The sequence below is a fragment of the Parasphingomonas puruogangriensis genome (genome assembly GCF_036663635.1).
In the GTDB taxonomy this organism is placed as follows: Bacteria; Pseudomonadota; Alphaproteobacteria; order Sphingomonadales; family Sphingomonadaceae; genus Sphingomonas.
Genome location: NZ_JAXOJI010000012.1, coordinates 1 through 57,671, shown reverse-complemented (window position 1 = coordinate 57,671; position 57,671 = coordinate 1). Strand labels below are relative to the sequence as shown.

General features: G+C 64.8%; 51 protein-coding genes (1 of these 51 running past the window's edge). 23 read left to right on the top strand and 28 right to left on the bottom strand.

Translation table 11 applies throughout. The features are described from left to right. The 4 genes from U1739_RS20260 to U1739_RS20245 form a co-directional block, all read left to right on the top strand. Positions 1–7, top strand: partial view of a COX15/CtaA family protein gene (locus U1739_RS20260; protein ID WP_332710424.1) — the 3' portion only. The gene continues 1,034 nt to the left of window position 1, outside the view; the window shows 7 of its 1,041 coding nt (coding positions 1,035–1,041); the start codon falls outside the window, past its left edge; it ends in the stop codon at positions 5–7. A gap of 241 nt (positions 8–248) precedes the next feature. Beyond that, positions 249–728, top strand: coding sequence for a 50S ribosomal protein L13 (gene rplM, locus U1739_RS20255; protein WP_261292930.1), 480 nt, complete (start codon positions 249–251; stop codon positions 726–728). Next, positions 728–1,285, top strand: coding sequence for a 30S ribosomal protein S9 (rpsI, locus tag U1739_RS20250; protein ID WP_332710423.1), 558 nt, complete (start codon positions 728–730; stop codon positions 1,283–1,285). Before rplM ends, rpsI begins: the two co-directional genes overlap by 1 nt. Before the next feature lie 172 nt (positions 1,286–1,457). Beyond that, complete coding sequence (locus tag U1739_RS20245) at positions 1,458–1,934, top strand: hypothetical protein (protein WP_332710422.1); 477 nt, start codon at positions 1,458–1,460, stop codon at positions 1,932–1,934. Between the two features lie 16 nt (positions 1,935–1,950). On the opposite strand, the gene U1739_RS20240 is transcribed toward U1739_RS20245, so the two are convergent. The 5 genes from U1739_RS20240 to U1739_RS20220 form a co-directional block, all read right to left on the bottom strand. Next, entirely contained in the window at positions 1,951–2,721 is a 771-nt protein-coding gene (locus U1739_RS20240; protein ID WP_332710421.1) for a metallophosphoesterase family protein, read from the bottom strand. Then, positions 2,718–3,551 carry a diacylglycerol/lipid kinase family protein gene (locus tag U1739_RS20235; RefSeq protein WP_332710420.1) on the bottom strand — a complete coding sequence of 278 codons (834 nt, stop codon included), beginning with the start codon at positions 3,549–3,551 and terminating at the stop codon, positions 2,718–2,720. The genes U1739_RS20240 and U1739_RS20235 overlap by 4 nt, the downstream gene beginning before the upstream one ends. Further along, a complete protein-coding gene (locus U1739_RS20230; protein ID WP_332710419.1) occupies positions 3,548–4,279 on the bottom strand; it encodes a DUF922 domain-containing protein in 732 nt (243 codons plus the stop codon). The genes U1739_RS20235 and U1739_RS20230 overlap by 4 nt, the downstream gene beginning before the upstream one ends. Further along, positions 4,264–4,947: a Fe2+-dependent dioxygenase gene (locus U1739_RS20225; protein WP_332710418.1), complete on the bottom strand. Its 684-nt coding sequence runs from the start codon at positions 4,945–4,947 to the stop codon at positions 4,264–4,266. The genes U1739_RS20230 and U1739_RS20225 overlap by 16 nt, the downstream gene beginning before the upstream one ends. A 75-nt stretch (positions 4,948–5,022) precedes the next feature. Beyond that, complete coding sequence (locus U1739_RS20220; protein WP_332710445.1) at positions 5,023–7,428, bottom strand: TonB-dependent receptor; 2,406 nt, start codon at positions 7,426–7,428, stop codon at positions 5,023–5,025. A 214-nt stretch (positions 7,429–7,642) separates the two neighbouring features. Here U1739_RS20220 and U1739_RS20215 point away from each other — a divergent pair, with 214 nt between their 5' ends. From U1739_RS20215 to U1739_RS20195, 5 genes are all read left to right on the top strand, one after another. Further along, a complete protein-coding gene (locus U1739_RS20215) occupies positions 7,643–8,095 on the top strand; it encodes a MarR family winged helix-turn-helix transcriptional regulator (protein ID WP_332710417.1) in 453 nt (150 codons plus the stop codon). Further along, entirely contained in the window at positions 8,088–9,155 is a 1,068-nt protein-coding gene (locus tag U1739_RS20210; RefSeq protein ID WP_332710416.1) for an HlyD family secretion protein, read from the top strand. The genes U1739_RS20215 and U1739_RS20210 overlap by 8 nt, the downstream gene beginning before the upstream one ends. Continuing rightward, positions 9,142–10,761 carry a DHA2 family efflux MFS transporter permease subunit gene (locus U1739_RS20205; RefSeq protein WP_332710415.1) on the top strand — a complete coding sequence of 540 codons (1,620 nt, stop codon included), beginning with the start codon at positions 9,142–9,144 and terminating at the stop codon, positions 10,759–10,761. The genes U1739_RS20210 and U1739_RS20205 overlap by 14 nt, the downstream gene beginning before the upstream one ends. A 233-nt stretch (positions 10,762–10,994) precedes the next feature. Continuing rightward, entirely contained in the window at positions 10,995–12,005 is a 1,011-nt protein-coding gene (locus U1739_RS20200; RefSeq protein WP_332710414.1) for an aldo/keto reductase, read from the top strand. A gap of 1 nt (position 12,006) precedes the next feature. After that, a complete protein-coding gene (locus U1739_RS20195) occupies positions 12,007–12,279 on the top strand; it encodes a hypothetical protein (RefSeq protein WP_332710413.1) in 273 nt (90 codons plus the stop codon). 116 nt (positions 12,280–12,395) lie between these two features. Here the strand turns inward: U1739_RS20195 and U1739_RS20190 are convergent, their stop codons facing one another. Then, positions 12,396–12,545: a hypothetical protein gene (locus tag U1739_RS20190; RefSeq protein WP_332710412.1), complete on the bottom strand. Its 150-nt coding sequence runs from the start codon at positions 12,543–12,545 to the stop codon at positions 12,396–12,398. Between the two features lie 56 nt (positions 12,546–12,601). Between U1739_RS20190 and U1739_RS20185 the strand changes: the two genes are divergently transcribed. Next, positions 12,602–13,456 carry a winged helix-turn-helix domain-containing protein gene (locus tag U1739_RS20185; protein WP_332710411.1) on the top strand — a complete coding sequence of 285 codons (855 nt, stop codon included), beginning with the start codon at positions 12,602–12,604 and terminating at the stop codon, positions 13,454–13,456. A 361-nt stretch (positions 13,457–13,817) separates the two neighbouring features. On the opposite strand, the gene U1739_RS20180 is transcribed toward U1739_RS20185, so the two are convergent. Beyond that, positions 13,818–14,837 carry a D-cysteine desulfhydrase family protein gene (locus tag U1739_RS20180; protein WP_332710410.1) on the bottom strand — a complete coding sequence of 340 codons (1,020 nt, stop codon included), beginning with the start codon at positions 14,835–14,837 and terminating at the stop codon, positions 13,818–13,820. A gap of 406 nt (positions 14,838–15,243) precedes the next feature. After that, positions 15,244–15,978 carry an SDR family NAD(P)-dependent oxidoreductase gene (locus U1739_RS20175; protein ID WP_332710409.1) on the bottom strand — a complete coding sequence of 245 codons (735 nt, stop codon included), beginning with the start codon at positions 15,976–15,978 and terminating at the stop codon, positions 15,244–15,246. Positions 15,979–16,060: 82 nt separating this feature from the next. Between U1739_RS20175 and U1739_RS20170 the strand changes: the two genes are divergently transcribed. Next, entirely contained in the window at positions 16,061–16,465 is a 405-nt protein-coding gene (locus U1739_RS20170; RefSeq protein ID WP_332710408.1) for a winged helix-turn-helix transcriptional regulator, read from the top strand. A 389-nt stretch (positions 16,466–16,854) separates the two neighbouring features. On the opposite strand, the gene U1739_RS20165 is transcribed toward U1739_RS20170, so the two are convergent. Beyond that, positions 16,855–17,736 (bottom strand): LysR family transcriptional regulator, encoded by an 882-nt coding sequence (locus U1739_RS20165; protein ID WP_332710407.1) that lies wholly within the window; start codon positions 17,734–17,736, stop codon positions 16,855–16,857. A 91-nt stretch (positions 17,737–17,827) separates the two neighbouring features. Here U1739_RS20165 and U1739_RS20160 point away from each other — a divergent pair, with 91 nt between their 5' ends. Then, positions 17,828–18,760: an NAD-dependent epimerase/dehydratase family protein gene (locus tag U1739_RS20160; RefSeq protein ID WP_332710406.1), complete on the top strand. Its 933-nt coding sequence runs from the start codon at positions 17,828–17,830 to the stop codon at positions 18,758–18,760. Between the two features lies 1 nt (position 18,761). Beyond that, entirely contained in the window at positions 18,762–18,917 is a 156-nt protein-coding gene (locus tag U1739_RS20155) for a hypothetical protein (RefSeq protein ID WP_332710405.1), read from the top strand. Positions 18,918–19,265: 348 nt separating this feature from the next. Here the strand turns inward: U1739_RS20155 and U1739_RS20150 are convergent, their stop codons facing one another. Further along, positions 19,266–19,547, bottom strand: a complete 282-nt coding sequence (locus U1739_RS20150) for an SDR family oxidoreductase (RefSeq protein WP_332710404.1) — start codon at positions 19,545–19,547, stop codon at positions 19,266–19,268. Positions 19,548–19,599: 52 nt separating this feature from the next. Here U1739_RS20150 and U1739_RS20145 point away from each other — a divergent pair, with 52 nt between their 5' ends. Beyond that, positions 19,600–21,630, top strand: a complete 2,031-nt coding sequence (locus U1739_RS20145; RefSeq protein WP_332710403.1) for a putative bifunctional diguanylate cyclase/phosphodiesterase — start codon at positions 19,600–19,602, stop codon at positions 21,628–21,630. Between the two features lie 246 nt (positions 21,631–21,876). Here the strand turns inward: U1739_RS20145 and U1739_RS20140 are convergent, their stop codons facing one another. The 13 genes from U1739_RS20140 to U1739_RS20080 all read right to left on the bottom strand — a co-directional run bounded on the left by U1739_RS20140 (position 21,877) and on the right by U1739_RS20080 (position 45,056). After that, entirely contained in the window at positions 21,877–22,176 is a 300-nt protein-coding gene (locus U1739_RS20140; RefSeq protein ID WP_332710402.1) for a helix-turn-helix domain-containing protein, read from the bottom strand. Positions 22,177–22,190: 14 nt separating this feature from the next. Then, positions 22,191–22,331 carry a hypothetical protein gene (locus tag U1739_RS20135; RefSeq protein ID WP_332710401.1) on the bottom strand — a complete coding sequence of 47 codons (141 nt, stop codon included), beginning with the start codon at positions 22,329–22,331 and terminating at the stop codon, positions 22,191–22,193. 335 nt (positions 22,332–22,666) lie between these two features. Then, positions 22,667–23,098, bottom strand: coding sequence for a hypothetical protein (locus U1739_RS20130; protein WP_332710400.1), 432 nt, complete (start codon positions 23,096–23,098; stop codon positions 22,667–22,669). 290 nt (positions 23,099–23,388) lie between these two features. Then, entirely contained in the window at positions 23,389–23,835 is a 447-nt protein-coding gene (locus tag U1739_RS20125) for a hypothetical protein (RefSeq protein ID WP_332710399.1), read from the bottom strand. After that, positions 23,832–24,569, bottom strand: coding sequence for a SapC family protein (locus U1739_RS20120; protein WP_332710398.1), 738 nt, complete (start codon positions 24,567–24,569; stop codon positions 23,832–23,834). Before U1739_RS20120 ends, U1739_RS20125 begins: the two co-directional genes overlap by 4 nt. 48 nt (positions 24,570–24,617) lie before the next feature. Then, on the bottom strand, positions 24,618–37,013 hold the full coding sequence (locus tag U1739_RS20115) for a filamentous hemagglutinin family protein (protein WP_332710397.1): 12,396 nt from the start codon (positions 37,011–37,013) through the stop codon (positions 24,618–24,620). Positions 37,014–37,107: 94 nt separating this feature from the next. Then, positions 37,108–37,479, bottom strand: a complete 372-nt coding sequence (locus tag U1739_RS20110) for a hypothetical protein (protein WP_332710396.1) — start codon at positions 37,477–37,479, stop codon at positions 37,108–37,110. Positions 37,480–37,483: 4 nt separating this feature from the next. After that, positions 37,484–39,280 carry a putative porin gene (locus U1739_RS20105; RefSeq protein WP_332710395.1) on the bottom strand — a complete coding sequence of 599 codons (1,797 nt, stop codon included), beginning with the start codon at positions 39,278–39,280 and terminating at the stop codon, positions 37,484–37,486. Positions 39,281–39,321: 41 nt separating this feature from the next. Next, complete coding sequence (locus tag U1739_RS20100) at positions 39,322–40,035, bottom strand: energy transducer TonB family protein (protein ID WP_332710394.1); 714 nt, start codon at positions 40,033–40,035, stop codon at positions 39,322–39,324. Further along, the gene (locus U1739_RS20095) at positions 40,035–40,442 is read right to left on the bottom strand and encodes an ExbD/TolR family protein (protein ID WP_332710393.1); all 408 of its coding nucleotides are present in this window, start codon (positions 40,440–40,442) and stop codon (positions 40,035–40,037) included. The genes U1739_RS20100 and U1739_RS20095 overlap by 1 nt, the downstream gene beginning before the upstream one ends. Before the next feature lie 15 nt (positions 40,443–40,457). Then, a complete protein-coding gene (locus U1739_RS20090; RefSeq protein WP_332710392.1) occupies positions 40,458–42,206 on the bottom strand; it encodes a DUF2341 domain-containing protein in 1,749 nt (582 codons plus the stop codon). A gap of 2 nt (positions 42,207–42,208) precedes the next feature. Continuing rightward, complete coding sequence (locus U1739_RS20085) at positions 42,209–43,876, bottom strand: ShlB/FhaC/HecB family hemolysin secretion/activation protein (RefSeq protein ID WP_332710391.1); 1,668 nt, start codon at positions 43,874–43,876, stop codon at positions 42,209–42,211. A 313-nt stretch (positions 43,877–44,189) separates the two neighbouring features. Further along, positions 44,190–45,056, bottom strand: a complete 867-nt coding sequence (locus U1739_RS20080) for a helix-turn-helix transcriptional regulator (RefSeq protein WP_332710390.1) — start codon at positions 45,054–45,056, stop codon at positions 44,190–44,192. Between the two features lie 225 nt (positions 45,057–45,281). Between U1739_RS20080 and U1739_RS20075 the strand changes: the two genes are divergently transcribed. The 4 genes from U1739_RS20075 to U1739_RS20060 all read left to right on the top strand — a co-directional run bounded on the left by U1739_RS20075 (position 45,282) and on the right by U1739_RS20060 (position 48,223). Next, a complete protein-coding gene (locus tag U1739_RS20075; protein WP_332710389.1) occupies positions 45,282–45,920 on the top strand; it encodes a TonB family protein in 639 nt (212 codons plus the stop codon). A gap of 1 nt (position 45,921) precedes the next feature. Next, positions 45,922–46,680 carry an STN domain-containing protein gene (locus U1739_RS20070; protein WP_332710388.1) on the top strand — a complete coding sequence of 253 codons (759 nt, stop codon included), beginning with the start codon at positions 45,922–45,924 and terminating at the stop codon, positions 46,678–46,680. After that, positions 46,677–47,225, top strand: coding sequence for an RNA polymerase sigma factor (locus tag U1739_RS20065; RefSeq protein WP_332710387.1), 549 nt, complete (start codon positions 46,677–46,679; stop codon positions 47,223–47,225). Before U1739_RS20070 ends, U1739_RS20065 begins: the two co-directional genes overlap by 4 nt. A gap of 68 nt (positions 47,226–47,293) precedes the next feature. Continuing rightward, positions 47,294–48,223, top strand: coding sequence for a FecR family protein (locus U1739_RS20060; protein ID WP_332710386.1), 930 nt, complete (start codon positions 47,294–47,296; stop codon positions 48,221–48,223). A 279-nt stretch (positions 48,224–48,502) separates the two neighbouring features. On the opposite strand, the gene traA is transcribed toward U1739_RS20060, so the two are convergent. Further along, entirely contained in the window at positions 48,503–51,397 is a 2,895-nt protein-coding gene (gene traA / locus U1739_RS20055) for a Ti-type conjugative transfer relaxase TraA (RefSeq protein ID WP_332710385.1), read from the bottom strand. A gap of 171 nt (positions 51,398–51,568) precedes the next feature. Here traA and U1739_RS20050 point away from each other — a divergent pair, with 171 nt between their 5' ends. Genes U1739_RS20050 through U1739_RS20040 form a run of 3 tightly spaced genes read left to right on the top strand, consistent with a single transcriptional unit; the run spans position 51,569 to position 52,302 of the window. Next, on the top strand, positions 51,569–51,889 hold the full coding sequence (locus tag U1739_RS20050) for a conjugal transfer protein TraD (RefSeq protein WP_332710384.1): 321 nt from the start codon (positions 51,569–51,571) through the stop codon (positions 51,887–51,889). Then, positions 51,810–52,133: a conjugal transfer protein TraD gene (locus U1739_RS20045; RefSeq protein WP_332710383.1), complete on the top strand. Its 324-nt coding sequence runs from the start codon at positions 51,810–51,812 to the stop codon at positions 52,131–52,133. Before U1739_RS20050 ends, U1739_RS20045 begins: the two co-directional genes overlap by 80 nt. 7 nt (positions 52,134–52,140) lie before the next feature. Continuing rightward, positions 52,141–52,302: a DUF6771 family protein gene (locus tag U1739_RS20040; RefSeq protein ID WP_332710382.1), complete on the top strand. Its 162-nt coding sequence runs from the start codon at positions 52,141–52,143 to the stop codon at positions 52,300–52,302. Positions 52,303–52,305: 3 nt separating this feature from the next. Here U1739_RS20040 and U1739_RS20035 read toward each other — a convergent pair whose 3' ends face one another. From U1739_RS20035 to U1739_RS20025, 3 genes are all read right to left on the bottom strand, one after another. After that, a complete protein-coding gene (locus tag U1739_RS20035; protein WP_332710381.1) occupies positions 52,306–53,229 on the bottom strand; it encodes a HEPN domain-containing protein in 924 nt (307 codons plus the stop codon). 69 nt (positions 53,230–53,298) lie between these two features. Next, on the bottom strand, positions 53,299–53,631 hold the full coding sequence (locus U1739_RS20030; RefSeq protein ID WP_332710380.1) for a sigma-70 region 4 domain-containing protein: 333 nt from the start codon (positions 53,629–53,631) through the stop codon (positions 53,299–53,301). After that, positions 53,628–54,551, bottom strand: a complete 924-nt coding sequence (locus tag U1739_RS20025) for an ArdC family protein (protein WP_332710379.1) — start codon at positions 54,549–54,551, stop codon at positions 53,628–53,630. The genes U1739_RS20030 and U1739_RS20025 overlap by 4 nt, the downstream gene beginning before the upstream one ends. 572 nt (positions 54,552–55,123) lie before the next feature. On the opposite strand from U1739_RS20025, the gene U1739_RS20020 reads away from it, so the two are divergent. After that, a complete protein-coding gene (locus U1739_RS20020) occupies positions 55,124–55,333 on the top strand; it encodes a helix-turn-helix transcriptional regulator (protein ID WP_332710378.1) in 210 nt (69 codons plus the stop codon). 159 nt (positions 55,334–55,492) lie between these two features. Here U1739_RS20020 and U1739_RS20015 read toward each other — a convergent pair whose 3' ends face one another. Then, on the bottom strand, positions 55,493–56,110 hold the full coding sequence (locus tag U1739_RS20015; RefSeq protein WP_332710444.1) for a tyrosine-type recombinase/integrase: 618 nt from the start codon (positions 56,108–56,110) through the stop codon (positions 55,493–55,495). 854 nt (positions 56,111–56,964) lie between these two features. Between U1739_RS20015 and U1739_RS20010 the strand changes: the two genes are divergently transcribed. Continuing rightward, positions 56,965–57,513, top strand: coding sequence for a GNAT family N-acetyltransferase (locus U1739_RS20010; RefSeq protein WP_332710377.1), 549 nt, complete (start codon positions 56,965–56,967; stop codon positions 57,511–57,513). Positions 57,514–57,671: the final 158 nt, after the last annotated feature.

The window sequence follows — 57,671 nt, the reverse complement described above, 5'->3', positions numbered from 1 at the left end:
CCGCTAACTCCGTCATCCCCGCGAAAGCGGGGATCCCGCTTCTCCTACTTCTGCAGTACGCCGGCGCAAAGGCAGCGTCATCCCCGCTTTCGCGGGGATGACGGGAGGTGAGAACGCCATGGTATCATAATACCCGTCAGCAAACCCGCGCAAAGCTTGACTTCGCAGCCCCCCGCGATCATTAGCACGGTCATTCGCGCCGCCCGGCAACTGGCGGCGCGTTATCGTTTAACACTGGAAGGTCTGCCATGAAGGCGCTGATGAAGACCACCAAGTCGGCCAAGCCGTACGAGGTGGAGAAGAAATGGCATATTATCGATGCCGATGGGCTGGTCGTCGGCCGCATGGCCTCGATCGTCGCGAACATCCTGCGCGGCAAGCACAAGCCGAGCTACACCCCGCACGTCGATTGCGGTGACAATGTCATCATCATCAACGCCGACAAGGTTCGGTTCACGGGCAACAAGCTCAAGGACAAGATCTATTATCGCCACACCGGCTATCCGGGCGGCATCAAGGGCGTGGCCGCGGGCAAGATCCTCGAGGGACGCTTCCCCGAGCGGATCATCGAAAAGGCGATCGAGCGGATGATCCCGCGCGGTCCTTTGGGTCGTGACCAGATGCGCAACCTGCGCGTCTTCGCCGGCACCGAGCATCCGCACGAAGCCCAGGACCCGCAGGTCCTCGACATCGGCAGCATGAACCGCAAGAACAAGGTGGGCGCATAATGTCCGACAACCGCCAGTCGCTTTCCGACCTCGCCGGCCTGACCAACCAGGAGCCGGCCACGCAGAATAACGGCGTCAGCACGCCGGTCCTCGCCGGTGACGAATACGCACCGTCGGCACCGGTGATCGAGCGCGAGCCAATGCCGCTGCGCGAGCAGATCATCGACAAGCAGGGCCGCGCCTATGCCACCGGTCGTCGTAAGGACGCGGTCGCTCGCGTGTGGATCAAGCCGGGTTCGGGCAAGATCACGGTCAATGGCCGCGATCAGGAAGTGTATTTCGCCCGCCCGACGCTGCGTCTGGTGATCAACCAGCCGTTCGGCATTGCCGAGCGTGACGGCGCGTACGACGTGATCTGCACCGTCAAGGGTGGTGGCCTTTCGGGCCAGGCCGGCGCGGTCAAGCATGGCATCAGCCAGGCGCTGACCAAGTATGAGCCGGTGCTGCGTGCTGCGGTCAAGGCCGCCGGGTTCCTGACCCGCGACAGCCGCACGGTCGAGCGTAAGAAGTACGGCAAGGCCAAGGCGCGCAAGAGCTTCCAGTTCTCGAAGCGCTAAAGTGCGGGCCGCCTTGGATTGCGCAAGCAATCCAAGGACTGGCCACGGCGGGCAGCGGAAACGACAAAGTCGTTTTCGTCTGACGGCGTGGCCTCCGCCAGGAGTTACGAAAGGGCGGTCCGGCAACGGGCCGCCTTTTTCGTTTTTAAGTCGCTTGCTATGATCGCTATCCATGGATCGGGTCACACGCGAAATTTCAGCCTTCCTCGATCGCATCGGGATCCCGGTGGTGCTGGAAGCGATCCCCGGCGATACCTTCCTCCCCGCCATGGCAATCCGGAATGGCGCGCTGATCGTCGATCTTGCGCGCCTAACCCATCCCGGCGACCTGTTGCATGAGGCGGGGCACATTGCCGTCACCGATCCGGCATTGCGACCGACCCTCAGCGAGGTGTCATCAGATGGCGGCGAGGAAATGGCGGCGATCGCCTGGTCCTATGCCGCGGCGCTGGCAATCGGGATCGATCCGCGGATCGTGTTTCACGATCATGGCTATGCGGGCGGCGGGGCGCATCTAGCCGAGCAGTTTGCGGCGGGCCATTATCTTGCTGTTCCGCTGCTGCAATGGTTCGGCATGGCGCGCGATGCCACGACCGCCGCAGCCGACGGCGTAGCAGCCTTCCCGCAGATGATAAGGTGGCTGCGCTAGCGACGCCAAGGCGGCCTCACGCCGGGGCGGTTTCCTTTGGCAGCACCACGTCCGCCTTGGGCCCGTAATTGCGCAGCACCACGTCGAACTGGCCGCTCTCGATACGGATCTCGTTGAACGACGGCGGCTGCGCGCGCGTGCGTTCCGAAAGCGTGCCGGCGCCGATCATGCGCATCTTGTGCCCACCGACTTCGTGCATGATGTCGAAGGCGTCGTGGACATGGCCGGTCATCACCGCCTTGGCCCCGGCCGCGGCCAGCGCGGCAAAAGCCTGCTCGCCGTGGCGCGTCTCGGACGTCGCCTGGGTGTCCGCCTCGATCAGCGGATGATGGCAGGCGACGAACACCAGCGCATCCTTGGGCGCGGCCTCGACCAAGGCCAGCGTCTGTTCCAGATTGCGGGTGGCGACATAGCCTTTCGACCAATCGAGCCGCCACTGGAAGCGTGCCGTGGTGACCAGCGGCACGATCACCACGCCGGGCAGATCGAGCGGCTTTTCCACCAGCCGTTCGACCTTGTGATAGCGATGATAAGGCCGCAGGAAGCGCCGCAGCGGATTGAACAGCGGCAGATCGTGATTGCCCACCTCCACCGTCACGGGCACGCCGAGCCGCTGCAACCAGGCCAGGCCAGCATCGAACTCAGCGCTCTTGGCGCGCATCGTCAGATCGCCGGTCATGATCACGGCGTCGGGCTGTTCGGCGTGAACCACTTCCTCGAACCAGGCCACGGCGTCGCGATTCTCCCGCCCGAAATGCACGTCGCTGACGTGGAACAGCCGGATCATGCAGCATCCTCTTTGGTGCGTATAAACATTTTGGCGGTGGTGCCGCCGGTGATCGTCACGGCGGGATCGAGCATTACCGGCTCGCCATCGAACAGGGCCAAAGTCGGCTTGCGTCCCGCCACGCGAAACGACGCGACATGCACCTGCGTCACCGCCGGCGAGGCGACCCAGTCGCCAGTCAGCCAGTCCCACCCCAACGACACGATCGAGCGCCATGCGCGCGCATCCACGCCGCGCAGATCGAGCTTGCCGTCGTCCGGCATGACGAAGATCGCCTGCTGGCGATGGCGCAGCCCCCGCACCCCCTCAAGCCGGATACCGCGGGTGAACGTCTTGGCCCAGGCATGGCGCATCGCCCGCAGCAGCCCACGCACCCGCCCCGCGCGCACCAATTCGCGCGCCCGCACCCAGCTTGCCGCCGGCCCCAGGATCACGCCGACCAGCCCGCGATGCGACCCCGCCTCGACGAACGGCAGCGTCACCGTCGCACCGCCGAGATGCGCGGCATGGATGATCGCGGCGGCGTCGGCATTGCCGTGCAGCGTCTTGGCAAGCAGGTTCATCGTCCCGCCGGGCAGGATCAGGATCGCCCCGCCCCACTCGGCCAGCGCACAGACCGCGGCATTGACCGTGCCGTCGCCGGCGAACAGCACGGCCGTATCCACGCCTGCGGCATCGAGCGCCGCGGGATCGGGCAAGGCATCCGCCGGAAAGGCCGTGCGCCCGACGAGCGACAGCCCGCGCTCGGCCAACACCGCCTCGATCGCGTCGCACTTGGTCGCGCTGGTCGATCCCGACGACGGATTGGTGATGAACCACACATTCTTCATTGCCCGCCGAACGCACGACTTGGGGGAAAGGTGCGCGGGGGCGAAACAATTGGTACACCAAAGAAGAGCGCTTTCCCCGGCGGAGGCCGGGGCCCAGTAGCGATGGTAGGAGTAACGACGCGCACCGCCATGTAATCGCGGTCTCCCGACTGGGCCCCGACCTTCGCCGGGGAAAGAGGTTCTGCATCGCGATCACCATGGTCCGTCGCACGATCGAAGGCGATGTCGCGCTGCTGGATCGCCGCCAGCGCCGCCTTGGCGGCAGCATCGGCCGTCGCACACGTTGCCGCCCTGATCGCCGCCAACACCTCCAGGCGCCCATCATAACCGAAGCGCAGGTGCGTCAGTTCATGCGCCTCGAGCCGCGCGATATAGGCGGCCCAGACCGTCCGAAGGCTTTCCGGTACTCCCGTCCAATCGGTCAGTCGCGGCAGAATCACGATCGCGCTGAACGAGATGCTGGCCTGGCGCAGCCGGCAACCCTTCTTGGTCAGCGGCCACGACCAGCGCAATTGCGTCCGCGTCAGCGCATCAACGCGCACACCATCGTTGGGGTCGGTCGGTCGCTGCTTGAGCAGCGCGGCGCGGATGGTCGATTGGTCGGTGCCGGCGACATCGTAATAGGCCACCGTCACGCTGGGTATCGCGTCGAACGCCGTCGTCTCCGCGGGCGCCGCGTCGGCAACTAACGCCAGCGCCGCGGCCGCGCGCTTCAGACCTCGGCCCATCGCCGCAGCAGATTGTGATACACGCCGGTCAGTTGCACCACCGCGGCATCGCCCTGCCCTTGCGCCAGCGCGACGCGCTGCACCGCCGAATCGAGATCGAACAGGATGCGACGGGCGCCATCGTCGCGCACCATCGATTGGATCCAGAAGAACGAGGCGGTCCGCGTGCCGCGCGTCACCGGCTCGACGCGGTGCAGGCTGGAGGCTGGATAAAGCAGCAAATGCCCCGCGGGCAGCTTGATCGATTGCACGCCGAACGTATCCTCGATCACCAGCTCGCCGCCATCGTAACTCTCCGGCGGCTCGAGGAACAACGTCGCCGAGAGATCGCTGCGGATGCGGAAATCGCTGCCGCGCTGCAGGCGGATGGAATTGTCGATATGCGTGCCGAACGCCTGCCCCCCGGCATAGCGGTTGAACAACGGCGGGAACACTTTTGCCGGCAAGGCGGCGGCGACGAACAAAGGCGAGCGGCCGATCGCCTCGAGCACCATATTGCCCGCCGCGCGCGCCTCCGGGCTTTCCTCGGGCAATTGTTCGTTGCGCTTGGCCAGTGCGCTCTGCGCGCCCGAGGTGACATTGCCATCGACCCAATCGGCGCCATCGATGATCGCGCGCAACCGCGTCACCGCGGCCGCATCCAGCACGTCGGGAATGGCGGTCAGCATTTATGAAGCTTCCGAGTCATGGTATCAGTGTGGCGCGATCGGACGACGCATGCCAGCCCGATCGCGCTGGTTTGGTCAGAAGCTGTAGTACAAGCTGAACACCGCCGAGCGATCTTCACCCGGCACTGCCCAGCCATTGTTGCGGATGCCGGTGAAGTAGCGGGTGTTGGTGAGGTTCTGCACGTTGACCTGCGCGGTCAGGCCCGGCGTCACCGGATAGGACAGGAAGGCGCGGTGCGTCAGATAGTCGTCGGTGCGGAATATCGGAGTCAGCGCCGTGGTTGGCGCCAGCGGCGTCGCCAGCGCACTGTTATTGAGCGTGAAGCTGCCCTGATAGGTCAGGCCATAGCCGATCTGCAGGCCGAAGGGCAAAGTGTAGGTGGTGAACAAGCTGCCTGAATGCCGCGGCGTGTTGTTCAGTCGTTGCCCGGCCTGCGGATCGGGAATGGCGGCCGAGTTGCCGCACGGATTGGTCACGGGCGATGTCGCGCGTGGTCCGGGATTGGCCAGGCAATAGTTCGACACGCTCTGCAATATCTCGCCGTCGAGATAGGTGTAGTTGGCGAAAATGCTCCATGCCTTGGTGATGTTGCCGCTCGCGCCAAGCGCGACGCCATCGACGCGCGAGCGACCGTCGGTCACCGGCAGCGTCGCCACGATCGGGTCGTTGGTGGCGACGCGATAATTGGTGCGATCGTTGCGGAACACCGCGGCGGTCAGCTGCAGCTTGCGGCCGAACAGATCGGCCTTGGCGCCGATCTCGTAATTGACCGCCTTTTCCGGCTGCACGTCGCACGGATCGAGCGACCCAGAGGGCGCGGTGACCAGCGTACCGCAGCCCAAGCGCACCGTGGCCGAGGTCGGCGTGGTCGAATTGCCATAGGCGGCGTACAGGCTCACCGTCTCCACTGGCTTGAAGTTCAGCCCAAAGCGATACGAGAACAGCTTTTCGTCGCTGAACTGATCGGACCCACGGGTATAGGTGCCGAGCGTCGCACCGACCGTGGTCGCATACGTATCGGCGCGGAACCGGCCCTTGGCATGTTCGTAACGCAAGCCGACGCTGGCTTCGAGCTGCGGCACGATCTTGATCGTATCGAACAGATAGGCCGCAATATTGCTGCTGTCGCCCTGCGACTGGCCCGACCGGATGAAGTTGACCGGCCCGCTATAGGTGGTGTCGGCATCGCCGATGTTGATCGGCGCCGCAACCACCGAAACGCCGGTCGCGGTGCGCAGCAGGTTGCCGGTTTCGATACGATAGTCTTCCTGCGCCAGCGACACGCCGACCACCAGCGTGTGCTCCATCCCGGCCGTGTCGAACACGGCGCGCAGATCTGTCTGGTTGTAAAGCAGTTGATTTTCCTGATTGCGAACGAAGCCGCGCGGGCCATTGCCCAGGAAAAAGCCCGGCTGCACCGTCACGACGAACGGCGCCGCGGTCGTCGCGGCCCGCAGCACGCCATCATATAGCACCGGCGAGGTAAACGACGCCGTGCACGCCGCGCCGGCCGGCGTGCGATTGTTGGCCAAGCAGAACACCCCCTGCGGCGCACTGGTGGTCGAATCCTGGCCGACACGCTGCCACCGGGTCAGATTACGGATCGACACCTTGTCGCTGAATGCGTGCGTGAAGCGGACGGTCGCCTGATCGACCACACTGTCCTGCTTATCGAGATTGGCGATGCCGTAATAATTGCTGTCATCGACGCCGGGCAGCGGCCCGCCATAAGTGGCGTTTACGTAAAACGGCACGCCGTAAACCGGGATATTGTCGTCCTTCTGGTGCAGATACTGCAGCACCAGGTTGGTCGGGCTGTCCACGCCAATGGTCAGCGACGGCGCCACAGCCCAGCGCTTATTCTGTTCGACGTCGCGGCCGGGCACGTCGTTGCGATGATACACGCCGTTGAGGCGCACCGCGACGAGGTCGCTGACGCGCACATTGCTGTCGACCGTCGCGCGATAATAATCGTCCGTGCCGACACCGGCTTGGACGATCGTCAGATTCTCCCGCTGCGGCACCTTGGTGACGAGATTGATCGTCCCGCCGACCGAGCCGGCCCCGCCAAACACGCTGTTCGCGCCGTTATACACTTCGATCTGCTGCAGGTTGAACGTTTCACTGCGGCTATATTGCGCGCTGTCGCGTACGCCATCGATGGTGATGTCGTTATTGGCCGAATAGCCGCGCAGGTTGATGCTGTCGCCATAACCGCCGCCGCCTTCGCCCGCGCCGAAGGTGATGCCCGGAATGGTCTGCAGTGCATCGCGCAGCGTCAGCAGGTTCTGCTTGCGGATCGTCTGGTCGCCGATGACCGTGATGGTCTGCGGCGTATCGAGCAGCGGGCGGGTCGCCTTGGGGCTTTCGACTGATTTCTCGCGCGCACCGTTGACGATGATCTCGTCGCGCTCATGCGCCGGGTCCTCGGCCGCCACCGTCGGGCCGTCCGATGGCGCCGCCATGGCCGGTGCGGTCATGAAGGCGCCGACACAGGACAGTGCCAGGAAGGCCGGTGCCGTCGCTGTACGACGGCTGATAGTGTCGGTGCGCAATGGAATTCCCCCTCTAGTCTCGCGCTGCCGGCTATTGCGAGTCAGTCTCATTGTCAACGCTATTGAGACTAACTCGCAGATTGGTCGCAGAATATACCCAAATGTTGCTGATGCGTTGCCAAACCTGAGCATGCTTACTATGTGCCCGGCAATGGAAAATATCGGCTTCCTGATCAGCGATGTATCGCGCCTGATGCGGCGCCGGTTCGACGAGCGCGCCCGGCTGATCGGCGTTACGCGCGCGCAGTGGCGCGTGCTGACCACGCTCAGCCGGGTCGAGGGCATCAACCAGGGCGGCCTGGCCGAGCGGCTGGAGGTCGAACCGATCACCTTGTGCCGCATGATCGATCGGCTCGAGGAAGCCGGCCATGTCGAGCGGCGGCGCGATCCCGCCGATCGCCGCGCGTGGCGCATCTTCCTGACCGATAAGTCGCGGCCCTTGCTCGACCAGCTTCACGCCATCGCCGACGATCTGTTCGTCGATGCGCTGGACGGGATCGACGCACCGACGCGCACCTTGTTCTCGGATACGCTGCAGCACATCCGCCAAAACCTCACCGCAATCGATACTAGCGAGGCCGACCATGGCTGATGCCGACCCCCAGAAGACGCTGATCGCCGAGCCGATGGTGGCGCCCGACCCCGCTCCCAATCGCCGTTGGGGCCGCACCGCGCTGATGCTCAGCGTGCCGCTACTGGTCATCGCCGTCGCCGCCTATCTGTGGTTCACCGCGGGTCGCTTCGTCTCCACCGACAATGCCTATGTGTCGCAGGACAAGGTGTCGGTATCATCCGACGTTGCCGGCCGTATCGTCCAGGTAGCGGTGCGCGAGAACGAGACGGTCAAGGCGGGCGACCTGCTGTTCCGCATCGATCCCGATCCCTATCGCATCGCCGTGCAACAGGCGGATGCGGCGATTGCCAATGCCCGGGTCGATATCGGCGCGCTGCAGTCGAGCTATCAGGGCAAGGGCGCGGATATCCAGGCCGCGCAGGATCAGATCCTCGCCGCCAAGCAGGATTATGACCGCCAGACCGCGCTGATGAAGCAGGGCTTTACCACCCGCGCGCGGCTGGAACAGGCCGAGCATAGCCTGCAACAGGCGCGCGCGGCGCTGGGCAATGCGCAGGCGGGCGAGGCCGAAGCGCGCGCGAAGCTCGCCACTGGCGGCAGCACCGTGTCGCCGGCGATCGCCGCGGCGCAGGTGCAGCGCGCCAAGGCCGCGCTCGATCTCACCCGCACCGCCGTCTATGCGCCTTATGGCGGCACGATCAGCCAGTCGGATCGGCTGCAGGTCGGGCAGATGATGGTCACGGGGCTGCCGGCGGTGTCGATCGTCAAGAGCAACCGCTCCTGGGTCGAGGCCAATTTCAAGGAAACCGATCTCAACCAGATGCGCGTCGGACAGCCGGCCGAAGTGACGTTCGACGCCTATAAGGGCCTCAAGCTCAAGGGCCATGTCCAGTCGATCGGCGCGGGCACGGGCTCGGAATTCTCCGTGCTACCGGCACAGAACGCGACCGGCAATTGGGTCAAGGTAACGCAGCGTGTGCCGGTGCGCATCGCCATCGACGAGGCATCGCCCCGCCCGCTGATCGCCGGCCTCTCCGCCGACGTGACGATCGACGTGCGCGATCATGGCAAGCGCTAATACCGCGGACGGCGTCGATCCGCTCGCCGAGATCGAATCGACCGAAGCGGCGGCGCCGGCCGAGGAGCGCGCCGCGCTCCACACCAGCAATCGCCCATTGCTTACCATCGGCGTGATGGCCGCGACGATCATGCAGATCCTCGATTCCACGATCGCCAACGTCGCATTGCCGCACATGCAGGCTTCGCTCAGCGCCACCGCCGACACCATCACCTGGGTGCTGACCAGCTATATCGTCGCCTCCGCCGTGGCCATTCCGATGACCGGCTGGCTGTCCGATCGGATCGGCAGCCGCAACCTGTTCCTCTATGCCGTGGTCGGCTTCGTGCTCGCCTCGATGCTCTGTGGTCTCGCCACCAACCTGCCCGAGATGGTGCTGTTCCGCGTGCTGCAGGGCATCGCCGCCGCGTTCATGAACCCGCTCAGCCAGACGGTGATGATGGATATCAACCCGCCCTCCAAACAGGCCGGGGCGATGTCGATCTGGGGCATGGGGGTGATGGTCGGGCCGATCCTGGGGCCGGTGATCGGCGGCTGGCTGACCGACAATTACGATTGGCGCTGGTGCTTCTACGTCAACGTGCCGGTGGGAATCGTGACCTTCGCGATCCTGTGGACCTTGCTGCCGTCGCGCGAGATCCGCTTGCGCCAGTTCGATCTGTTCGGTTTCGCGATGCTGGCCATCGCCATCAGCGTGTTCCAGCTGATGCTGGATCGCGGCCAGACCAACGACTGGTTCGATTCATGGGAAGTGCGCATCGAAGGTATGATCGCATTGTGCGCGGCGTGGATGTTCGGCGTGCATCTGTTCACCGGCAAGAACCCGATGTTCGAGCGCAGCCTGTTCGCCAATCGCAACCTGGCGACGGGCATCGGCTTCATGATCGTGATCGGCGTGCTGATGACTGCCTCGCTCGCCCTGCTGCCGCCGATGCTGCAGAGCCTGTTCGGCTATCCGGTGCTGGAGACCGGTATCCTGTTGATGCCGCGCGGCATCGGCATCGTCGCCAGCATGGCGGTGGCGGGGCGGCTGATGAAGCAGGGCTTCGATCCGCGCATCCTGGTCGGCACCGGGCTGCTGATCTGCACCTATTCGCTGTGGGACATGACCGGCTGGACGATCGAAATGGGCTCCACGCCGTTCATCGTCACCGGGCTGGTGCAGGGTATCGGGCTGGGAATGATCTTCATTCCGCTGAACATCATGGCGTTCGGCACGCTGCCGGCGCACCAGCGCACCGAAGGCGCCAGCCTGATGAACCTGTCGCGCAACATCGGCGGGTCGGTGGGCATTTCCGCGGTCACCGTGCTGCTCGCGCGCAACCTGCAGACCAACCACGCCGAACTGGGTAGCCATATTTCGGCGGCCGGCCTCACCGCGGCCGATCCGCTGGTCGGCTCGGCCTTTGGCAGCAGCGCCGATGCGGCGCTGGCCATGGCCGATCAGATCGTCAATCAGCAAGCGGCGATGATCGCCTATCTCGACGACTTCAAGTTCATGATGATCCTGACCATGGCGGCGATCCCATTGGTATTGCTGCTCAAACGGCCCAAGCCGCCGGCCCAGGGCGAGAAGGTCGAGGCGCCGGCGGTGCATTTCGATTGAGTATCACCATTCGATCGAGCCACCGTTTCATCCTCCCCCGCCAGGGGGAGGTGGCGCCGAAGGCGACGGAGGGGGCGGTACACGGCGTCCTCTCCAACTGAGCGAACCGCTTACCTCCCCCTCCGTCAGGCTCCGCCTGACACCTCCCCCTGGCGGGGGAGGATTTTGATAGTCGCGCGGCCCCAGCGTCACCTCATCTTGCCGCTCCTGCCGCCAACCATTAGGCCACGCACATGACCATCCTCCCCACCCGCGCGCTCGGCCCCTACACGGTCTCGTCGATCGGCCTCGGCTGCATGAACCTCAACCACGCGTACGGCGTGCCCCCCGAGGAGGCGGAGGCGATTGCGCTGCTGCACCGCGCGGTCGATCTCGGCATCACGCTGTTCGATACCGCCGCGCTCTACGGCCTTGGCCACAACGAACGCCTCGTCGCCAAGGCGCTGCGGACCCGTAGCGAGCCGGTCACGCTCACCACCAAATGCGTGCTCGATTTCGTCGACGGCAAGCGCTCGCTGAACGGCGCGCCCGAGGCGATCGCCCGCACGGTCGAAGGCTCGCTCGATCGGCTCGGCGCCGATCATATCGCGCTCGTCTATCTTCACCGGCTCGACAAACGCGTGCCGATCGAGGATTCGGTCGGCGCGTTGGTGCAGCTCAAGGAAGCCGGCAAGATCGGTGCCATCGGCCTGTCGGAAATGTCCGCCGCGACGATCCGCCGCGCCCACGCCGTGCACCCGATCGCCGCGGTGCAGAGCGAATATTCGCCCGTCGTGCGCAATCCGGACGTCGCCGTGCTCGACACGTGCAAAGAGCTCGGCATCGCCTTCGTCGCCTTTTCCCCCGTCGCGCGCGGCCTGCTCGCCGGCGCGGTGCGCAAGGCAGAGTATGCGGAGCACGATATCCGCGCCCAGATGCCGCGCTTCACCGAGCCGAACCTGTCGCATAATCTGCAAGCGGTCGACGCCTATGACGCGCTCGCCGCCGCGTACGGCATGACGCCGGCCCAATTGTCGATCGCCTGGACGCTGGCCCAGGGCGAGCATGTCATTCCGATCCCCGGCACGCGCAGCATCCGCCATCTCGAGGAAGACGTTGCCGCGGCCACGATGACCTTGCCGGACGATGTGTTCACGAAGATCGACGCGATCTTTGCGCCCGGCGCGATCCGCGGCGCGCGCTATGCGGCAGCGATGCAGGCGCAGATCGATACCGAAACACTGGCCGGTGAGGAGCTTGCATAAGGTGGAGTTGGATATCCTGCTGCAGCATTATTTCGGCACCAGCGACCTGACCACGCTCGACGATGCCGGGTTCGAGCTCGGTGTGGAAAAGCTCGGCACGGCGTTCGGCACCGAGCGGGAGCCCGGCCGCCGCTTCGCGCTTTGGTCGCTGCTCCATGCGCTCGGCGACGCGCCCGATCCGGCGGTGGCGTTCAAGAACCCGGCCGAGCGGCGCGCGGCCGAGGAGTACGCCCATGCCGCCGATCGCGCCGCCTATCGCGGCGACCAGTCCTGAGCGACACGCTATCCTTGCCCCAGGCGCGGCGCATCGCGCTCGCCGCGCAGGGCTTCGGCCAGCCGCATCCGACGCGCGTCGATCAGGGCCAGATGCGCCGCACCGTCGAGCGGCTCTCACTGCACCAGATCGACAGCGTCAACGTCCTGTCCCGCGCGCATTACCTGCCCGCTTTCTCGCGCCTCGGCAGCTATGACCGAACCCTGCTCGACCGTGCCGCCTGGGGCCGCAAGAGCGAGCGCCGCCTGTTCGAATATTGGGCGCATGAAGCCTCCTTGCTGCCGCTCGATCTGCATCCGCTGCTGCGCTGCTGCGCTGGCGCATGGCGCGGGCCGATCGCGGCGACTATGGCTGGGCAGCGATGCGCCGCTACGCCAGCGAGGGCCGCGCCGAAGCGCAAGCGATCCTCGAGCGCATTCGCACGGACGGGCCGCTCGCCGCCTCCGATTTCGAGCACGGCAAGAGCAGCACCGGCTGGTGGGCCTGGGGCGAAACCAAGCGCGCGCTCGAATGGCTGTTCTGGGCCGGCCATATCACCACCGCGACCAGGCGACGCAGCTTCGAGCGCGTCTACGACCTGACCGAACGGGTGATCCCGCCGCACATCCTGGCGCTGCCGACGCCGTCGGAGGAGGATGCGCATCGTGCCTTGGTCGAGCGTGCCGCCACCGCGATGGGCGTGGCCACCGAAACCGACTTGCGCGATTACTTCCGCCTGGGCGTGGTCGAAACGCGCACGGCCATTACCGAACTGGTCGAGCACGGCATTTTGCTGCCGACGCGGATCACCGGCTGGCCTAAGACCGCCTATCTCCACCGCGACGCTCGCCGCCCGCGCCGCATCGAGGGGGCGGCCTTACTCGCCCCGTTCGACCCGCTGATCTGGGAACGCGACCGCGCCGAGCGCCTGTTCGGCTTCCATTACCGCATCGAAATCTATGTGCCGGCCGAAAAGCGCGTGCACGGCTATTACGTGCTGCCGTTGCTGCTCGACGATGCGCTGGTCGCCCGCGTCGATCTCAAGGCCGACCGCCAGAATGGTCGCCTGCTCGCCCAAAGCATCCATCTCGAGCCAAACGCGCCGCCGCAGACGCGCGAGCGGCTGGAGGGCGAACTGGAGAGGATGGCGGCGTGGCTGGAATTGGAGCGGGTGAAGGGAATCGCAACGCTGCTCTAACTAGTTGATTTTCCAATAGATGCTGCGCCGCAGCAAAATTTGTGGCCCCTCATGATGGCCCCACTCCCTTTTCGTAGATCGGGTTTGAAGCACAAACGCGGAAACGCTTTGGAGGCCTGCCGTCGGTAGCCGCTGCGGCATCGAACCTCTTCCAGATACGCATGTGTCCCATATTTTTCTAGCCAACCTAATACCTCCAGAAGTTAGCCGGCTTGGCATTGATCGGCAGTATCTGTGGGGACCCGATAGGCAGCTTTTGGTCTGAAGACCCAATTGTGGCCGCTCAGCCCGCCCTCACCGCGCCCTAAGTTCGGACATTCGTTCAGGTGAGACGCTCGATGTTGTCTAAGGGTCAGCGGGACTAATCGCACCGAAATGCCGGCTCGTATGCGAATAGGCCTGGCAAGCCGCCGGTCATTACGAACAACACTGGTTCCTCATTGCGCCACCTACCTTCCCGGATGGCAGCAATGAGGCCCGCAAAAGCCTTTCCGCCATAGACCGGATCGAGCAGCAGGCCTTCCGACCGGGCAGCCAGTCGTACCGCTTCGAACATCGCGTCGGTCGGCACGCCGTACCCCTCGCCGAGTTGGCCGTCCGTCACGACGATGTCGCCTTCGACGAACTCTCTAGCCGGATCGATGAGCGCCAGGGTCCGCACGGCAAGTTCGGTGGTGACTGCCCGCGCCTTTTCGATTGGGGCAAGGACGGTGAACGATTCAATCCGGCAGGGCTCGTCTCCGGCCGCCTTCATCCCCGCGGCCAAGCCGGCGTGCGTGCCAGAGCTACCGTTCGGCACGATGATCCGATTGAAGCGAAGCCCGAGTTCCTGCTCCTGAGCCATTATCTCCTCTGCGCACACAGCGTAGCCAAGGCAGCCGAGCGGCGAAGAGCCACCAGAGCCGACGACATAGGCGCGGCGCCCCTCGGCGAAAAGGTCCACAGCACGCTCCTGAGCGACGACTAAAGCATCAACATCGGCTGGTCGTCGAAGGACGGTTGAGCCGAACAGATCATCGAGCAGCACATTGCCATTGCGCCGGTAGGCTTCGTCGTCGCGCGCAACGGTATCGGTTAGGATCAGCTCGCAAGAGAGCCCGGCGCACGCTGCGGCGGCCGCGCTTAATCGGGCATGGTTCGATTGTCGCGCGCCTGTGGTGATGAACGTATCGCAGCCTTGGTCCAGCGCCTCGCCGATCAGGAACTCCAGTTTCCTGAGCTTGTTGCCGCCCCCACCGATGCCCATGAGGTCGTCGCGCTTAACGTAGATCGGAGGGCAGCCCCCGCAGCCGAGTGCCTGTTCCAGTCTGGTCAAGCGCTGGATCGGCGTGCGCCCCTCCAGCAGGTTAAATCGAGGTCGTTTTTCAAGCTGAATTAGCATCGATCGTTCCGGTCCCGCGGTAGCGGTCTCTGGTGGCAGTTCCGGGCAACGTCGTCACGCTCAAGACTCATCGGCGATCAATTTCCCAGTTACGCATTAGCAATTTTTCTCAAGGTGATGACGCGACCCCGCCGACTGCGTCGACCCAAAAGTGGACGTTTAAACCACCGTCGCCGCACGCCAACTCCAGCCATTCGCTAATGTGGGTCCACGGGCCACTTCCAGCGAGGAAAAGCAGCTGTCCGAGGTCTAAAATCGAGAAAGTGGCCAGTCCGCACTCGGTCAAGGATCACTCGCTCGGGTCGTGATAGGCCTGACGGAGGAGGGTGATCGCGAGTTTGAGCTTGTGGATTTGACCGGCACCGCATTCGAAGCCAGCGGGCTTTACGCCCGCTGGCTTAGTTCCTCAAATCTGAGCCAAACCTCCGTCCGTGAACAGCTCGCTGCCCGTCATGAAGCTGCTATCCGACGATGCGAGAAACGCAGCGGCCGCTGCGACTTCGGATGGGTCGCCGACATGCCCGATCGGTGTGGTGGCCCCCATCTCGATCATCGCGTCGCGGCCGACGACTTCGGCCGCCAGGTCGGTCAACGTTGGTCCAGGCGATAGGACGTTGACGCGAATACCCGTACCGCGCAGATCCTGCGCCCAGCTGCGCGCGAGGTTGCGAACAGCAGCCTTCGAGGCGCTGTAGATGCTAAACGCTGGCGTTCCCATCACGCCGGTGGTCGATCCGGTTAGGATAACCGAACCACCCTGGCCCATTAGCTTTAAGCCCTTCTGCACCGTGAAGATTGTGCCCTTCACGTTGATGTCGAAGGTCTCGTCATAATGCTCAGGCGTGATCGCGGTAAGCGGCAGCAGCGCGCCGGTTCCTGCATTGGCGAACAAAATATCGAGCGCGCCGCGCTCCTGCTTCACCGTATCGAACAGCCGGTCGAGATCGCCGGAATCGGTGACCGATCCCACCACCGCGCGCGCGTTCGCACCGAGTGTGGCTACTGCCGCGTCCAGTTTCTCCTGCCTTCGACCGAAGATATAGACGAATGCGCCTTCTTCGATAAAGCGCTTCGCCGAAGCCAGGCCAATGCCCGTGCCGCCGCCGGTGATGATCGCAGTCTTGCCTTCTAGTCGGTTCATACATGCCTCCAGTTCCTGGTTGCATGTAGTTGGACCTCTGCCTACCTAGCGGCAAGTATGCACCTTTTGGTAAGTATCTAAAATGGCCGAAAAGCTCGCCCCCCTCTGTGCCGATCCCGCTCCCGTTGCGCCAGCCTTCACCTGTGGCCTCGACGCGACGCTCAAGATCATTTCCGGCAAATGGAAACCGCTCATCCTGTATTTCCTGTTGCGCGGACCGACGCGCTACGGCGAACTCAAGCGCGCCGTGCGAGACGTGAGCGACAAGGTTCTAATCCAGCATTTGAAGGAGCTGGAAGCGGACGGCGTGTTGCGCAGGAACGACTACAAGGAAGTGCCGCCACGCGTCGACTACACGCTGACGCCGCTTGGCCAGAGCCTCGCCCAGGCGCTTGAGCCCCTATGCACCTGGGGAACCGAGAACATGGCAGAGATGCAGAAGATCTTCGTCGAGCGCGATAGCTGGGCTCGCCAGAAGCGCGCCTAGCTGCCGCCCGGCAGACGAACGAAACCGGGTTGCGGTGCGTCGCGGGCCTAGCTGGACGGCTAGACCTAGCAGGAGCCTACCGTCAGCTTTACTACCGAAACGACCCATAATCCGCCATTCGGCGCTCTATTGGTGCCTCCCACCTTCAGACACTCGTTCATCTCGGCACAACGGCCATTTGACGTTGCATAGTGACGCGCAGCGGCACCGTTGGTGCAAAGAGCCGGGCCGAGGCTAGGTGTCTGTCGTCAGCGCCGGGAAACGCGTGTCTATGACATACGCTTGGAAAGGCATGCGCTGTATTGCGCGCCGCGGCAGGTCCGAAGTCGGGGCGTGCAGGACTTCATCGATCGCATCCAGCCAGGCAGTCGCCCGTTTTGCCAGCTCGGTCAGTCGAGCCGCGAAAGCCCGACCGCCAAGGCGTCGAACACGACCCGGTACCGCACACTCGTCTTGAGATCCTCGTGCATGACGATCCAGAGTGGCAGCGGCAGCGTGATTTTCGGCAGTACGCGCATCAGCTTCGGGTCCCGTCTCGCGACCGCGACCTGACAGATGCCAATGCCGAACCCGGCCCGGATAGCTGCGAACTGCGCCAGATTGCTGTCGGTCCGTAATGCGAAGCCCCGTCGGTTGAGAGGGGTCAAACGGGTCGCCATCGTCCGGAGAGCAGGCGTCTCCATATCGTAGCCGATCACGTCGAACCGCGAGAGGTCTGCGAGGGTCGCCGGCGTGCCAACCCTCCCGAGGTAGCCGGCATGGGCATGGAAGCCGAGCTCGACCGGCGGCAGTCGCCGCGCCAGCAACGCGCCCTGGGTCGGCTCGGTCATGCGCACAGCGATGTCGACTGCTCGACCTAGCAGGTCATCTACGCGGTCCGTAAGGGCGAGCTCGACCACCAGCGCGGGATGTTCGCGACGAAGCCGAGCGAGGATCGGCGGCAAGTACTCGACGCCAATGACTTCGCTTGCGCTGATCCGCACCGTCCCCTCGACCGCGCCCGGTGTGCCGCTGGCGGTGCGCAGTAGCGTAGCGGCGGCGGTAGCCATGACCTCGGCGTGTGGGCGCAGCGTTCGCGCCAGATCGGTCGGCTCAAGCCCGCGCTGCGATCGCAGGAACAGGTCCGCACCAAGTTTTGCCTCAAGCGCGTCAACGTGACGCGCCACCGTTGGCTGTGTGATCGCAAGGCGACGTGCCGCTCCCGAGAGCGACCCTTCGTCCAAAACCGCCAACAGCGTCCGGTATAAAGCCCAGTCTAGATCAGCGCTCATCGTTTCCCGTATAGCAGGTGCACGTTCTTCGGCAATTTCCGAGGTGCGGCATCTGGTCCATCTCCGTCTCACCAACGAGAAGGAATGAGCGATGACACAGCAGATCACGGTATTCGGCTTCGGCGCGGTCGGGCGGCCAATCGCCGAGATCCTCGCCGCACGCGGCGAGCGTGTCAGGGTCGCGACCCGGAACCTGCCGGCCGACCTGCCGGCCGGCGTCGAGCACATGGCTTGCGACGTGCTCGACGCTGCGGATGTGCAACGTGCACTGGCCGGATCGACGCAGGCGGTGCTCGCAGTCGGCTTCGCCTATGACTCACGTCTATGGAAGACGGTGTGGCCGCAGACGATGACCAACCTGGTCGAGGGCTGTGCCGACGCCAGTGCGCGGCTGGTGCTCATCGACAATCTTTACCAGCTCGGCGCCAAGACGGAAGCGCGCACCGAGGACATGGCCCTAACGCCGACCGGAAGGAAAAGCGCCACCCTCGCCGATGTCAGCCGCATATGGCAAACAAGCGCGGACCGCGTCCGCGTAGCGGCCCTGCGCTGCACAGACTTCTACGGACCAGGGGTCCCCGTATCGCACCTCGGCGCGTCGGCATTCGGCGAGCAGGCGAAGGGCAAGCCGGCGCAGCTGCTGGTTCCGGCAACCACGCTGCACGACTTCGCCTACGTGCCTGACATTGCGCGCGCGGCAGTGGCTCTGCTCGATGCCGACGATGCCGATTTCGGACAGGTCTGGAACATGCCATGTGCACCAACACGCACTCCACGCGAGCTGCTCGCAATAGGCGCTGCGACACTGGGAGAGCGCCTCCGGGTATGGGCCGTGCCGCTCGGGCTGCTTCGGCCGCTCGGCCTTTTCTACCGCTTCGCCAAGGAAGTCGCCGACGTCAGCTTCACATGGGATCGGCCATATATCGTGGACGGTAGCAAGTTCACGCGCCGCTTCGGCTTCGCGCCAACACCGTTCGATGTTGGCGTCCCTGCCACCGTTCGCGCCTTTGCGGGCCAGCGTTGACATGGCTGGCACCCGCCACGTGCCGCCGGAGTGGCCGGTCCTCCGCAACGTCGTTCTGGCGGTGCTGACCGCCCTGGTGGGCGGAGACGTCGTCGCTCAAGCCCTTCTCATCGGCCGGTCAATGACGCATCGCTGGATGACGACGTTCACTCCCTAGTCGCGCGCGCCGTCCAAACGGACCGACCGGATGTTTCCAAACCTATTGAATCATTGCTGCAATCGGAGCGCTCTCCGTAGCTGCTTTGACCCACAAGTGGACGTTCAAACCACCGTCGCCGGTCGCCAACTCCCGCCATTCGTTAATGTAGGTTCACGCGCCACTTCAAGCGAGGAGAGTAGCTGTCCAAGGTTTAAAATCGTGAAAATGGCCAGTCCGCACTCGGTCAAGGATGACCGATCGGTTGAGGTCGGCCTGACGGAGGAGAGTAATCGCGAATTTGAGGTTGTGGATTTGAACGGGACCGTATTCGAAGCCAGCGGGCTTTTAGCCCGCTGGCTTAGTTCCTTAAATTTGAGCCACGCCTCCATCCGTGAACAGCTCGCTGCCCGTCATAAAGCTGCTATCCGAGGATGCGAGGAACGCGGCGGCCGCCGCGACTTCGGATGGGTTGCCGACATGCCCTATCGGCGTGGTAGACCCCATTTCGATCATCGGATCGCGACCGACGACTTCGGCCGCCAGTTCGGTCAGCGTTGGTCCAGGCGATAGGACGTTGACGCGAATAGCCGCTCTGCGCTCCGCATGCGGATCGCAACCAAATGAAGTTGAGCTGTTCCGGATTGTCAATGGGTTGTGAACGCTTCTCTGCTAGCGGGAGCGCTTGAGGGATCCCAAGGCGATGTTCGAGTGGCTACCTGAACTGAGAGTGCGCCGGCTACCGGCGTCAGACGCGTTTCTGCTCGAGCAATATGGCGCGCTACGTCGGCAGATACCGTTGATGTACGCGTTGATGTTCATCAACGTCCTATTCCTTGGCATAGAGTCGTTTCGCGACGTGCCGTTCGGAATGAGCTTTGGCATCCCGATCCTATTATCAATTGCAATCATTGCCAGAGCGCTCCTTTGGGTTCGACGCCGATCGGTCGTTGCGCAGCCCCAGCAGATTCGACGCTATCTTCGCGGCACTATAATAACAGCTACGCTGCTAAGCATTGTTTTCGGTGTCTGGGGATCGCTCCTCTTCTCCGAGGCTGAGCCCATCCGCAGCGTATCGATCTCGCTCTACGTATTTGTAGGGGCGATTAGCTGCTGCTTCTGCCTCCAGGCACTGCCGAGCGCTGGATATATGGTATTGCTGTTCGGTGTGATGCCGGTCACAGCCCGACTGTTCATAGCATCGGATTGGTCGCTGTTTAGCGTCGGTGCGAACTTCCTAATCGTTGCCATACTGATCTTGCGGACATTGGCCACGAACCACGCAAGTTTTAAGCAAGTGCTCGAGTCTCGCGCTGAGATGCTCGCCGAGCAGAAGCGCGCGCAGGCCGCGGAGCTCGCGGCGCAGAAGCTCGCATACGAAGATGCGCTGACTAATTTGGCAAACAGGCGGGCGCTCAGCGAGCATCTTGATACGTTTTTCAGTAGTCCGGAACCGCAAGCGCAATTGTATCTTTTCATGCTCGACCTCGACCTTTTCAAGGGCGTGAACGATGCATACGGGCATGGCGCAGGAGACCACCTTCTGAAGGCGGTTGCCTCGCGTCTCCAGGGCCTCGTCGAGCCTGCAGGCCATGTCTACCGCCTTGGCGGCGACGAGTTTGCCGTGACACTTCACGTCCTCGGAGATGGCAATGATGATGCGAGTGCGATGGCAGATCGGCTAGTTCTCGAGATGGCAGCATCGTTTCCGATCGACCGGTTCTTGCACTATATCAGCGCCAGTATCGGCATCTCCTGCTTTCCGGTCGACGCGACGAGCCGCGAAGGGCTCATGCAACACGCGGACATCGCGTTGTACGACGCGAAATCGCGTGGTCGATCATGTCACAGCTTTTTCGAGCCGCGAATGGGAGAAGCGCTTGTTGATCGCGCGGCGCTTGAGCGGGAAATGCGCGCCGATTTTGGCACCAAGGCCTTCGAACCTTACTACCAGCCGCTCGTGAACCTGTCCTCGGGATGCATCGTCGGGTTCGAAATGCTGGCCCGGTGGAAACGTCCTGATGGTACTATCGTCGAACCAAGCCGCTTTATCCCGGTTATCGAGGAATGCGGCCTGATCGACGACTTGATGCTGCAACTGCTGGAGCAGGTCTGCAGAGATGCGAGGAGTTGGCCGCCCGAGCTTACCATTGCTATCAACTTGTCACCAATCCAGTTTCGCGACCCGTGGCTGTCGGAAAGAATCTTGGCGGTCCTCACGCGACAGGGTTTCCCTGCTCGGCGCATCTGCCTGGAGATCACCGAAAACGCTTTGATTTCCGATCCGGTGGCAGCAAAACGGATCATCGAATCGCTCAAAAATCAGGGAATTTCGCTGGCACTTGACGACTTCGGAACAGGCTTTTCGTCGATTCAACATCTGCGAATGTTGCCGTTCGACAAGCTCAAGATCGATCGCTCCTTCGTTTTCAACGTCGATACCGATAGCGGCGCTCACCGCATGGTTTCGGCCATCATCAGATTGGCGGAAAGCCTGCAATTGAGCGTCGTTGCCGAGGGGGTGGAAAGCACTTCGGTGCGCGACACTTTGCACGAACTGGGGTGCCAGGAAGCACAAGGATATTTGTTGGGCATGCCTCTCAGCGCAAGTGAAACCGCTGAAAAATTACAGGGCACGCAGTCGCGGGCGGCAAATTGTGAAGATGACGCGAACGCTAACTGTCCGTTGACCGCCAATTCTCCCCGTGTCTCGCATGCAGCAACGACAGTGTAGGGAAGTGGTCGGAAAGTTACTATAATTTTTTATAGTAACTTCGTCCACAGTGCAGTGAAAGAAAACCCTGAAGCAGGCTTGTCATGCCAACTATGGGCCAATTCTGGTCATCGTATTCATGTCTTAGTGTTGAAATACCTTTAGATTGAATGGTGAGCTCCATTCGAAAAACTGAGTGATCACGAGCACGGCACCCATAAATGACATTCTGGCGCGCCTGCCTGCTCCCCGAAACCTGCCGTTCATTCATGCTTCGATTCGACGGCATCTTTGTCGGCGCGGCCAGGGAAGCCGCTGGTAGGTGGCAATCGAAATTCGTCGGGCGTTTGAGTTGCCCGAAGGCCCTGAGCCACGGCTCCCATTCGGGGGACTTCCTAAAACTCTGCGGCGACTGCCGGAGCCTCTGTCGAAAGGCGCGGCGAAGGCGTCGGGCGTCTCGTGGCCGGCATCGAGAGCGATCTCGGTGACACGTTGGCCTTCGCCACCCGTCAGCTGTTTCGAGGCCCGTTTGAGACGGGCCAATTGGACATAGCGATGCAGGGGCAAACCGAAGATTGCCTTCAACTGCCGGTGGAAATGGCACTTGGAAACGCCGCTACGCCGCTCACCGCGTTCAGGTCCAGATCGCTGTACAGATGCCGGTCGATATGTTCCAGCACCCTCTGCATCCGGGCATGATAGCGATCGAGCGCAGCTGTCATCGTCCTCATGCGACTAGACGCGCTCCATATCGCGTGGACGAACATGGACGGCCACCATGCGATCAAGACCCGACCGGATCGCGTGCGCCAGATTTTTGTGCGTGACCCTGACGGCTACGTAGTCGAGATCAACGACGCGCATCCCACCGAGTAAGATTGACCCAGTTGCGGAAGTTCAGACCGCCCTTCCCGCTACCCAACTTCGGCCGTTCGTTTAGGTCGTAGCACGGCGGCGTTCGGCTGCGCGGGTGTCTCAAACGGGGGAAAGTAGACATTAACGCTAACGTGTCTCCCGAGCCGACCGTGCGCAATCGGGAGCTGCCCAGCTTTCCGTGTCAAGCCGCCAATACGTTGATCCTAGCCAGCGTGTGGAGGTCCGCTTCTACCTCAGCGATCACCGGCTCTAGGTGATAGTCGTGTGGCACCGCGAACAAGGAGTCATCTGGCAAGTTGCCGTTGTGTCGCGGGAAACCGATCAGGAACGCGCGGTACAAGCATGTCTCACCCGCCTTGATCTGCGGGGCAGTCCAACCGTTCATGCGCCATGCGTGCAGTACATCAAAGGGCGCAAATACATGCGTCTCACAAGTCGGCGCACCGACACGGACACGGCCATGTATCATTAGCCGCTGGTGCAAGCCTGCTTTACCGCCGCGATTGCCGCCAGCGCTAATCCGAATACGGGACGGGTCGACGATCGACCGGACAATGTAGAGGCCAGAGACCGGCTTGGTGGCTTTCCAGGTAGTGGTGACATCCTCGATCAAAGCCGCGTCTCCCTCGATGTGCAGAGACGTTGCCGGATCGCCGTTAAAAAATCACAACCTAGAGCTTTGGCTTTTCGGACTGTGCCGTCATGTCGCAGATAAGGCGTATCATGCGCCGTACCGGATGGCGACCGTCGGTCGCAGCGCGATCATGAAGCATCGTTTCTGCCGGGCGGTACACGAAAGAAGTGGGCGTGCGGAGCCTGACCACTTCGCGGCGGCCGAGACCCACACCCGGTCATGCGCGGGCTGCTTGAAGGTCCCCAACGTCGGCCGTTCGTTCATGTCGGCTATCTGGCCGCCGGTCGCGTCGCATCCGCGCGCGATCGGTCCAGGGAGATGGCGATGCGCAGGGGAAGGATGATCCCGCGCGGTGGTGAACCCGGGAGACGCTGGCCGAGGATGAGGCTGCGCAGGTCGGCATTGGGTTCGTCCTGCGCGAACGACGGCGCTTCGATACGGGTGACGACGCTTTGGCGGTTCACCCAGATTTTGAGCAGCAGCGGGGTGGCTGGCTGATCCGGCGCCGGGCGGGTCCCGTCGAGATAGCGGCGCAGACGGACCGCTGCGTCGCTTTCCGCTTGCAGCCGGACGGATATCTCCTGCGTGGCGGCCTCGGCATAGCGTAGCCAGGCTGCCGGCGCATTGGCCGGCGCCACGCCGCGCGCCTGCAACGGAGCGCCTGCCAGCAGCATCGTCACCGCCGCGGCCAGGCCGGTCGCCAGACGACCGATCATGCGACTGCCGCCTGACGGTCCAGCAAGGCAGCAAAGCGATCGAGCGACTTGAGGTGGAAATGGATCAGCGCCAGCCAGCCGTTCCGGTGCCAATCGAGCACGACGGCGTCGGGCAGACCGGCCAACTTGCTCGCATCGACGATCTGGAAACCGTCGAGTCCCAGCGTGCGTCCATCCGGCAGCGTCGCGTCGGCGCGACGGTCGATCAGGAGGTCCTGTGCGCGCAGCGCCGCGGCAAAGGCACGGGTTGCTGTGGACTCGCTCTGAAATGCGTCGCAAAAGGCCAGCGCCTCGCGCGTCACGGCCGCGGGCTTGCCATCCTCGAACAGCGCAGTGCCTTCCGTGCCTGATTGGACGACGCGGGCCGAACCGGCATCGATCGCCAGCGCGAAACCATCGGGGTTTACGGTGGGCACGAAGCCGAACGGATAGCGGCGGACATAGGCCGGTACATATTGGTCGGCGATCCACTGGCCATCGGCGAGGAACAGGTTGCGCCGCTCCAGGCCGATCAGCGCCAGCGGCTGCGCATCGCTGCCGGCAAATACCACCGGATAGCAGCGCGCCGCTTCGGCCAGTTCGCCGGTCACGATCGGCACGAACGGCGTGTCCGAAGCGAAGGCGACATCGCCATCCTTCAGCCGCCATGCCGCATGCAGGGCAGCCGATAGCGGCTCAGGCGCGCCATAGAAAAGCGGCAGTGCGGATGCTGCTGCGTCGGATGATTCAGTCATGTCGTTCTCCGATAAGGTCCGGTCCGCCGAAGGCAGGTGAGCGCAGGATCAATTCTCTTCCCCGAAACCGACGAAGCGCGCGGTGATGATCATCGGGATCTGTGGCCGGATCTTCGGACGCGCGCGTTCGGCCAATCGTGTCGCCTCGGCCACCACCGAGCTGGTCGCCGACGACGCCGCCGTCAAGGCGCCGACATTCACCACGGGCGGCAGCGGAATGCCCTTGGAGTCGCCCTGCACCTGGATATTCGCGGCGTTGATCACCTGCAGCGCGGCCAGATTGACGTTGCCCGAGACGCGAATACCCGCCTCACCAGCATCGATCGTGCCGAGCGGCGCGATAAGATCGACATCGCCCGCCGCCACTTCCGGGATTGGGTTGAGCGTGGCGATGCCGGCGCCCGACGAGGGCACATCCGGCGCGAGCACGACATTGCCGTACGCGTCATAGGTGCGGCGCGGTGGCGTGAAGACGATCGTCGATTTGGAACCGCGGCCGGCGTTGATGTCGCCTTCCTCGGACCAGGCGAAGATATCGCCGCCGAACGTCGTCATGATCCGCGACAGGCCCATCAGCAGGCTGCCCTCGCTGAACAGCTGGATATCGCCCTGCCCTTGCGTGACCAGACCGGCGGTCGAGGGCGGCACTTCGCCCTGCACGCCGACCACGATCTGCCCGCCGGGGACGAGCATCTGGATGTCGCCGCCGAAATTGGTGCGCACGCCCGATCCGCCATACATCAGGATATCGCCGGTGCGGACGATCTCCGCGCCGCCGGCATCCTTGTCCGGCGCGAGCGTGGCGATCATGTCGCGCCCGCGCAGATAGGAGCCGAAGCGCGCGCTGTCGGGATCGTTATACTCGCGGCCCCCTTCGCGCAGCTCGGCATAATAGACGTCGCGCAGGAACACGCGCTGCTGCTCCGGCGCCAGCGCGTCGAAATAGGTGAGCGCCGCCGCGCCGGTGCCGGTGAAGCCGTAGCGCCCCTCCAGCCAGGTGCCGAGTTCCTTGCTGTAGAGCTTGACGACCTTGCCCTGGTTCTGCGCGTCGGCCAGCGGCCGGCCCGGATCGGCCAGATTGGCCGGATCGAGATAGCGTTTGCGGATCGCGGCAAAGTCCAGCGCGACGCCGCCCGCCGTCATCGCGATCGACGCGCCGAGCCGGGTGTCGCCCTGCGCGATCGCGCCGATCGAGGTGACGGTCGCGCGGTCCTCCATCAGGATGTTGCGCCCCGCCGTCAGCTCCAGCGTGCCCGGCCCGGCGACCGAGAACGAACTGTACAGGATGTCACGGCCCGCCGAGACCATCGACACGTCGGTTTCGTTGTTGTGGACGAACAGATTGCCCGTCGACGTGTTGGTGCCGTCTCCGAACAGGCGCGGAAGCGTCGTCGGCGCGCCCAGATTGGTGCCGCTGTTGACGATGTCCCGGCCCGCCTTGATCCACACCGGCCGGCTGCCCTCGTACCGGGTCGTGCCGAGCAGCGAGAAATCGAGGATCTCGCCCGTGCGCAGGCCCACGATGTCGCCGTCGCGGGCATAGAAACGTGCCGGCCCGGCCGCGCCGGGATTGCCGCCGACGATCGTATTCGGGCCGAAGCCGAACAAGGCCAAAGACGCCTGGTCCGTCCGATAGCCCCCGTCGATGCCGTAGCCGAGGAACTTGAGCTGTCGGGTCAAGTACCCGAAGCCCGGATTGAACGGCGTGACCAACGTGGACATGTCCGCCCCCGACGGCGTCACCGCATAGCCGCCGGCATAGATCGACTTCGCGGCGAGGAATTCGAGCTGCGCGTTCGGCCCCGGCGACAGCATCATCGAATAGGCCGTATGCGTATATTGGCCGCTCGCTGCGTCATACGCGCCGGACGGGCCGTAATACAGGCTGCCGCTCGCCGCCACGGCGCGCACGATCGACGGATAAATATAGCGACCGTCGGTCGGCGCGAACTGGGTATTGGAGAAAAGCGGCTCGAACTGGGTGTTGGATTCGCCCACGGCCGAGTTCGGCGTCATGTTGCCGCCGGCCGAGAACAGGTCGATCGCGGTCCGATCGGTCCAAAGCGAGAACCAGGCGTAGCCGCCGCCCGCGCCGCTGGCGTCGCCGAATTGATAAGCCACGCCGTTGCGATCCTGCGTGCGGGTGCCGTCGATCACCGTGCCCAGCACCAGATCGTCGCGGGTGTTGAGGCGCACCGTGGCGTCGCCGGGCGCGACCAGCAGGCCGCCGGTGGATGTCGCCTTGGTCGCGATGAACGGGCTGTAGGCGCGCGTTTCCTTGCTGTCCTGGAAGGTGAAATCGGCGCCTGTAACCGTCTCGACGCTGCCGATCGATCCGGCATCCAGCGACACCGTGCCGCGCAGATTGACGACCGCGCCGTTCAGGTCGTGACGGCTGAAGAGCGGCAGCTTGCTGCCATCGAGGAACCCGCTAGCCTCGGCGGCGGCGTTCAGCCCGCCGCTGATCCGCACGTCGATATCGCCGCCGCCGGTCTGCACCAGCACACCGTCCACCACGCGGCCGGTCGATCCGACCGCCAGCACCAGCCCCTCGCTGCGGGTGGCGTCGTTCTGATATTGCGAGCCGCGCTGATTGATCATGCCGGCATCGCCGCCGACGCGGACATTCAGATTGCCGCCGCCAAGCGTCCCGAAGCCGGTGAAGCCGACCGTGCCGCTAACCTCCGATGCGGTGGCATAAGTGCCAAAATTGATCCACCAGGCGGTGGGCCTGCCGAGTCCCTGAACGCTCGTCTGGCGCCACAGCCAGTTGCTCACGTCGCTGCTGGCAAGCTCGATGCCGCCGACAGACACGCTGCTCGCCGATCGCCCGACCAGATCGCCGGTCAGATTGCCACCGACGGTGACGCCCAGATTGCCGCCATGATCGGGATACCAGGCGCGGTACAGGCTCTCCTCGCCGCCATCGACATATTTCTCATGCCCGATGCTGCCGAGGATCAGGTCGCTGGCTGCGTAGACCGTGCCGCTCGTGCCGCGCGGCGCGTCGAGGCCCGCCGCCCGGCTGTCCGCCAGCGAGAGCGTCGATGTGCCGGCGGTGTAGATGCCGTAGAGCGAGCGAACCGACAGATCGCCGGCGCTGGCCAGATCGATGTCGCCGGTGCCGGTGCGCAGCACGCTAAGCGTCGGTGTTCCCGGCGTGTAATTATAGCTGACGTCGCCGATCGGCACGCAATATGCGCCGAACGTGCAATAATCGGCCAGTGACACACCGGTATAGTCGGCGAACGTCAGGCCGAATTCCGCCATCACGGCCGCGTCGAGCTCCGCCGCGAGCAAGCCGGCGAAACGATTGTCCCCGAAAATATCCGCCGAGCCCTGATCGTTCAGGCCGACGGGGGTCACAACGGTGCAATAATCGCCATAGGCGCACCAGTTCGACAGAGGTTCCCCGAAATAATCGGCGAAAGTCTGGCCGAATTCCGCGATCATGGCGGCGTCCAAAGCCGCCCCGCCAAGGCCGGCGTAACGACCGTCACCAAACAGGTCCAGCGAGCCGAAAGCACTCAGGGCAATCTCACCGGCGGCCGCGCCGTCCATCCCGTAATGCGTGTCGGCCAGCAACAGCCGGCCGCTGACCGCATTGGGGTTGGTCAGCATCGGGTTCGCCGCGCCGAGATCGGCGCCCGCGACCAATTGCATCGACCAGCTTTGCGAACCCTCGGGCAGCATCTGCGCCAGTGCCCAGGTCCGCCCGCCGCCACCGGCGCGCAGCTCGATCTGGTCGACCCCGTCGGCCAGCACGACGACCGCACCCGCCGGGATCACGCCGCCCATCGGCAGCGTGACGATCCCGTCGAGCACGACGGTGTCGAAGCTGGTGTTGCTCGGGCCGATCGGCTTGTGCGGCAGCGGCACGTTCTTGGGCCAGATCATCGCCGCAATGTCGGTCGGCCCGGACAGGATCGTGCCCGCGCCGAGGATCATGCCCGCGGTCAGCGTAGTCGCTGCGGTTAGGCGCGTGCCTTTGGCAAAGGCGATGTTGCCATCGGCGTCGCGGATATCGGCGGACAGGATCGTGTCGGCGGGCAGCGTGATATTCCCCGCCAGCGCCGCGGCGGCCGGCAGGCGCGTACCCGCCACCATCGTCATCGCCTGGATCGGCAGATCATAGTTCAGCGTGCCGCCGGCCAGGAACGTCGTGCCGTTGTGCAGCTCGATGCCGCCGCGCGGGACGATCACGTCGGTGTTGAACATCTGTTCGCCACGCTGCAGCACCCAGCCCGTTTTCTCCGGCATGTCTTCCGGCGGCGGGGCGAAGCCATCGGTGATCGACCCGAAGATGGTCAGATCGCCGCCGGCGCGCAGCGTCAGCTTGCCGACTTCGCCCGAGCCATAGACGCCGGTGAGCGGCGTGTTCAGGTTGACGCCGTCATAGCGATAGCCGGACAGATCGAGATCGCCGCTGAGCACCAGATCGCCGCTCGTCTTCACCTCGACACTGGGACGCAGATGGAAGGCGTCGCGATAGGCGGCATTGTTCAGGCCCGCGAGCTTGCCGCCCATCAGGTCGGTATTGCCCAAAGCCGCGTCAATAAACGCGGTATTCTCGCCGTGGCGCTGGTCCATCCATGCCTGGTCGATCACCTTATAGGGCCGGCCGGTGGCGATCGCCTCGGTGCCGGTCGGCACGTCGTCATCGCCATAGCTGCGCACCGCATTGACCGCGATCAGGCGCGCGCCGTCGATCGCCAGCGTGCCGCGCGCGTCGATGGCGACGTCGTCGGTGCCGATGCGCGGTGCATTGAGCTCCAGCGTACCGCGCGGGCGGCCGTCATTCTGCCCCGCGCCGGAGCCGTTCGCGACCCCCGTGCCATGGCGCAGATCGATGTGTGCGCCTGTGGCCAGCGTCAGCATGCCGGCGCCTGAGCTCAGCTCGACGATCGCGCGGTTGGGGCTGTCGATGATCTTGCCATAGCTGTCGACGCGCAGGCCGGTGCCGTGTGCGTCGAGCATGCCGGTGCCCGCCAGCGTCAGGCCGGTGCCGCCGGCGAGCCGAATCCGCCCGACCTGCACGCCGCTGGCATCGACCTTGCCGGCGATGGTCAGATGACCATTGTCGAGCGAGATGTTGATGTCGCCGGCCTTCACCTCGTCGCCGATCGTCAGGTCGCCCTGCTTGATCTGGAACGCACGCGCACCGAACACGCCGCCGGTGTTCAGCCGCGTGTTAAGCGCGGCGAAATCGCCCAGGCTGTGCGCGCGCAGATCGATCATACCGGCGCGGTAGGGGACGATCGAGCCGCCGGCGTCGTATTCGCCGCTGGCCGAGCCCAGGATGCTGCCCTGCAGATCGATCAGCCCGGCATCGCTGCCGAGCGCGGTCGCCCGCAGCACGCCGGCGGCGTTGTTCTTGGCCGACAGATCGATCACCGATGCCGCGGTCTGGCGGATATTGCCTTCGCGGCTGTCGAGAATGACCTCGCCGCCCCAGCTATATTTGGTGATGTCGTCGAACGGCACGGCGCGACCGGCAAGGTCGATCTTCGCCTCGTCGCCGAGCATCAGATCGCCGACCGCGCCCAGCGTCAGCTTGCCGCTCGGCAGCACGATCGCCGTCTCCACGGTCAGCGTCTGCCCACGGATCGACAGCTCGCCGCCGAGATCGCTGATCGCGCCCGGCGTGCCCGCGCCGGTCAACAGCACCGCGCCACCGGCGGTGATCTTGTTGGTCGAACCGGCCGTGCCGGTGATCAGCGGTGCGGTGATGTTCAGATTACCGCCCGAATAGGCGAAGCCGGTGCCGGCGGTATACTCGCCCTGCGACTGATACACGCTTAGCGTGCCCTTGTGATTGGCGGTGATCCGTTCGGCGGCGGTGAGATTCACCGTGGCGAAGCCCAGCGCCAGCCGGTCGTGGACGGCGCTGGCCGTCACCGCATCGGGCGCGAAGCCGAATTCGATGCGCTGTGCGTCGATGTTGAAAATGCCGCTACCGGTGCCGGCGCCGCCCGCCATGACGGCGGCGGCCGGATTGATGCTGCCGTTCCAGATCAGATTGCCGGTGCGGATCGTCGCCACGTCGCTCGCCGTGCCATGGCCGTAGATACCGCCGCTGCTCAGCACGAGATTGGCCAGACGCGACTTGCCGGTGGCGGGATCGATCGTGTCGAGCGTGACCGTGCCGAAGAAGTTGATCGAATCGCGCGCGGTGAGCGTCAGCGTCTCCAGCACGGGCGCGCCGGTGGACGTGTCGCCGCGGAGCAGCCGGTCGAGGATCGTCTGGTTGAGTTCCAGCCCGGCCGGCAAGATGTTGGTCGCCGCCGCGCCGGCAATCGCCGCCGCGCTGCCGACATTGATGCCGCCGACCGCCAGTGTCAGGTTACGCGTGCCATAGCGCACCGCATTATCGAGCGTGAACGCCTTGTCCGTCGCCGCGACGATCGTGCCTTCGGAATACAGGCTGGTGACCCCCGAACAGACCGTGGTGCAGCCGCCTATATCGATCCGCCCCGATCCGTAACCCTGCGTGTCGTCCTTGGGCGCCAGCATCGTCAAATAGCCGTTGGACACCGCCAGCACGCCATTGGCGCGCGGCGCATAGATGAAGCCGTCGCGCGAATCCTGCCCGACCGTGCCTTTGCCCAGGGTCGTCAGGGTCGCGCCCTGCTCGACCGTGATTCCCCCTTGCTGCGCGCCGGAGATGAGGAAGATCTCGCTGGCCGACAGCGTGGCGCCGCTGCGCACGGCGACGAACGCCGTCGAGAAGCCGCTGTCGAAGTCGACGAAATTACCGCTCTGGCCATAGACGGTCTTCGTGGTGCCGCCGATCAGCAGGCGGCCGGCGCCGAGCGCGTTGATATCGGTATCGGTCAGGGTAACGAAATTTTCGGTGCCGCTCTTGCCTTCGGCAACCACCTCGATCCGATTGCCCGCCGGCATCAGCACGACGTTGCCGCCCCAGCCGTCTTTTGCCGCGGTGTTGAGCAGGTCGCCGGCGAAGGAGAAGCTCTCCCGATCGGTCCTGTTCCTGGCGAAAGTCAGCGCCAGCTCCTGCACGTCGCGCGGCAGGCGCACGCGCGGCACGCCGAGCCGCGCCGCATCCGCCACGACGAAATCGGCGAAGCTCATCTCGTTGTAGAGCGAATAGTTGCGTACCAGCGTGCCCGGGGTGACGATCACCTGGCGGGTCAGCGCCTCTCCGATACCGGTGCCGGCAACGCCCAGCCGGCCGGTCAGCAGATGCGAGCCGTTGTCGAGCTTCACCGCGCCGGTCGATATGCCGCGCGGATCGGCGGTGGTGGCGATCTCGGCACGGAAGGCGCCCGGCAGCAGCGCATAGGTGGACGGCATCAGCGTATAGGTGCCGGCGGGCAGGCCCGCCACCCCGGTGTCGAGCGTGATCTGCTGGCCGATCATCGGATTGCCCGCGCCCGCATCGGGGCTGATCGGCGCGACCGCGCCGCCGCTCGGGACGAGCGCATAGACCTGGCTACCGCCGATCGTGACGCCGTACCCCGGATTGGCCGCCGCCAGCCCGGCGCGCAGCACGTCGACCGATCCGCCGCGCCCGCTGACGAAGCCCGCGCCGGTCAGGTCGCCGCCGCCCGACAGATCGATCACCGCGCCATCGGCGACATGGATCGACTGGCCCTGCAAATTGACCGCGCTGCGCACCGCTTCCTGGCTGAGCACCGTCTTGTCGAGGTTCTCTCCGGCATAGCTGTACGCGACGCCGTCCACCGTGCCGCCATAGGGCATGACGAGCCCGTTGGCGCTGACCGAGGTGATGCTGCCGGCCAGAAGATTGACCTCTGTCGAATTCACGGTGCCGGTCTGACCCAGCGTGATCGCGCCGAGTGGCGCGCGGATGATGCCGCCCTGGTTGACCGTCTCGCCCTGAAGCTGAAGCTGGCCGAACACCGAATAGGGCTGTGCCGGCGTCGCCGTGCCGCTGCGCCCGATCGTGATGTCCTTCGCCGTCACTAGGGCAAGCGCATGGGTGGCGGGGTACAACTGTGCCGCAATCATCGTCAGCGTATGCGCGGTGGTGAGGCTCGTGACGTTGTCGCTGCTCTGCGCGAGGAAGCGGAGATCGCCGCTGCTGACCAGGTCGATATCGGCAAAGCCGCGCCGGTCATACGCCACCGGCTCTTCCACGCCCGGCAGGGTGCCGCCAGCGCCGAAGTTGACGATGTCTCGAACGTCGATCAGGCCACCCTTGAGCAGCAGCGCCGCGTTGCTGTCGCGCGCCGAGGTGCCGCCCACCGACGCTTCGGTCAAGCCAGGAATATCCGATGACAACACCGGCGGCGCGCCAGCGAGCAACAGGTACGGCGCGGTGATCGAAATCCGACTGTCGTCGCTCGCCGTCTCGGCAAGTGCGAGCGACTTGGCGTAGAAGCGCGCGCTCTGGCCGAGCGTCAGATCGACAGTGCCCGCGAAGCTGATCTGGCCGTTGACCGCAAGGCCCAGATTGCCGAAGCCGCCTTCCTGGATCTGCGTCACCGACAGCGCGCCGTGACCATAGATCAGGCTCGCGGCGGCCTCCTGCGGCGTTGCGGTGCCGAAAGCATCGGCATCGCCCCGCTGCTGGCTGATCACCAGCTCGCGCGCCTGCGCCAGGCGCGGATCGACACTGTCGCTGCGCACCATCGTCGTGCCGAGCGCCAGATCGAGCGTGCCGCCCGCCGCGCCCACGCCGCCGGCTGCCGCCTTGATGTCGCCATGCAGATACAGCCCGCCGACCGAGCCGAGCGAGATCAGACCGCCATCGCTGGCGACGGTGACGTTCCTGCGGTCGCCCAGATCGAGCGTCGCCTGCGCGCCCGACGCATCGAGCAGCGCGCCGTCGCGAATGACGACGAAATTGCCCGCCACGTCGGGCCTGCCGGTGGCATGGTCGATCGACCCGCCGATCAGGATCTGCCCGCCGTCAGCCACCAGCCCATAACGCCGGCCCTGCGCGTCGATCGCCGTGGCCGCACGGGCCGCCACGTCGAGCACCGCATCCTCGCCGATCCAGGTCGAGTAACCGGCCGAGGAAATCGGGAACTGTCCAGTGAAATCGCGCGCCCGCAGGCCGATCTGCTGGATGTCGATCACCCCGCCCCAGGCGTTCAGCCGGCCCTGCACGGTAATCTGGTTCGCCGCGCCCAGCGCGAGACGCTGGCCCGGATCGACGCTGATCGTGGCGCCGCGCCCGATCAGCAGTTCGACCCCCGGCAACGCGGTCTGGTTCACCGCCATGTCGGTGGTGCGCAAATACAGGCTCGCGCCGCCACGCTGGTGCAGCACGCCGGCCTGCGGATCTTCCTGATACAGCGGCGGCGTCCATAGCTCCATGCCGAGAGCGGGATCGCTGCCCGCCGCGAGCGTCAGTGCGGCCGTCGACTGGCGATAGACCGGCATCGTGACATCGACGGTCGCGCCATCGGCCACGACGAGCCCGTTATTGCCGACGATCTCGTAGCTGCCGAAACCCTTGTCGAAAAAGTCCTGCCCCAGCACCAAAGTACCGTCGTCGGCCGTATCGCCGGCCCCGCCGATGCGCACGCGAGCGGCCTGCAGCAGCAGCTTGCCGCCGCCCGCCGCGCCATGGCCGCGAACGCTGCCGTCGAGCGTCAGGCTGCCCTCGGGCGTTATGAAATCCAGGCCACCGACCAAACTCACCGCGCCGCCACGCCCGCCGACGAAGCTGGCATCGCTCAGGATCGCGCCGCCCGACGAAGCATCGATCGCCGATCCGCGCACCAGCATGACATTCTGCGTGTTCTGCAACGACACCGATCCGCCATCGATATGGCCAAGCTGCGCCAGCCCGTCCGGCGCGTTCCAGCCATTGGCCCACACGCCGCGCACGTCGATCGACGCCTTGGAGCCGAGCGTGATCCCGGCGACGCCATCGCGGACGAGATATTGATCGACCGAGCCGGCCAAGGCCGCCCTGAAGCGGTTGGTGACGGTGATCGCGCCCCCCCGCGCGGTAACCGTGCCGGCGATATCGAGGATCGGTGCCGTCACATCGAGGCTGCCGCCCGCCGCCAGCGTGAGATCGCCGCCAATCGAAACGGCGCCGAGCGTGCCGATCTCGAGGCCGCCCAGCCCAGCGCCGCTCAGCCGCTCGGCATCGAACCACGCCGTGCCGACCCGGTCGGCAGCAAGTGCGTCGCCGAGTTCACCTTGCCCGGTGATGTCCGCGACCGCGCCGATCTTCACATCGGTATCGTACAGCCTGCTGCGGCCGAAATTGTCATAGCCGCCGAGCGCCAACGTGCCGGCCTTGGCCACGCTGTGCTGGCCGAGATCGTAACCGTCGGTAACGCCATCGGCGCGCGCGATCGTCTGCCGCTCGCCATTGATCACGCCCGCCAGGATCGTCGCTTCCATTACCGCGGTCGGCGTGGAGAGGATCAGCCGCCCGGCGTCGCGCCCGACGCTATAGCCATCCTCCCAACGCATGGTCGTGCCGCGCGAAAACAGGCGGTTGGCATAGACCTCGTCATATTGCGAACCCCAGCGCTCGTGCTTGCGCAGGAAGGCGTTGCCGACACCGATGAACTTCATGAACGCCGGCGCATTGCGTACGTCGTACAGGCGGCCATCGGCGCCGAGCATCAGCGACGAGCGGACATAGCCGGCGGCGTAATCGAGGCTGCCGCCCGAAATGTCGAACACGGCGTCCTTCTCGGCCACCACTTCCTTGGCGGCAAGCGTGATCGTGCCACCGATCGCCGCCCATTCGCCGATGCCGTGCGCGGTATTGGCGAGATAACCGCCGACCTCGAGCAGCCCGCCCTGAGTGTACCAGCGATCGCCATCATAGCCGCCAGTGCCCGATGGCAGCAGCACGAGATCGCGCACGTCGACCCACACGTTCTGGTTCTTCAGCCCGGTGCCGTCGCGATTGTCCGGGCTGTCGCGCAATTCGTTGCCCTGGACGTTCACCTTGATCGAATTGCTTGCCATATCGAGCGCGACGCCCATGGCGCCGGACACGTCGATGCTGGCACCGCCGGCGACGGTCACCCGCCCGGCATTCGCCTGCACGGCGACCTGGCCGCCATTGGCCATCGTTTGCGAGCCGCCGGCGAACAGCACGTTGCCGCCGGTGACGATCTCCACCCGGCCCTGATCGAGCCGGTCGGCGACCAACGAACGATCGTCGAACCCGCCCGTCGTGGTGGTCGGCCGATTGAAATTGGCCTTGTCGGAGGCGGTGGCCAGCGCATCGCGCTGCGCGTTCAGCGCGGTATCCGTGCTGTCGAGCTCGGGCAGGACGAGCGTGAGGCTGTCCTTGCCCAACGTCACCGAGCCGAGCGTGTCGGTCGCGGAGTTGAGCAGGTGGATCGTGCCGCGCTGGTTGACGCCGGTCGTGGCGACCAGCACGCCATCCTGGCGGATCGTGCGGCCGGCAAGCGTGATATCGCCCTGCGCGGCCTCGATCTGGCCGCTATTGGTGACGGTGCCGCTGGTCGAGCCGGCGTCGATCAGCCCGCGCACTTCGTTGCCACGCGTGGTGGAATAGGGGTTTTCCAGGGTGCCATAGCCGCGCCGCACGATGAAATCGTCGCCTGCCGCCAGCGTCGCCTGCCCGCGCGGGGTCAGGATTGATCCGGCATTGGTCACTTCGGTGCCCATCAGCAGCACGTAACCGCCACCCGCGGTTACCGATGGGGGCGTATTGGTGGCGATGCGCGCCCCGGCCTCGACCGTCACGGCGCCGCCGGCATCGGTGAAGCTGGCGAGATAATTGGTGCCCGACAGCGCGGAATAGATGCCGCGGCCGAGGAACTGATCGTTGGTGATGTTAGCCGCGGAGGCCACCAGGTTGCGCACGTTGACCTGCGATGCGCCGCCGAAGATCACGCCGTTGCGGTTGAGCAGCAGGACGGTGCCATCGGCCTTGATCGAGCCGAGGATTTTGGAGGGATCGGCGCTCACATCCGTCACGCGGTTGAGCACCACCCAGTCGGCATTGCCCTGCTTGAACGTCAGATCGGTCTCGCGCCCGACATTGAAGGTGTCCCAGGTCAGGATCGCCTTTTGCTGCGTCTGTTCGACATCCACCTTCGTGCGGCCATCGCTGCCGACGGTCTCGGTCGGCCCCTTGGCGCCGCTCCACAGCGCCGGATCGATCGCCACGCCATCGGCAACCTGCAGCCCGCCCTGGCCGAGACCATTGCGGATCGTGCTTTGCGCGGCTTGCGCCGCGGCGCGCGCGGCAGTCTGGGCCTGGCTCATCGCCGACCGACCGGCCGCCGCGCGACGGAACGCGTTGACCGCGCGCTGACTGGCGGAACTGGTCTGCGCCGCACGCGCAGCTTGCGCCTGGGCGGCGCGAGTCGCGGCATCGGCCGGGTTGGCGCTGCCGCCGCCGCGCCCACGGCCGGACTGGGCGAGCGCAGCGCCCGCGCACAAGATCGAGCCGATCGATGCGCCAATGAGGAGCTTGCTGCGGAGCGAACGGGTCTTGAGCGTCATCGGGCGAACTCCAGACGGGCCGCAGTCGCAGGCGCGTCGATTACAAGAATAGGAACAAGAGGGTGGCGGCCGTCAGCGGCACATCGCAGCGGCATCATCGTCTGGGCGGTCGTTGCGGATGGACGGAATTGCCCAGTGCATTGCCCATGCGCAGGCGCGTGCCGGGCAGGCTGGCGACGCCGACCCGGACGTCGGGCGCGCCTGCCTTAAGCACCGGGGTATCGAGCGGCGCGCGCGCCTGAGCCTGGGCAAGGCGCGCCGCCTGCCGGAGCCGATCGCTGGCGCAATCGAGTTGCCCGGCCCGGTGGCCGGCAATATCCACCTCGACGCACGGCCCCGGCGGCGGGCCGCCGACCGTCACCGGATCGGCATTCTGCGCATAGGCGGTAAGCGGCACGACCATGGCCAGCACGGTGAGTGCGACGTGTCGCCCTGTCGCCCGGATGATGATCGGTGCCGCCCCCATGGCCTTAGAACCGCGTCATCAGATCGATGAAGCCGCGATCGATGGCGAACGGCGCATCGGCGATTTCCTCGGCGGAAAGCCAGCGCACACCGATGATGGTGTTCTTGGCCACCGCGTAATTGCCGCCGATCTGCCAACCCTTGTTGTTGGTGCCGCCGAGGTGGAAATCGGAATCGGCAAAGGCATCCAGGATCGCGTCCGATTCAAGCCGGCGGTAGCCGACAAAGGCATTCCAATCGCCGCCTTTGGCGGTCCAGTCGCCCTGCCAGTTCAGGTTCAGGACGGAGCCGATCGACAGCCGCGCCTGCCAGCCCATGTCACCGCCGGCATAGGGTCCGGGCGCTGCCGTCAGATCGTTGGGATCGGCGGTGCTGAGATCGGGCACCTGGATGTCGGCACCCAGATTGTTGACCGCGCGCGCCGCGACGACCGAACGATCCCAGCCGATATTCTTGACGACATCCCCTTCCAGCCGGACGCCGAAGGCATCGGACGGGCGATAGTCGATCGCCCCGCGCAGGTGCACCAGCTCGAATTTCGAGGCGAGCCCGAAATACTGGTTTTCGGGCGAGGTCGTCGGATTGAGCGGATCGGCGACGATGTTGCGGATCGGGAATACGGTATTGCCAAATTGCTGGAATGCCGGGCGCGTCGCGTCGGTCGAACAGACCAGCTCGTAATATTGGCAGGGTGCCGAAACCTTGCCGCTGGCATTGGTGTAGTGAAAATAGGCTCCGGCAAGGCGCACATTGATCTGGTCGATCGGCTTCACGTCCACGCCCGCCTGCGCGGCGAGCAGATACTTGTCCTGGCTTTTATACGGGCCGCTCGACGCGCTGTCCTGCGGCGCGTTGCGCGAGCCGAAGTTGAGATCGGTGTTGAACACCGGGAACGCGCCGGCCGTGCCGAACAGGCGTACCCGCTCACCAAGCCCACCGCTGCCCGAGACAGCGAGACCATCGAAATTCATGTCGTTGTCGAACATCATATCGCCACTCCAGAACGGGTTGGCGAAGCGGCCGACATCCACCGTGATGCCGGTGATCGGCGTCAGCCGGATCGACGCGCGATCTAGCCACAACTGGTATTTGCCGGTGCCTCCGTCGGCGCCGAGCGTCTGGTTGGTCGAGACCGGCGAATTGTCGGCCCCGGTGGCGATGCGGATATCGGCCGATACCCAGTTGGCGATCTGCGCCTTGACGCCGAGCCGTGCGCGCAGCCGGAAACGCTGGCGATCTTCCAGCGTGTTGACGAACGGTGGCGCGATCCAGCCGGGCGTCGCGTCGTTGGTGTTCTGCGGCGCGCCGTGGTTGACCACGGCATAATCGGTGAAGATGTCGCCATTGCCTTTGTCGTTGAAGCGTCCTTCGGCGCGCATTCGCACATCGCCATACACCTGGATGCGGCGCGTCCATTCCGGCGTCTCGCCGGGTTTTGCCCAGCCCTCGGCCTTCGCCTGGCCGCCGAGTTCCTGGCGGACCTGCGCGACGATCTGCTCGCGCACCAGTTGCGGCACATGCGCCACGATCTGCGTGCCATCGGCGACTGGGGGAAGCGCCTGAGCTTGCGCCTGGACCTGTTCGCGCACCGGCACGGTGGCCTTGGCGATCATGCGATCGGCCTGGACACGCGTCAGGATGCCCTCCGCGACCAATTGCTCGACGAGCAGCCGCGGATCGACGGTGGTCGCAGCGCCGGCAACGTCACCCTGCGCCAGCGCGGGCGAGGCCAGCAACGTGGCACTGGCGGCGCAGGCCAGCAATGCGGGCTTGAGGCGGTGGCGGAAAGCTCGGTCGGTCATTATTTCCCCCTGGGAATTGAAGCATCGGCGTACGGACATCGTCAGACGCCAGCACGAGAAGAGAGTTCGACCCGCATCACCGGTAGGCCGGCGGGCGGACGCTGCGCCAGCTGGATGCCGGTCAGCGTTCGGATGAGACTGGCATCGCGCCGTGCGTCGCCCGTGCCCTGCAGGATGCGGACGTTAGTCACACGCCCCTCAGGCGAGACCGATACCGCCAACCGCACTTTCAGGCCGTTGCGCGCAAGGTCACGATCGCTTTGCGCGGCCTGGCGGATGCCGGCGAGCGCGATATTGGCATAGGCCGCAAAGCCATCACCGCCGCCGCCGGCCTTGCCGCCGATCCGCGTGCCCCCACCATTGCCGACCGCGAGGCCGTAATTGCTCGGGCCCGCACCTTCGCGTGCGGTCAGTGCGCTGTCGCCGGCGACGGGTTGCGCGTCGGGCGTGGGCGGCGGGGGCGTGTCGACGACCGGCTGGTCGAGCGGCATCGGCTTGGGCTCGGGCGGCTTTTCCTGCGGCTTGATCTCGGGCGGCGGGGGAGGTGGTGGCGGCGGCAGGATCACCGTCGTCGTCTTCATCTCGTTCGGCCGCTCGCTGACCGTCACCCGGCCTGCCAGCATATAGGCCAACGCGAGCGCAAGGATAACGCCGAGCACCACCACGATCCGGCCGAACGTGACCGGCGAACGCTTCCGTCGACGCGGCCCGGGGCCGCCCAGCATCGCCGGATCGCCTAGCGTCACGGCCGCCATCACGCGCCGCCCGGTGGGCGCGTGGAGGCCATGCCGAGGCTCGGCACGCCGACCTTCGAGCACAGATCGAGCACCTGCATCACCTTGTCATACTGCACGGCGCGATCGCCGCGCAGGATGATCGCCACGTCCGGCGTGCTGGCGATGCTGGAGCGCAACTCGCTCTCCAGCTCGACCAGCGACACCGGCACCGCGTCGATCGAGATCGTGCCGTCGTCGGTCACCGCGATGACACGGCTTTTGGGTGCGTCGAGCGTCTTGGCCGACGAGGCCGACGGGAGATCGACCTTGATGCCCTGCACAGCGGCAGTGGTCAGCAGGATGAAGATGATCAGCAGCACGAACGTCAGATCGACGAGCGGGGTGATATTGATCTCGTTATACGGCTTCTTGCCCTGGATCTGCATGGCCCGGTGCTCCCCTCAAGCCGCTTTGGCGGTTGGCGCGGGGGCGGGCTCGGGCAGGTCCTGCCAGGTTTCGGCGATGCGCTTTTCCAGCTCGTCGACGAAGATCTGGTTGTCGGCGGTGATCTCCTCGACCTGGCTGAGCAGGTAATTGTACCCGAACAAAGCCGGGATCGCGACCGCAAGGCCGGCAACGGTGGCGAGCAACGCGGCAGCGATGCCCGGCGCGATCGCGTTAATATTGACCTCACCAGCGGCCGCCACGCTGGCGAAGGTGATCATCACCCCAAGCACGGTACCGAGCAGTCCGATGAACGGCCCGCCCGAGATCGCGATCGTCAGCAGCACCATCTGCTTGTTGAGCTGCTGGCTGGAGCGGACCAGCCCGGCATCGAGCGCGGAGCGGATCGCGGCGATAGACTGTGCGCGGATCGCAAAACGCGATCCCGACGCGCGGCCTTCTACCAAGCGGTCGCCCAGTTCCTTGCGGCCGACGCCGTAGAGCTTGCCGAGCGTCGACTGCGCCGCGCCTGCACCCGGATCGAACGCGGGCAGCCCGTCATGCGCGCCGGTGCGCCGCGACACCTGGCCGTAGGCGTCGAGGAAATCCTCATTGGCCCGGCGCACCCGGCTGATCAGCAGCCCCTTGCCGATCATCACCCAGATCGACAGCACCAGCATGATGCCGAGGATGCCGATCACGATCCACGCATCCAGCGTCAGCGCAGCAAACAGAATGCCGAAATAATTATGCCCGCCGCTCTCGGCCTGCTCGGCCGTGTCCAGCGCGACCAGCTTGGCCCCCTGCCCTTCCGATGCGGCGGCGAGCTGGAATGTGGCCTGCGGCAGCGCGACGCCGGCGATGCGCAGTTCGTCGATCTCACCGGCAAACCCCTGGCCGAACACCGCCGGTGCGGTCGCCGCCGCCAGCGCGCCGGCCGTCTCGCCGGCCGGCTTCCCGCCGATGAACAGGCTGGTCTTCGTGCCATCGTTGACCAACGCGACATTGGCCCAGGTGCCGGCGGGCAGCGCGCCGCCGGCGCTGCGCGTGCCGTTCGCATCGATGAACAACTGGCCGCCCTGCGCCACCAGGCTGACCGCGCCCGGCAGCGTGAAGATCGTGCCATCGCCGCTAGGCTTCACCCAGAAGCTCACCGACAGCGGGCCGGCGGCGAACGCGGCGGCCGACAGCTGCAGCGGCGCGCTGCCGTCGAGCACCAGGCTGCCACCGATCAGGCCGCCCGCATTGCGCCCGATGGCACCGGTCGCATGGGCGCCGTTGCTGGTCGCGTCATGCGGCGCGCCGGCGTCGCTGAAATGATAGACCGCGCGGTAATCCTTGCCGAACGTGCCGGCGACGTCCTGCCCGGCCTTCGCATCCTTGTTACCGTAATAGACGTACAGCGCCGTCGCCTGGCCCGGCTGCAACCCCTGGACGTCGACCCATACCAACGCCTGCTGATCCTGCGGCGACCAGCGTTCGATATGGAATTTGAGCGGCGTGCGATCGTCGCCGGCGACGAAGCGCAGGTCCGAACCGTCCGGCTTCACGTCCTTGAAATTGAAGTTCCCGCTGTGCAGCCGCACCAGCACCGGCGCGCGCGCGACTTCGCCGGTGATCCCGGCGGCGGCGACGTTCAAATTGATCTTGGTGCGATAGGCGTAATCCGGTTCCCACCAGGCGGCGGCCGGCGTGGCGGCGGTCAGCGCGGCAAGCGCCAGACCACCGGCCACGGCGCCCTTTCGGATGCGTTGAATGATCGACATGGTCAGAATTCCCCCCAGATACGGAAACGTGCAAAGATGTCGCCGGACAGGCTGTCCGGCCCGGAGATCAGCGGCGTGCCGACATCGATCGCGCCGTTGAGATAAGAGAAGATTTTCGCGCGCGCCCCGGCGCCGACGGTCATCAGCCGGAACTTGCGATCCTGCCCGGCCAGCGGATCGTGGATCCCGCCCCAGCCCGCATCCCAGAAGCCCAGCACGCGGAATTCGTCGAGCGGCTTGCCGACCAACGTGCCAAGATTGGGCGAGCGCAGTTCGAACTGCGCGGCGACACCGTAATCGGCCAGCCGCTCGCTCTCGTAATAGCCGCGCACGCTCTGCATGCCGCCCAGGCTGAAGCCTTCGTTGGAGATCAACGGATCGGGCGACCATTGCCCGGTCAGCCGCGCATCGATCTGCAAGCCGGCGACGATATCGCGGTTATGCCCGGCATCGAGCTTGACGGTGAAGAAGCTCGGGCGCGCATTGTAGCGCTTGGCGTCGAACGCCACCCAGTCGTCGCCCAGCCCGCGAATGCCGAACACCGTCGACAGCGTCACGTCGCTGCGGCGCTTGTCGGCCGTCCAGTCGCCGCGCCACGACGCGATGACGGGAAAATATTCGATCGGCGCCGATGCGCGATCCGCGCCGAGCAGCACGTCTTCGGTGAAATCCTTCCAGTCGATGCCGAGCGTCAGCGCGTGATAGAAGCCGTCGCTGCTGCCCAGCGACTGGATGAAGCGCGCGCCGACGATGTTACCCTTGCCGATCACGCTGGTGCCGCCGACCACCGCGATGTCGCTGTCCGAATGGACGCCGTACAGCATCACCTGCGTGCCTTGGCCGAGCCGCATCAGGTAATTGCCCGACAGCACGGTGCCGTCGCGGGTGCGCCGCGGCGCGGTCTGCGCCGAGATCGACAGGCTGTCGCCGCGGCCCCACATATCGTCGTAGCGCAACGTGGCCGAGGCGCGCAGGGCGGTGGTCGCCGCGCTGGCGAAATTGTTGAGCTCGGCCGAGGCGTGGAAAGCGGAGCTCTCCTCCACTGCGAGCACCACGTCGAGCGTGCCCGGCGCCACGCCGGCGCGCAGTTCCGGCGTCACGCGGCGGCGCGGGCTCTGGTTGAGCGCAATCACGTCGCGCTGAAACGCCGGCATGTTGGGCGTGGTGCCCGGCGTCAGCGACGGCGCCAGCGCGCGCACTGCGTCCTGCCGCTTGGTGCCTTCCACCAGCACCTGCCCGATCGCCTGCTGCTGCACCTCCAGGCTCAGGATACCACTCTCGACACCCTGTTCGGGGATGAACACCGACACCGCGACATAGCCGGCATCCTCGAACGCCTTTTGCAGCGCCGCACGCGCCAGCTCGACATCCGCGGCGCTCTTGTCCGGCCCGGTGAACGGATAGATCGCGCGCTCGACCGCATCCGCCGACAGCACCTTGTTACCGCGCACCGCAAAGGCACGGATCTCGAACGCCGCTGCCGGTGCGGCTGGTGCCGCCTGCTCCTGTACTGCAACGGGCGCAGCCGGCGGCGCTTCCTGCGCCGCCGCCGCCCCAGCGGTCAGCGCGAAGGCGAGCGCCGTCAGGCCGGGCAACACGCGCCAGTGGCTGTCATCGAACGTCAAAATCGTATCCCCCGTCACCGGCGCCACCGCAAAGGCGGACGGCATCGGCAGCTCGTTTGAAAACCAGTCCGTGCGCGTTTTATGTTGCAGCGCAGCGTCCTGTGATGAAAATCCGTTACGAGCATAGCGACTTTGCTTTCAACAACAAACGGCAGCATGCCATGTTTATACCCGCTCGGGCTTCTTATTAAGTAGCTTTGATGACAGCTGTTGAAATTTGAAGAGTGATGTCATACAATACACGCAGATATCTATATTTTGTTATTTGTTTTTACATCTTTAACAGACATGGAGATACGCGGCCTTCGAACCAATATCGAAAGCTCTTGCTTGATGGATCATAAGTTTGATGGCTGTTTTAGTACCGTATAGTTGCAATTGCCTGGGCACGTGCTTGTGTCGGCGTTTGGCCGAAACGGCGCTGATAGGTGCGGGTGAACACGGTGGGATGATAGCCGATGGCGGCTGCCACGGCCGATACGGCGCGCGTCTCGCGCGCACTGCACAATCGGGCATGCGCCCAATCGAGCCGCGCATTCTGCATCAGCTTGGTCAGCGACACCCCAGTCGTATCGCGTACCGCCCGGCTCAACGTCGTCGGCGCGACCGCCGCGGCGCGAACCAGGTCATCCAGCGATATCGGCGGGTCGGCAAGGCCGAGCCAGTCGAGCGCGCGCTGCACCGAGGCGGCGATCGGAAATCCGCCATGATCGGCATCGTGGCAACACAATGCCTCGCCGATCGCCGCCATGATGGTTTGGTCGGCAGTGTCGGACGCCATGGCAGCGTCGCCACAGAAATCGCGATACGGCGGCAGCGACGAAACAGCGCGCCGCAACGGCGTCCGGCCGGCGCAATCGACCATCATAGTTACCCGGCCGAGCCTGCGGGGTTCGCCGCGCGCCGCAAAGGTCGCAGCCTGAAGCGCAAGGCGGGGAATATTGATTACCATCGCCGCGCCGGGGCTTTCGAAATGGCAGTCGGTGGCCATCTGGCTGGCGATCAACGCCTGCCCCAACCCCAACCCGTGCCCCAACCGCTCTATGTCGGCACTGCGGACGATCGGTTCCGCACCGGACAGCGGCAGGAGCATGTGCAGCACATCCACGTCCGGCTGGAACGAAAACGTGTCCGCCGCGGCAAAGGCAAGCCTGCGGCAATCGATCTGCCCCACGCGGACGGGCGACGGCCATGGCGCGGCACGGCTGCCGGCCAGGCAGCGCACGGCCTGCGCTCTATCATGTCCACTATTCACCATCGACCCACCAGCGCGCATCAGCGACCTCCAACACTAGAGATCCATCCCCGAGGTGTTCGCGCAGACTATTTTATCGGCAACCGCGCCGCTGCGCCGACGAACACGGCCGTGGCATTGTCACGCAAGCGAGACAAACCGCGCCTAGGGCGGCTTTGATGACATGCGCGTGACGGAATGATCAGGGCCAATCAGATGGAAAGAATGGTGTCGTTCGGCGTCACGCTGTCGCTGCACGTCGCGCTGGGATGGGCGCTGATCAGCGCCATGGCCTCCGGCACGGCCCGTCCCGGCGCAGCGCAACAGGCCGCGGGCACGCCGCTGGTCGTCGAACTGATCCCGCTTGAGCGGCCGGGCGCGGCAACGCCGTCCGCGCCGCAAGCCGGCCAGCAACCACGACACCGGCTCTCCCCCGCAGTCGTGGCGGACGTGCCTGGCAGGCATGGCGACCTGGCAGCAGCCGATCCGGCGCCGCTCACCCATGCCGCGCCCGGCGCGCCGCCGGCGACAGCATCGAGCACGCCCGCGATGACCGATCTGCCGAGCGCGGAAGCGCAGGCCTGGCGGGACAGTGTGCAGACGCATCTCGCCCGCTATCGGCTGTATCCGTCCGCGGCCGCCAGCACCGGCCGGCAAGGCATGGTGCTGCTCCATTTCACGGTCAAACGTAACGGGCAGGTCGAACAGGCATGGATCGACACGAGCTCCGGCGTGGCCGAGATCGACCGCGAAACGATCGCAGCGATCCTGCGCGCGCAGCCGCTGCCGTCCTTCCCGGCGGGATGGCCAGACACGCTCGACATCCGGCTGCCGGTATCGTTCCGCCTCGGCTAGCATGATCGGATCCGCGCTTGCCCGTTTCGTGCCGTTCCTGCTGGTCGTCGAATTGCTGCCGCCGCCGGGCGCGGCGCGCCTCACCGCCCCGACGGCGCCGCCCCCGCCGCCTGAACAACAGGCGTACGACATGCCGGCGCAACCGCTGGCTGACGCGCTCGATACGCTGGCCACGCGATCGCGGATCAGCATCGCCTTCGAACCCGTCGTCGTCGCCACCTTGCGATCGGCGCCGCTCCGCGGCAGCCTCACCCCGCCGCTCGCCTTGCGCCACATCCTGGCCGGTACCGGCCTTGCCGCGCGCTTCACCGGCCCCCGCGCGGCGATCATCTACGATCCGCGTGTTCCGGCGGCGGCGATCGCCGACACCGGCTTAGGGGCGCGCCTGTCGCGCGACCGGCCGACGATGACCTTCGATCTGGCGGTGGTGCGTGCGCCGCGCCTGATCGGGCAGCGCGATCGCGGCGCGGTCCTCGAGTATGTGCGCCGCGCCGAAAGCGCCGTCCGGTCGCTGTTCGCGCGCGACCGCACCTATCAGGGCGTCAGTTTCCAGTTGCGTATCGCGATCGCGATCGACGCGCGGGGGCGCATCGATCGCGCGACCGTCGTCAGGCCGAGCGGCTCGGCGGCATTGGACGGGGGCGTACCCCGCGTCGTGCTGGGGCAGGATATCGGCAGGCCACCGGCAAGCGGTCTGCCGCAGCCGTTGCGCTTCGACATTGCCGGCAAGGGCCTGAATGACGGTCGGACGATGCCGTGACGATATCGACCCGCGCCGTCCTCGTCCGCCTGCTCGGCGAGCGCTACACGTTGCTGCGCGATCGCTTGTCGCGGCGGCTGGGATCGACCGACCTCGCCACCGAAGCGCTGCACGATACTTGGCTGCGGCTGAATGCAGGTGCCGATCTTGCGCCGGTCGACAATGCCGACGCCTATCTGTTTCGCGCCGCGCTCAACAGCGCCGCCAAGCTGTCCGCGCGCGACCGTCGCGCGCTTGGCACCGTCGCGATCGATGCCGTGCTCGAACTGGCCGACGATGCGCCGGGGCCGGAGCGGATCGCGATCGCCCGCAGCGAGATCGCCGCGCTGCGCCGCACGCTGGCCAGCCTCACGCGCCGCCAACGCGACATCTTTCTCGAAAGCTATGTCGGCGAGGCGACGCATGCCGAGCTGGCCGAGCGCTACGGCGTCTCGGTGCGCACCATCCAGAGCGAGTTGCGCACCGCGCTGCTGCACGTGGCGCTGCGCTTCATCGGTAAAGATGGTTTCGCGAAGCAGGCCTTCAAAGTGTCTAGGGATCGTTAGGGGAAGATGACCATGCCAAACCAACGGGCGAACCGATCGACCTGTCCGGCCGTCTTATGCCGTCGCTGATGGCGCGTCCGCACGATCTGGACACGCAAGACCTGGATGCCGCCGTGCTCGAGGCGGTGGACTGGATCGTGCGCCTGTCGTCAGGCGACGCGACCGAGCAGGATCTGCGCGCGCTAGCCACATGGCGCGCGGCGCGACCCGAGCATGACACGGCATTCCGTGCGCTGGCCGGCACGCGGTCGATCGGGCGGGCGATGCTCGCCGAGCCGCGTGTCAGTCGCCGCGCGATGCTCGCGGGTGGCGGCTCCGCAATGGCCGCGATCGTCGCGATCGGGCTGGCCCGCCCACCGCTCGGATTGTGGCCATCTTTTGCGGAGATGATGGCCGATCACCGTACCGGCCCCGGCCAACGGTACGCGTTCACGCCCGTCGCCGGTGTCGATGTGGAGCTCAATTCGCGCACCAGCGTGGCCCTGACGTCAGGCGGAAGTGGAATGCGGCTGATCAACGGCGAAACGTTTGTTGCAGTGCGTCGAGGCGCGCCATTCCGATTGGCGGTGGGCGAGGCCAGCGTGCTAGCGACAAACGCCAGCTACAATGTCGAAACATTGGCCGGCGGCGTTCGCCTAGTCTGCCTCGAAGGGACGATCGAATGCCGTCGCGCGGGCACTACGTCGCGCCTTAGTGCGAACACGGAATGGCGCCTGAATGCCGACGGGGTCGCCACCCGCCATGCCATAAAGGCCGGCGAATCGAGCAGTTGGCGCCAGGGAATGCTGCATTTCAGGGATACCCCCCTTTCCGAGGTCATCGAACAATTCAATCGCTATCGCCCCGTAGCGATCGTCTTGACCGACACATCGACCGGCAACCGACCGGTAAGCGGCATTTTCTATACCGCAGAGATCGATGCAGCCATCCGGCAGTTGCAGCAATTGCTCCGCCTCAACATCCGCACCCTTCCCGGTGACGTCCTGCTGATTACTTGAGTTGCTATTCGTTTGCACCCTTTCAAATAGCGCACGCCGTTGCCGACCAGACAGGACGACAGCCAGCCGTCGGGATTTATCATGCGACCGCTAGATGGTCGACCCTGGGCAGGTAACAGCCGTGACCCCAACTGAATGAACGGCTGGAATCGTTAGTTCAGCGCTCGAAAGCAGCCAGACCGGTTTCCACCCAAATGACCCTAAAAGCAGCCCGTCCGCCCCCACCCAAAGTCACGAATTCTATTAGCGTCGGCGACTGGCAGCACGAGCCCAAGAAGCCTACATTCCGATCCCGAGGCCCCGGCCTAAATCGATGCCATGATTGAACGCGAGCTCGGCACCAAGCTTGCGCCCGGTTTCGAACTGGATCCCGAGCTGCTGCTTGCGGTTGGCTAATATCGATTCCATCTGCGGATCACGCTCAAGGGACTTCGCCATACCGCGCATATCATCCTGCAGCGCGCGGCGACGCTCATAGTCGCCTGAGGCATAGGCACGTTCGGCTCCGGCACTCAGCCGGTTCCAGCGCTCCACGAACCCGTCGGCCCTGAGTTCGGGATTGGTGCGGACCTCGCGCTCGCGGATTATCGCCAGCCGTGCGCGCTCGGTATCGCCACGCGCCGCTTCCGGTGCAAGCGACGCGTCCCGCGAATAGGCGCTTTCGGCATCGGTCGCGGCGTGTTGACGAAGGTTGTTGAGATCGCGTCGTGCCTCGCCGAGATCGCGCAACTGATCGGGCGCAGCGTCGCCGCCGCGATCCTGCATCGTGAAGATCGCCTGTACCGCGCGCGCATGCCGCGCGATCGTCCGATCGCGCACCGCAGCGATGCTGTCCGTCGGCTCCTGTACCTCTGGTTCGGGCGCCTTCACGGAAAGCCGCAAGCCATCGAACATCCCGCGCACTTTCTCCGGGACGGCTTTGGCCATGTCGGCAATGCGCTCGCGCACGGCGATCCCACGACGCTCGGCAAAATCTCGTTCCGGTGTCGCACCACGACCGTAGTCGCTAGCCATATCCTTGGCGCGCTCGCGCGACAGCGTACGAACAAGTCGCCCCTGATCGGCAAAGTCATCCTTGCCGTAATGCAGGTCCATACCCTCGCGGTGCCGTGACAGCGCGACATAGGAGGAGTGACTGTCCATCCCCGGTGTCGCCAGAACATGCGTACGGTCGACCGTCATGCCCTGAGCCTTGTGGATCGTTGCGGCGTAACCGTGATCGACCTGGGAATAGTCCTTCAAGTCGAACGCTACCGATCGCCCATTGTCGAGTTGCACCGCCATGCGCACACGGCTCACGCTCTCGACCGTACCGAGCGTGCCGTTCTTCACGCCGAGCTCGCGCTCGTTCTTCAGAAACATCACACGGTCGCCGGGCGCGAAGTCGCGCGAGCCACGCTCGGTGGCGATGGTAACGTCCTCGCCAAACTGCCCCGCCGCACGCAGCCGCTCGCGCGCGACTTCATTTAGCGCCTGGACTTCATCGCGGGTGTGGGTGAGGATGATCCGCGACAGGTCGGGATTGGCGAGGCGATCACGATCCCAGCGATCGACGCGCGCGTCATCGCGCGATGCGGCTTCATGCACGCTGTCGTGGTCGTCATAGGCCTGGATCGCTTCGCGGGTTCGCCCGGTTGCGAGATGCCGCGTCGCGTCACGCTGCCAGTCCTCTTGCTGGCGACGGATGTCGGTGATCTCGACCGCACCGTGACGCTCGGCGACCGAGCGGAATGCGGCACCTGCCTCAATCGACTGAAGCTGCTCGGGATCGCCGACCAGCACGATCTTGGCGCCGCGCTTCTCGGCCTCGCTGACGACGCGTTCCATCTGCCGCGTGCCGATCATCCCGGCTTCATCGATCACCAGCACCGAGTTCTGGTCGAGCAATTCGCGGCCCTGGTCCCATTGATGTTCCATGCTCGCGATCGTGCGCGACGCGATACCCGATCCGCTTTCGAGATTTTCAGCAGCGATGCCCGACAGTGCGGCGCCATGCACGTCATAGCCGGCGCTCTCCCAGGCTTCGCGCGCTACGCCCAGCATTGCCGACTTGCCAGTGCCGGCATAGCCGACGACAACACTCAGACCGTCACCCCGTGTGACATGGTCCAGTGCTGAGCTCTGCTCCTCGGACAGGATCAGCCCTGCGCGTTCGGCCTCGGCAATCGCGCGCTGGCGATCGCGCTCGGTGACGCCGTGCCGCTCGCGCTCGGCCATCATCCGGGTCGCGCGCTCGAGCTGTTGTTCGGTGTGGATCATGTCGCGGCTGGTGAAGCGGGCCTCGCCTTTTCCGTCTTTGCCGAGCGCGACCAGGTCAGGCGATCCGCGCACCGCCCCCATCGCTTGGTCGAACTGCTCCTGGTCATCACTGTGGCGGTGGATGAACATGGCGAGGTCACGGTTGGTGAAGGTCGCCTGGTTGCGGGTGATCGCGTCAAGCGCGATGCCGGGATTGGCAATGATACTGTTGCCGTTGCGGCGCGCGATCTCGAAATGCTCTTCGAGCCGTTCGGTTTCGAGGCCCTGCGCCTCCATCCGCGCGGCGGCAGGGCCGATCTTGTTCTGCGGCTCGAGCTCGATCCCCTGTGCCTCAAACGAGCGATGATCGATCCGCGCATCGATATCGAGCTCGGCCAGCCGCTGATTGGCATGCTCGGCCCAGCGCTCGCGCCATTTCTCCAGCAGATCGGTGCGGTTCCAGTCGCGGTTCTTTGGTCCGAACCCGTCCTCGGTCACCGATCGCGTCGTGAGCATGACGTGAGCGTGCGGCTTGGCCAGGCCATCTGCGCCGATATCCCAGTGCACGTTGAGGTCAGCGACCATGCCGTGATCGACGAACTCGTCGCGGACGAAGTCGCGTGCAAGCGCGATGCCATCTTCCTTCGACAGCTCGCGCGGGATAGCGAACTCGATCTCGCGGGCGAGCTGCGCGTCCATCCGCTTCTCGACCGCCTCGACGTCGTTCCAGAGCTGCTCGCGGTCGGACCATGCGTCGGGCGCACCGTCCGGCAGTATCACCTCGGAATGCACGACACCGGCTTTGTTCGAGAAGTCGTGATGACGATCGAGCCGGTTATCGTAGAGCCGCGAGGCCGAGCGATAGGCCGCAGCGGCAAGCGCGCTGGAGCCGCTGCCGCGCGAGATTATCTTTGCCGAGAAATGGTAGATCGCCATGACGGCAATCCATCTACACTACACAAGCGACGTCGGCACGACGTATAAGCGCGCCCTCGAAAGATTTCATCTATCTCGGGACTGCACAATACCAGGATATCTCAGGGTGTTGAGCCTGATCGACGCACACGATAACTGGTTCGTCCTCAATTTACAAAGGAGGATGAACCGATGCGCAAGCCCCGAGACTTCGATGCTGAACTAAAGGCACTCGGCACAAAGGCAAAGCTGCTGAAAGAGCAGCGGGTGCGCCAGCTCGGTGAGCTGATCATCGCTACTGGCGCCGACGCGATGCCGCTTGAACAGCTCGCTGGGGCACTGCTTTCCGCTGCTAAAACGGAAGAGCAGTCGACGAAGGAGGGCTGGCACGGGAGGGGAGCCGCATTCTTTCAGGACGCACGCAAAGCTCGCAGTGGCGCTGACGGCAACGGGCGCGGCAATCCGGCGACTGACCGCAGCGCAGCACCGCCTGCAAGCGGGGATCGCTCGTGACGACAAGCGCGCCTGGGTCGTGAAGCGGCGCGAACGAACCCGTCATTTGATCGAGCTCGGCGGGCTGGTCGTGAAGCCCGGTCTGGTCGAGCTGACCGATGACGACCGCGCCGCCATGTTCGGCCTGATGGTCGAAGGGGCGGCGACATTGCGCAGCGAGCGCGGCGATGACGCGCTTGCTTTATGGCGTCGCCGCGGCAAGCGCGCGTTCGCGCTTGCCGCGGACAATGAACGCCAGCCATAGCGCCATCATGAATGACAATCTGCAAGCGACGATCACCGCCATCATCGCGCGGGCACCGGACTGGATCCGGCAGGAATTGTTGTCGAAGGAGAAGGCCACGCGTCAACGGGCCGAAGAGGCGCTGGCCGCGATGATCGCCGGCGCTTTGAAGGATGCCGACCGCGGCTGACGATCAGGCAGCCGCGCTGCGCTCGAGCGCGGCGATATGCTCTTCGCAGATGACTTGCACGACATGGCCGAGAGCTTCGACGCGCTCGCCGAGCCACGTGAGTTCCTCTTCGCTGATCCGGTAATGCTTCGAGTAGCGCGCCTTCACGTACGCTTCTTTCAGTTTTTCAAAGCGGGCGCGGTCGGCCTTGGTTTCGCGCGGCCAGACCTCGATCAGCCGCGGATCGATCCGCTCGGCCTGAGTGCGCAGGAAGCCGAGATTGTGCACATGTGGTGTATAGAACCTGCAGACGAGCAAAACGCAGTGGAAATACCGCTCGGCAGCTTGGTGCATCTCGAAGGCCGCTTTATTAAGCCAACCCCGCGCCGATGCCTCTTGGCCTTGTATCAGGAACTGTTCTGCGCTTGGCAACCACTCCTCAAAGTATTCCCGCGCCATAGCCAGAGCCTGGTCCGGCGTCTTGGGCTGCGGCTCGGGAAGCTCGGTATCATCGCTCTGATAGAGCGCGATGCCGTCGCGAGCGATGTCGATGAAAAAATAGCGCCCGTCGGACAATCCGGCGGTCACTTCCTGCCACGTGTGCACGATGAAATTGACCGGCGTCCTGAGCGTTTTGGTGATCGCCAGCTCACGGTTGAGAGTGTCCTCGGCGGTCGACCAGAATTCAACGCGGTCGGTGAGCTTCTCGTGATTGACGATTACCAACAGATCGAAGTCGGACTGATAGCCCTTGGCCGTATGCGGTTCGTCGACCCAGCCGCCGCGCGCATAGCTGCCGTACAGGATCACTTTGAGGATGCGCGCCTGTTTCTTCCAGTCCGACGTTGCGATCGCCGTTGCGTCGCCAAACTGCTCGAACAGGATCCGCACGACGCGTTCCAGCTCGCGCTGTTTGGCTGGCGGCAGATGATCAAGACTGGTTTGCATCGCGAGCTATCCTAACCGCTTGACGAGCGTTCGGACAGCCTCGCCGGCCATGCCGACGAGGCTGAGTTTTCAGCAGCGCCATCGCGGCAGAAGCGACTGCCATCGGCGTTGCCAGGGCGTGCGTTCGTCGCCGTCCATGAAGCGCGACAGATGATAGATCGCTGTCGCCATATGGCGCTCGACACGATGAACGCTCATGCCGGTTAGCCGGGCAATGTCGGTATAGCTGTAGCCGTCGAGGCGGTGCGCCAGGAATACCTCGCGCGTCATCCGCGGCAGGGCCAACATTGCTTGCTCCATCCGCACAAGTTTATCAGGCTGAGACGTGCCGTCCGACGTTTGCCGCTCGCGGTGGGAAGCGCCACGACGATCCGGGTTCGGCTGTTGGGGATGGCTGGTCACGCCGCCCTCCCCTGCTCGCTCTCGCCATCGCATTCGCTGCGAAATTCGAGCAGATAATCTGCGGCCTTGCTGGCAGCACTCGCGGCGCGGAAGATTGCCTTTTCGTCCTCGCGCAGCACGGCCAGCCAACTGCCGATATAATCGGCATGCCGCACGGTCGGCTGGATCGACAGTGACGCGCAAGCAAAAGCGCTGGCCATCTCGGCAACCAGTTCCTCGCGGGCATAGTCGCCACTGCCGAAACTGCCACGCTGCTCGCGATCCAAGCGGCTCTTGTGCCCGGTCCAATGTCCAAGCTCATGCAACGCCGTGCGATACCAGTTGATCGGCTCACCGAACGCAGCCTGCGGCGGGACCGCGACATAATCGGCACTGGGCGAGTAATAGGCTTCGACGCCTCCGATGCGGAAATCAGCGCCGCTGGCCCCAATCAGTGCCTGCACTTCCGGCAGGATATCAACCTCCGCTGGCACATCGGGCATGCAGGTCAGCGCCTCTGGCAGCCCCTCGCACTGATCGACATTGAACACGGTAAAGCGCTTGAGAAACGCAATCTGCCGCGCATCCCGATCCTCGTCCTGCGCCCTCGTCTGCTCGCCCTTGGGCGTGAAACGATCGGCATAGCAAACGGTCGTCCCGCGCTCGCCCTTGCGGACATTGCCACCCGCCGCCTGCGCCTGCCGGTAGGTCAGCCAACGTTGCGACTGATAGCCGCCCTTGATCACTGCCGCCCACAGGATCAGCACGTTGATCCCGGAATAACGCCGCCCGGTCCCGGCGTTGTGCGGCATCGAACACCCGCACGCCGCGGCGTCCCAAGGCTGCACCCATGGCAGCCGCCCGGCTGCCAGCTCGGCGATCACGCGTGACGTCACCTCGGCATAGAGGCTCGTCCGGTTGGTATCGGTCTTGTCCTTCATCTTCCTTACTCCAAACCACCGCAACCGGCGCCGGAATGGCGGAGGTGGGCGGCAGGAGCGGACCGGAAGTCCCGCCGGCAGAGGCGGGCTGCACCCGCAGGGCCGAAACGTACGTGGAGGACCTGAGCGCAGCTCAGGTTGCGGCACGCCGCGGCGGGATTACAGGGCAGCGACGCCCACCTTCGCCAGTTCGCGTGCCGGAGGCACAACGCCGCCGCCACCTTGGTGCGGCGACCATCGGAGGCATGGGCACCATGCCGACTGGTCCGCGGCGCGTACCGACCTGCGTCATGCGATCGTAACGGCTCCGCCGACGAGACGCCCATGGCGGCTCGGCTGGAGCGGCACGCGGAAGTAGAGCGCGGTCAGGCTGGAACAGCCTGAGACGCCAAGTGACCCGTCTGCTAAATTTATTTTGGCGTAGGTTTGGGACCGTGGAGGATAGTCAGGAGCATCTACGGATAAGCGGTCGTAAAACCGTGGAATTCGGCCCCAGTTGACGGCAGCGATCATCATACCAACTCTGTCTTGAAGGAGCACAAAGGACCCCACAAGCCACAGGAGATAACAACATGACGCAGCAGCAACCCGACCGCTTCCTTCGCCTCAATACCGTGCTGGGTCGCACCGGCCTGTCGCGCGCGACGCTCTACCGGAAGATCCAAATGGGGACCTTCCCCAAGCAGGTGCGCATCGCCACCCGCTGCGCGGGCTGGCGGGAGTCTGCCGTCAACCAGTGGATGCACAATCCCATCTTCTACCACGTGGACGATGCCCGATGATGGCAGCTCAGCGCCAGATCGCGACGTTCAAGCTGTTCGGGGTGAATCCCGAAAGCCGCCGTCTGTTCATCTACGGGGCGAAGTTTCTTGTGGCTCACCGGATTAGCGATGGATGGCATAGCAGTTCGGCTCCTCACTGTCGGTGAGGAGCCGAAGCCGTCAGACCTCGGTCCCCTCGGCAAGCGTTAGCGCGTCGTCAACGTCGACGCCCAGGTAGCGGACGGTGTTTTCGATCTTGGTGTGGCCAAGCAGGATTTGCACGGCGCGCAGATTACCGGTCGCCTTATAAATAATCGACGCCTTCGTCCGGCGCAGCGAATGCGTTCCATATTCCTCGCGCCGCAGACCAACGCCCACGACCCACTCGTCAACCAAACGAGCATATTGTCGCGTACTGAGATGACCGGCATGATCGATTCGGCTGGGGAAAACGTAGTCCGTCAGCGTGCCGCCGCGCCGGTCCAGCCACGCCAACAGGCTGGCACGCGCGTCCGGCATAATCTCGAACTGCACAGGCTTTCCCGTCTTCGCCTGGACGACGATCGCGCGAGCCCGGATTTGGCCACCCAGAACCAGATCGCCAATCCTGATCTTCACGACATCGCAACCGCGTAGCTTGCTGTCGATCGCGAGATCAAACAGTGCTCGATCTCGCATGCGCCGGTGCTGATCGAGAAAGAAGCGGATCGCCCAGACCTGGCGCGGCTTGAGTGCCCGCTTGGCTCCGACTTTTAGCCCTGCATTCCAAACGCGCCGGTCCGCCGCGATCGGATCAATCTGCCTTTCCCATTTTCAGTCTCCTGCGGCCATGATGGCCGAGAATAGAAACGGGATATCATTATGCGGGCCCCAAAGCCGCCGGGCAGGAAGCGCCCACTTGCGGACGTTCATAATAGAAGTCTACGATCTGTTATGGCAAAGTTTCGTCTCGCGGTGGCTACCCTCGCGCTCTCCCTTCTGCCGGCCGGGGCGAGTTCGACCCCTCCTCCGATCGCCCCCACAAGCTGCGCTGGATCAATCTGCGTAGAACTTTACCCGATACCCAGCCCTGAGAACAATCGGTTCGTTCAGCCGCTGATTAAGACTGAAACGGAAACAGGGCGCTCCAGCATAATCGCAAACTACGGTGGCTTTGCGACGTTAACAATTCAGTCTGAGCCGGCGGTGTTAGGTGCTTGCACTTCTGGAACGTCACGCCTCGCGTATGAAAAGATCGGAACGAGTGAAATCCGCTTTCAAAGGATGGTGTCATTCAAAAGCAAGTTCTTCTTATATGATAAGAGCTTACATTGCAGGATGATCTCGGGAGTGGCAAGATCGACGCATAATAAGATTGTGCCTGAAAAGGTTCTCGAGTCTGCCGTCCACATATGGCTGCTTGCAGATGGAGCTTTCGTGGTCGATGCCGACGTGGCAGGAGGGCGGGTCGAAAGTCGGCTCATATTAAACGGACCCGCCGACCGTTAAGGCCGATCAACGTCTGTTTTCCACCACTTTTCGCCGTTCGGGACGTGCAGAAGTGATCAAACCGCCCAAAAGCGACCGGCAGCAAATGGAGTGGAAAGCGGTCGGGCGGAAAACGCCCAATTGCAGACATTGGCGGGATCGGTTTGCGCAGCTACGATGAGGGCATGAACCGGGAAGGCACATCGGCGGCTTCGAGAGATGTACCTACGGGCGCAAGCTCGGGTAATATAACCGTTCGTAAGGCGGAAGCGCGCGACTGGGCGGCCATCTGGCCAACTATAAGCCTGGTGACGAGAGCAGGCGACACCTTCACCTATCCCACCGATCTCCCGGAAAACGATGCTCGATCGTTGTGGATGGCCGGCGGCGGCCGAACGATCGTAGCAACCGATGAGACAAGTCGTGTCTTGGGCACCGCTAAGATGGGTGCGAACCAAATGGGACCGGGCAGCCATGTCGCGACCGCCAGCTTCATGGTGGCACCATCCGCTCGCGGGCTGGGCGTGGGCAGAAGTCTTGGCAACGCCGTGGTTGCATGGGCGAAGGCTAGCGGCTTCCGAGCGATCCAGTTCAACGCCGTCGTATCGACGAACCTGGTGGCAATCGGTCTTTGGCGTAGCCTTGGCTTCGAGATTGTTGGCACAGTACCAGAAGCGTTTGCCCATCCGATACTAGGTGATGTGTCTCTCCACATTATGCACCGAAGCCTATGACGAGGACAGCGAGGTGGCGCGGTTGCGTATCGGATGTCCGTTCTCCACCGAGGCTGTGTGAGAACGGTGGTCGAGCAGCGCTGATAGCGGCGCGTGCTAGCGCGGGGCGCTCAGGCCTGCATCGCAGCGATTAGCCCCGGCACGCCGACCAGAGCGAT

Bases quoted from the DNA above. Each gene is read 5' to 3' on its own strand.
- rplM (WP_261292930.1), top strand. From the start codon at position 249: ATGAAGGCGCTGATGAAGACCACCAAGTCGGCCAAGCCGTACGAGGTG.
- rpsI (WP_332710423.1), top strand. From the start codon at position 728: ATGTCCGACAACCGCCAGTCGCTTTCCGACCTCGCCGGCCTGACCAAC.
- U1739_RS20245 (WP_332710422.1), top strand. From the start codon at position 1,458: ATGGATCGGGTCACACGCGAAATTTCAGCCTTCCTCGATCGCATCGGG.
- U1739_RS20240 (WP_332710421.1), bottom strand. From the start codon at position 2,721: ATGATCCGGCTGTTCCACGTCAGCGACGTGCATTTCGGGCGGGAGAAT.
- U1739_RS20235 (WP_332710420.1), bottom strand. From the start codon at position 3,551: ATGAAGAATGTGTGGTTCATCACCAATCCGTCGTCGGGATCGACCAGC.
- U1739_RS20230 (WP_332710419.1), bottom strand. From the start codon at position 4,279: ATGGGCCGAGGTCTGAAGCGCGCGGCCGCGGCGCTGGCGTTAGTTGCC.
- U1739_RS20225 (WP_332710418.1), bottom strand. From the start codon at position 4,947: ATGCTGACCGCCATTCCCGACGTGCTGGATGCGGCCGCGGTGACGCGG.
- U1739_RS20220 (WP_332710445.1), bottom strand. From the start codon at position 7,428: ATGACCGCACCGGCCATGGCGGCGCCATCGGACGGCCCGACGGTGGCG.
- U1739_RS20215 (WP_332710417.1), top strand. From the start codon at position 7,643: ATGTGCCCGGCAATGGAAAATATCGGCTTCCTGATCAGCGATGTATCG.
- U1739_RS20210 (WP_332710416.1), top strand. From the start codon at position 8,088: ATGGCTGATGCCGACCCCCAGAAGACGCTGATCGCCGAGCCGATGGTG.
- U1739_RS20205 (WP_332710415.1), top strand. From the start codon at position 9,142: ATGGCAAGCGCTAATACCGCGGACGGCGTCGATCCGCTCGCCGAGATC.
- U1739_RS20200 (WP_332710414.1), top strand. From the start codon at position 10,995: ATGACCATCCTCCCCACCCGCGCGCTCGGCCCCTACACGGTCTCGTCG.
- U1739_RS20190 (WP_332710412.1), bottom strand. From the start codon at position 12,545: ATGCGCCCAATATTCGAACAGGCGGCGCTCGCTCTTGCGGCCCCAGGC.
- U1739_RS20185 (WP_332710411.1), top strand. From the start codon at position 12,602: ATGGCGCGGGCCGATCGCGGCGACTATGGCTGGGCAGCGATGCGCCGC.
- U1739_RS20180 (WP_332710410.1), bottom strand. From the start codon at position 14,837: ATGCTAATTCAGCTTGAAAAACGACCTCGATTTAACCTGCTGGAGGGG.
- U1739_RS20175 (WP_332710409.1), bottom strand. From the start codon at position 15,978: ATGAACCGACTAGAAGGCAAGACTGCGATCATCACCGGCGGCGGCACG.
- U1739_RS20170 (WP_332710408.1), top strand. From the start codon at position 16,061: ATGGCCGAAAAGCTCGCCCCCCTCTGTGCCGATCCCGCTCCCGTTGCG.
- U1739_RS20165 (WP_332710407.1), bottom strand. From the start codon at position 17,736: ATGAGCGCTGATCTAGACTGGGCTTTATACCGGACGCTGTTGGCGGTT.
- U1739_RS20160 (WP_332710406.1), top strand. From the start codon at position 17,828: ATGACACAGCAGATCACGGTATTCGGCTTCGGCGCGGTCGGGCGGCCA.
- U1739_RS20155 (WP_332710405.1), top strand. From the start codon at position 18,762: ATGGCTGGCACCCGCCACGTGCCGCCGGAGTGGCCGGTCCTCCGCAAC.
- U1739_RS20145 (WP_332710403.1), top strand. From the start codon at position 19,600: ATGTTCGAGTGGCTACCTGAACTGAGAGTGCGCCGGCTACCGGCGTCA.
- U1739_RS20135 (WP_332710401.1), bottom strand. From the start codon at position 22,331: ATGACAGCTGCGCTCGATCGCTATCATGCCCGGATGCAGAGGGTGCTG.
- U1739_RS20125 (WP_332710399.1), bottom strand. From the start codon at position 23,835: ATGATCGGTCGTCTGGCGACCGGCCTGGCCGCGGCGGTGACGATGCTG.
- U1739_RS20120 (WP_332710398.1), bottom strand. From the start codon at position 24,569: ATGACTGAATCATCCGACGCAGCAGCATCCGCACTGCCGCTTTTCTAT.
- U1739_RS20115 (WP_332710397.1), bottom strand. From the start codon at position 37,013: ATGACGCTCAAGACCCGTTCGCTCCGCAGCAAGCTCCTCATTGGCGCA.
- U1739_RS20110 (WP_332710396.1), bottom strand. From the start codon at position 37,479: ATGGGGGCGGCACCGATCATCATCCGGGCGACAGGGCGACACGTCGCA.
- U1739_RS20105 (WP_332710395.1), bottom strand. From the start codon at position 39,280: ATGACCGACCGAGCTTTCCGCCACCGCCTCAAGCCCGCATTGCTGGCC.
- U1739_RS20100 (WP_332710394.1), bottom strand. From the start codon at position 40,035: ATGGCGGCCGTGACGCTAGGCGATCCGGCGATGCTGGGCGGCCCCGGG.
- U1739_RS20095 (WP_332710393.1), bottom strand. From the start codon at position 40,442: ATGCAGATCCAGGGCAAGAAGCCGTATAACGAGATCAATATCACCCCG.
- U1739_RS20090 (WP_332710392.1), bottom strand. From the start codon at position 42,206: ATGTCGATCATTCAACGCATCCGAAAGGGCGCCGTGGCCGGTGGTCTG.
- U1739_RS20085 (WP_332710391.1), bottom strand. From the start codon at position 43,876: ATGCCGTCCGCCTTTGCGGTGGCGCCGGTGACGGGGGATACGATTTTG.
- U1739_RS20075 (WP_332710389.1), top strand. From the start codon at position 45,282: ATGGAAAGAATGGTGTCGTTCGGCGTCACGCTGTCGCTGCACGTCGCG.
- U1739_RS20070 (WP_332710388.1), top strand. From the start codon at position 45,922: ATGATCGGATCCGCGCTTGCCCGTTTCGTGCCGTTCCTGCTGGTCGTC.
- U1739_RS20060 (WP_332710386.1), top strand. From the start codon at position 47,294: ATGGCGCGTCCGCACGATCTGGACACGCAAGACCTGGATGCCGCCGTG.
- traA (WP_332710385.1), bottom strand. From the start codon at position 51,397: ATGGCGATCTACCATTTCTCGGCAAAGATAATCTCGCGCGGCAGCGGC.
- U1739_RS20050 (WP_332710384.1), top strand. From the start codon at position 51,569: ATGCGCAAGCCCCGAGACTTCGATGCTGAACTAAAGGCACTCGGCACA.
- U1739_RS20040 (WP_332710382.1), top strand. From the start codon at position 52,141: ATGAATGACAATCTGCAAGCGACGATCACCGCCATCATCGCGCGGGCA.
- U1739_RS20035 (WP_332710381.1), bottom strand. From the start codon at position 53,229: ATGCAAACCAGTCTTGATCATCTGCCGCCAGCCAAACAGCGCGAGCTG.
- U1739_RS20025 (WP_332710379.1), bottom strand. From the start codon at position 54,551: ATGAAGGACAAGACCGATACCAACCGGACGAGCCTCTATGCCGAGGTG.
- U1739_RS20020 (WP_332710378.1), top strand. From the start codon at position 55,124: ATGACGCAGCAGCAACCCGACCGCTTCCTTCGCCTCAATACCGTGCTG.
- U1739_RS20010 (WP_332710377.1), top strand. From the start codon at position 56,965: ATGAACCGGGAAGGCACATCGGCGGCTTCGAGAGATGTACCTACGGGC.